This window comes from Mesorhizobium sp. BR1-1-6 (assembly GCF_020165355.1).
In the GTDB taxonomy this organism is placed as follows: Bacteria; Pseudomonadota; Alphaproteobacteria; order Rhizobiales; family Rhizobiaceae; genus Mesorhizobium.
The window spans coordinates 1-56,761 of sequence record NZ_JAIUHZ010000027.1 but is presented as its reverse complement, the minus strand read 5'-3'; the positions used below and the strand labels follow the sequence as shown (position 1 = coordinate 56,761).

52 protein-coding genes (1 of these 52 cut by a window edge) are annotated in these 56,761 nt (G+C 63.9%); 31 read left to right on the top strand and 21 right to left on the bottom strand.

Annotated elements, in window-relative coordinates; translation table 11 throughout:
* Positions 1 to 1,648, top strand: partial view of a TRAP transporter large permease subunit gene (locus LB545_RS29110; RefSeq protein WP_224619961.1) — the 3' portion only. It extends 149 nt beyond the left edge of the window; 1,648 of the gene's 1,797 nt are visible here — the last part of the coding sequence; the start codon falls outside the window, past its left edge; its stop codon occupies positions 1,646 to 1,648.
* Between the two features lie 19 nt (positions 1,649 to 1,667).
* Entirely contained in the window at positions 1,668 to 2,696 is a 1,029-nt protein-coding gene (locus LB545_RS29105; RefSeq protein WP_140501133.1) for a zinc-dependent alcohol dehydrogenase family protein, read from the top strand.
* 147 nt (positions 2,697 to 2,843) lie between these two features.
* Here the strand turns inward: LB545_RS29105 and LB545_RS29100 are convergent, their stop codons facing one another.
* Complete coding sequence (locus LB545_RS29100; protein ID WP_140501135.1) at positions 2,844 to 3,953, bottom strand: TRAP transporter substrate-binding protein; 1,110 nt, start codon at positions 3,951 to 3,953, stop codon at positions 2,844 to 2,846.
* A gap of 244 nt (positions 3,954 to 4,197) precedes the next feature.
* On the opposite strand from LB545_RS29100, the gene LB545_RS29095 reads away from it, so the two are divergent.
* On the top strand, positions 4,198 to 4,989 hold the full coding sequence (locus LB545_RS29095; protein ID WP_224647246.1) for a gamma-glutamyl-gamma-aminobutyrate hydrolase family protein: 792 nt from the start codon (positions 4,198 to 4,200) through the stop codon (positions 4,987 to 4,989).
* Here LB545_RS29095 and LB545_RS29090 read toward each other — a convergent pair whose 3' ends face one another.
* From LB545_RS29090 to LB545_RS29070, 5 genes are all read right to left on the bottom strand, one after another.
* On the bottom strand, positions 4,990 to 5,394 hold the full coding sequence (locus LB545_RS29090; protein ID WP_140501137.1) for a hypothetical protein: 405 nt from the start codon (positions 5,392 to 5,394) through the stop codon (positions 4,990 to 4,992). It lies immediately after the preceding gene.
* An 86-nt stretch (positions 5,395 to 5,480) separates the two neighbouring features.
* Positions 5,481 to 6,464 (bottom strand): 2-hydroxyacid dehydrogenase, encoded by a 984-nt coding sequence (locus LB545_RS29085; RefSeq protein ID WP_140501139.1) that lies wholly within the window; start codon positions 6,462 to 6,464, stop codon positions 5,481 to 5,483.
* Positions 6,461 to 7,483 carry a LacI family DNA-binding transcriptional regulator gene (locus LB545_RS29080; RefSeq protein WP_140501249.1) on the bottom strand — a complete coding sequence of 341 codons (1,023 nt, stop codon included), beginning with the start codon at positions 7,481 to 7,483 and terminating at the stop codon, positions 6,461 to 6,463. Before LB545_RS29080 ends, LB545_RS29085 begins: the two co-directional genes overlap by 4 nt.
* Positions 7,484 to 7,549: 66 nt before the next feature.
* Complete coding sequence (locus LB545_RS29075; protein WP_181172188.1) at positions 7,550 to 8,434, bottom strand: DMT family transporter; 885 nt, start codon at positions 8,432 to 8,434, stop codon at positions 7,550 to 7,552.
* A 172-nt stretch (positions 8,435 to 8,606) separates the two neighbouring features.
* The gene (locus LB545_RS29070; protein WP_140567817.1) at positions 8,607 to 9,014 is read right to left on the bottom strand and encodes a DUF2000 family protein; all 408 of its coding nucleotides are present in this window, start codon (positions 9,012 to 9,014) and stop codon (positions 8,607 to 8,609) included.
* A gap of 49 nt (positions 9,015 to 9,063) precedes the next feature.
* On the opposite strand from LB545_RS29070, the gene LB545_RS29065 reads away from it, so the two are divergent.
* The gene (locus LB545_RS29065; protein WP_224706192.1) at positions 9,064 to 9,933 is read left to right on the top strand and encodes an AraC family transcriptional regulator; all 870 of its coding nucleotides are present in this window, start codon (positions 9,064 to 9,066) and stop codon (positions 9,931 to 9,933) included.
* A gap of 16 nt (positions 9,934 to 9,949) precedes the next feature.
* Here the strand turns inward: LB545_RS29065 and LB545_RS29060 are convergent, their stop codons facing one another.
* Positions 9,950 to 10,420, bottom strand: a complete 471-nt coding sequence (locus tag LB545_RS29060) for a MarR family winged helix-turn-helix transcriptional regulator (RefSeq protein WP_140525594.1) — start codon at positions 10,418 to 10,420, stop codon at positions 9,950 to 9,952.
* Positions 10,421 to 10,831: 411 nt separating this feature from the next.
* On the opposite strand from LB545_RS29060, the gene LB545_RS29055 reads away from it, so the two are divergent.
* The 5 genes from LB545_RS29055 to LB545_RS29035 all read left to right on the top strand — a co-directional run bounded on the left by LB545_RS29055 (position 10,832) and on the right by LB545_RS29035 (position 16,662).
* Positions 10,832 to 11,920: a CobW family GTP-binding protein gene (locus tag LB545_RS29055; RefSeq protein ID WP_224706191.1), complete on the top strand. Its 1,089-nt coding sequence runs from the start codon at positions 10,832 to 10,834 to the stop codon at positions 11,918 to 11,920.
* 128 nt (positions 11,921 to 12,048) lie between these two features.
* Complete coding sequence (locus LB545_RS29050) at positions 12,049 to 13,023, top strand: WD40 repeat domain-containing protein (RefSeq protein WP_140686568.1); 975 nt, start codon at positions 12,049 to 12,051, stop codon at positions 13,021 to 13,023.
* 98 nt (positions 13,024 to 13,121) lie between these two features.
* Positions 13,122 to 14,495 carry an aspartate aminotransferase family protein gene (locus LB545_RS29045; protein WP_140558757.1) on the top strand — a complete coding sequence of 458 codons (1,374 nt, stop codon included), beginning with the start codon at positions 13,122 to 13,124 and terminating at the stop codon, positions 14,493 to 14,495.
* 47 nt (positions 14,496 to 14,542) lie between these two features.
* A complete protein-coding gene (locus LB545_RS29040) occupies positions 14,543 to 15,928 on the top strand; it encodes a glutamine synthetase family protein (RefSeq protein ID WP_140558777.1) in 1,386 nt (461 codons plus the stop codon).
* Positions 15,865 to 16,662, top strand: coding sequence for a UdgX family uracil-DNA binding protein (locus tag LB545_RS29035; RefSeq protein WP_318012575.1), 798 nt, complete (start codon positions 15,865 to 15,867; stop codon positions 16,660 to 16,662). The genes LB545_RS29040 and LB545_RS29035 overlap by 64 nt, the downstream gene beginning before the upstream one ends.
* 9 nt (positions 16,663 to 16,671) lie before the next feature.
* Here the strand turns inward: LB545_RS29035 and LB545_RS29030 are convergent, their stop codons facing one another.
* The 4 genes from LB545_RS29030 to LB545_RS29015 form a co-directional block, all read right to left on the bottom strand.
* On the bottom strand, positions 16,672 to 17,937 hold the full coding sequence (locus LB545_RS29030; protein WP_140729536.1) for a glycerate kinase: 1,266 nt from the start codon (positions 17,935 to 17,937) through the stop codon (positions 16,672 to 16,674).
* Between the two features lie 184 nt (positions 17,938 to 18,121).
* On the bottom strand, positions 18,122 to 18,628 hold the full coding sequence (locus LB545_RS29025; RefSeq protein ID WP_140580611.1) for a heme-degrading domain-containing protein: 507 nt from the start codon (positions 18,626 to 18,628) through the stop codon (positions 18,122 to 18,124).
* Between the two features lie 89 nt (positions 18,629 to 18,717).
* Positions 18,718 to 20,031: a guanine deaminase gene (gene guaD / locus LB545_RS29020; RefSeq protein WP_224706190.1), complete on the bottom strand. Its 1,314-nt coding sequence runs from the start codon at positions 20,029 to 20,031 to the stop codon at positions 18,718 to 18,720.
* Between the two features lie 2 nt (positions 20,032 to 20,033).
* Positions 20,034 to 21,251: a urate hydroxylase PuuD gene (locus LB545_RS29015; protein WP_140501161.1), complete on the bottom strand. Its 1,218-nt coding sequence runs from the start codon at positions 21,249 to 21,251 to the stop codon at positions 20,034 to 20,036.
* 138 nt (positions 21,252 to 21,389) lie between these two features.
* Here LB545_RS29015 and LB545_RS29010 point away from each other — a divergent pair, with 138 nt between their 5' ends.
* From LB545_RS29010 to LB545_RS29000, 3 genes are all read left to right on the top strand, one after another.
* Complete coding sequence (locus LB545_RS29010) at positions 21,390 to 22,310, top strand: LysR family transcriptional regulator (protein WP_140501163.1); 921 nt, start codon at positions 21,390 to 21,392, stop codon at positions 22,308 to 22,310.
* Between the two features lie 108 nt (positions 22,311 to 22,418).
* A complete protein-coding gene (locus LB545_RS29005; protein WP_140819077.1) occupies positions 22,419 to 23,402 on the top strand; it encodes an LLM class flavin-dependent oxidoreductase in 984 nt (327 codons plus the stop codon).
* Positions 23,399 to 24,655, top strand: coding sequence for an LLM class flavin-dependent oxidoreductase (locus tag LB545_RS29000; protein WP_140819075.1), 1,257 nt, complete (start codon positions 23,399 to 23,401; stop codon positions 24,653 to 24,655). Before LB545_RS29005 ends, LB545_RS29000 begins: the two co-directional genes overlap by 4 nt.
* A gap of 13 nt (positions 24,656 to 24,668) precedes the next feature.
* On the opposite strand, the gene xdhC is transcribed toward LB545_RS29000, so the two are convergent.
* The 4 genes from xdhC to uraH form a co-directional block, all read right to left on the bottom strand.
* Positions 24,669 to 25,676, bottom strand: a complete 1,008-nt coding sequence (gene xdhC / locus LB545_RS28995; protein ID WP_140819073.1) for a xanthine dehydrogenase accessory protein XdhC — start codon at positions 25,674 to 25,676, stop codon at positions 24,669 to 24,671.
* A 62-nt stretch (positions 25,677 to 25,738) separates the two neighbouring features.
* Complete coding sequence (xdhB, locus tag LB545_RS28990; protein ID WP_140580651.1) at positions 25,739 to 28,084, bottom strand: xanthine dehydrogenase molybdopterin binding subunit; 2,346 nt, start codon at positions 28,082 to 28,084, stop codon at positions 25,739 to 25,741.
* Entirely contained in the window at positions 28,084 to 29,565 is a 1,482-nt protein-coding gene (xdhA, locus tag LB545_RS28985; protein ID WP_224706189.1) for a xanthine dehydrogenase small subunit, read from the bottom strand. Before xdhA ends, xdhB begins: the two co-directional genes overlap by 1 nt.
* A 3-nt stretch (positions 29,566 to 29,568) precedes the next feature.
* Positions 29,569 to 29,943, bottom strand: coding sequence for a hydroxyisourate hydrolase (uraH, locus tag LB545_RS28980; RefSeq protein WP_224706188.1), 375 nt, complete (start codon positions 29,941 to 29,943; stop codon positions 29,569 to 29,571).
* A gap of 201 nt (positions 29,944 to 30,144) precedes the next feature.
* Here uraH and puuE point away from each other — a divergent pair, with 201 nt between their 5' ends.
* From puuE to LB545_RS28910, 14 genes are all read left to right on the top strand, one after another.
* Positions 30,145 to 31,569 carry an allantoinase PuuE gene (gene puuE, locus LB545_RS28975; RefSeq protein ID WP_140658468.1) on the top strand — a complete coding sequence of 475 codons (1,425 nt, stop codon included), beginning with the start codon at positions 30,145 to 30,147 and terminating at the stop codon, positions 31,567 to 31,569.
* A gap of 10 nt (positions 31,570 to 31,579) precedes the next feature.
* Entirely contained in the window at positions 31,580 to 32,443 is an 864-nt protein-coding gene (locus LB545_RS28970; RefSeq protein WP_140658470.1) for a bifunctional allantoicase/(S)-ureidoglycine aminohydrolase, read from the top strand.
* Positions 32,440 to 32,943: an ureidoglycolate lyase gene (locus LB545_RS28965; protein WP_140501180.1), complete on the top strand. Its 504-nt coding sequence runs from the start codon at positions 32,440 to 32,442 to the stop codon at positions 32,941 to 32,943. Before LB545_RS28970 ends, LB545_RS28965 begins: the two co-directional genes overlap by 4 nt.
* Positions 32,943 to 33,536 carry a nucleoside deaminase gene (locus LB545_RS28960; RefSeq protein WP_140501182.1) on the top strand — a complete coding sequence of 198 codons (594 nt, stop codon included), beginning with the start codon at positions 32,943 to 32,945 and terminating at the stop codon, positions 33,534 to 33,536. The genes LB545_RS28965 and LB545_RS28960 overlap by 1 nt, the downstream gene beginning before the upstream one ends.
* A 92-nt stretch (positions 33,537 to 33,628) precedes the next feature.
* Complete coding sequence (locus LB545_RS28955; RefSeq protein WP_140658474.1) at positions 33,629 to 35,614, top strand: CocE/NonD family hydrolase; 1,986 nt, start codon at positions 33,629 to 33,631, stop codon at positions 35,612 to 35,614.
* A gap of 153 nt (positions 35,615 to 35,767) precedes the next feature.
* Complete coding sequence (locus tag LB545_RS28950; RefSeq protein WP_140512805.1) at positions 35,768 to 37,354, top strand: ABC transporter substrate-binding protein; 1,587 nt, start codon at positions 35,768 to 35,770, stop codon at positions 37,352 to 37,354.
* A gap of 15 nt (positions 37,355 to 37,369) precedes the next feature.
* Positions 37,370 to 38,329: an ABC transporter permease gene (locus LB545_RS28945; RefSeq protein WP_140512803.1), complete on the top strand. Its 960-nt coding sequence runs from the start codon at positions 37,370 to 37,372 to the stop codon at positions 38,327 to 38,329.
* A gap of 11 nt (positions 38,330 to 38,340) precedes the next feature.
* Positions 38,341 to 39,165, top strand: coding sequence for an ABC transporter permease (locus tag LB545_RS28940; RefSeq protein ID WP_140501190.1), 825 nt, complete (start codon positions 38,341 to 38,343; stop codon positions 39,163 to 39,165).
* Positions 39,165 to 40,820, top strand: coding sequence for an ABC transporter ATP-binding protein (locus LB545_RS28935; protein WP_140501254.1), 1,656 nt, complete (start codon positions 39,165 to 39,167; stop codon positions 40,818 to 40,820). The genes LB545_RS28940 and LB545_RS28935 overlap by 1 nt, the downstream gene beginning before the upstream one ends.
* Before the next feature lie 114 nt (positions 40,821 to 40,934).
* Entirely contained in the window at positions 40,935 to 42,518 is a 1,584-nt protein-coding gene (locus tag LB545_RS28930; protein WP_140558767.1) for an ABC transporter substrate-binding protein, read from the top strand.
* Positions 42,519 to 42,599: 81 nt separating this feature from the next.
* Positions 42,600 to 43,439 carry an alkaline phosphatase family protein gene (locus LB545_RS28925; RefSeq protein WP_140558768.1) on the top strand — a complete coding sequence of 280 codons (840 nt, stop codon included), beginning with the start codon at positions 42,600 to 42,602 and terminating at the stop codon, positions 43,437 to 43,439.
* A gap of 126 nt (positions 43,440 to 43,565) precedes the next feature.
* Positions 43,566 to 44,132 carry a sigma-70 family RNA polymerase sigma factor gene (locus tag LB545_RS28920; RefSeq protein WP_140512795.1) on the top strand — a complete coding sequence of 189 codons (567 nt, stop codon included), beginning with the start codon at positions 43,566 to 43,568 and terminating at the stop codon, positions 44,130 to 44,132.
* Complete coding sequence (locus LB545_RS28915) at positions 44,129 to 44,797, top strand: anti-sigma factor (RefSeq protein WP_140558770.1); 669 nt, start codon at positions 44,129 to 44,131, stop codon at positions 44,795 to 44,797. Before LB545_RS28920 ends, LB545_RS28915 begins: the two co-directional genes overlap by 4 nt.
* Positions 44,787 to 46,214 (top strand): S8 family serine peptidase, encoded by a 1,428-nt coding sequence (locus LB545_RS28910; protein ID WP_140672532.1) that lies wholly within the window; start codon positions 44,787 to 44,789, stop codon positions 46,212 to 46,214. The genes LB545_RS28915 and LB545_RS28910 overlap by 11 nt, the downstream gene beginning before the upstream one ends.
* A 74-nt stretch (positions 46,215 to 46,288) precedes the next feature.
* On the opposite strand, the gene LB545_RS28905 is transcribed toward LB545_RS28910, so the two are convergent.
* The 3 genes from LB545_RS28905 to LB545_RS28895 form a co-directional block, all read right to left on the bottom strand.
* Positions 46,289 to 47,635: an NAD(P)/FAD-dependent oxidoreductase gene (locus LB545_RS28905; RefSeq protein ID WP_140672533.1), complete on the bottom strand. Its 1,347-nt coding sequence runs from the start codon at positions 47,633 to 47,635 to the stop codon at positions 46,289 to 46,291.
* A gap of 169 nt (positions 47,636 to 47,804) precedes the next feature.
* Positions 47,805 to 48,827, bottom strand: a complete 1,023-nt coding sequence (locus LB545_RS28900) for a LacI family DNA-binding transcriptional regulator (RefSeq protein WP_140501204.1) — start codon at positions 48,825 to 48,827, stop codon at positions 47,805 to 47,807.
* A 16-nt stretch (positions 48,828 to 48,843) separates the two neighbouring features.
* Positions 48,844 to 49,068: a hypothetical protein gene (locus LB545_RS28895; RefSeq protein WP_140512791.1), complete on the bottom strand. Its 225-nt coding sequence runs from the start codon at positions 49,066 to 49,068 to the stop codon at positions 48,844 to 48,846.
* A gap of 122 nt (positions 49,069 to 49,190) precedes the next feature.
* On the opposite strand from LB545_RS28895, the gene LB545_RS28890 reads away from it, so the two are divergent.
* From LB545_RS28890 to LB545_RS28870, 5 genes are all read left to right on the top strand, one after another.
* Complete coding sequence (locus tag LB545_RS28890; RefSeq protein ID WP_140558774.1) at positions 49,191 to 50,546, top strand: ABC transporter substrate-binding protein; 1,356 nt, start codon at positions 49,191 to 49,193, stop codon at positions 50,544 to 50,546.
* A gap of 263 nt (positions 50,547 to 50,809) precedes the next feature.
* Entirely contained in the window at positions 50,810 to 51,823 is a 1,014-nt protein-coding gene (locus tag LB545_RS28885) for a carbohydrate ABC transporter permease (RefSeq protein ID WP_140501210.1), read from the top strand.
* Between the two features lies 1 nt (position 51,824).
* Positions 51,825 to 52,979: a carbohydrate ABC transporter permease gene (locus LB545_RS28880; protein WP_224706187.1), complete on the top strand. Its 1,155-nt coding sequence runs from the start codon at positions 51,825 to 51,827 to the stop codon at positions 52,977 to 52,979.
* Between the two features lie 4 nt (positions 52,980 to 52,983).
* A complete protein-coding gene (locus LB545_RS28875; protein ID WP_224706186.1) occupies positions 52,984 to 54,648 on the top strand; it encodes an alpha-glucosidase in 1,665 nt (554 codons plus the stop codon).
* Between the two features lie 25 nt (positions 54,649 to 54,673).
* Positions 54,674 to 55,786 carry an ABC transporter ATP-binding protein gene (locus LB545_RS28870; protein WP_224706185.1) on the top strand — a complete coding sequence of 371 codons (1,113 nt, stop codon included), beginning with the start codon at positions 54,674 to 54,676 and terminating at the stop codon, positions 55,784 to 55,786.
* 86 nt (positions 55,787 to 55,872) lie between these two features.
* On the opposite strand, the gene LB545_RS28865 is transcribed toward LB545_RS28870, so the two are convergent.
* The 3 genes from LB545_RS28865 to LB545_RS28855 all read right to left on the bottom strand — a co-directional run bounded on the left by LB545_RS28865 (position 55,873) and on the right by LB545_RS28855 (position 56,663).
* Complete coding sequence (locus LB545_RS28865) at positions 55,873 to 56,109, bottom strand: DUF680 domain-containing protein (protein ID WP_140512784.1); 237 nt, start codon at positions 56,107 to 56,109, stop codon at positions 55,873 to 55,875.
* Between the two features lie 71 nt (positions 56,110 to 56,180).
* Entirely contained in the window at positions 56,181 to 56,387 is a 207-nt protein-coding gene (locus tag LB545_RS28860; protein WP_140880682.1) for a DUF680 domain-containing protein, read from the bottom strand.
* A 69-nt stretch (positions 56,388 to 56,456) separates the two neighbouring features.
* Positions 56,457 to 56,663: a DUF680 domain-containing protein gene (locus tag LB545_RS28855; RefSeq protein WP_140501222.1), complete on the bottom strand. Its 207-nt coding sequence runs from the start codon at positions 56,661 to 56,663 to the stop codon at positions 56,457 to 56,459.
* Between the last annotated feature and the right edge of the window lie 98 nt (positions 56,664 to 56,761).

The following is a 56,761-nucleotide window of genomic DNA, read 5'->3' as shown; positions in this document are numbered from 1 at the left end:
CGGCTCGATCAATCTCGCCTGGCCGCTGCTGCATGCGTTGCCGGATAATTTCTACGGCAGCCGGGTGATGTCGAACGACACGCTGCTGGCGATCCCTTTCTTCACCTTCATGGGCATCGTGCTCGAGCGATCGGGGATGGCGGAAGACCTGCTCGATACGATCGGCCAGCTGTTCGGGCCGATCCGCGGCGGGCTTGCTTATGCCGTGATCTTCGTCGGCGCGCTGCTGGCCGCGACGACCGGCGTGGTGGCGGCATCGGTCATCGCCATGGGGCTGATCTCGCTGCCGATCATGCTGCGCTACGGCTATGACCGCCGGCTGGCGTCCGGCGTCATCGCCGCGTCCGGAACGCTCGCCCAGATCATCCCGCCGTCGCTGGTGCTGATCGTGCTCGCCGACCAGCTCGGCCGCTCGGTCGGCGACATGTATGCGGGCGCGCTGATCCCCGGCATCGTGCTGACCAGCCTCTACATGCTCTACATCCTGATCATGACGATCGTCCGGCCGAATTCGATGCCGGCGCTGCCGCTGGAAGCACGCACGCTCGGCCATGGCGTCGTGTCGCTGCTGGTGGCGTTGCTGGCGACGGTGGCGATCTCCTACGCGGCCTACCGCTATCTCGCACCGACCCATGGCGACAATGCCGACATCCTCGGCGCCAGCATCGGAGTGGCCGTGATCTATATCGTTGCGATCGCCGATCAGCGCCTGAAAATCAACATGATGTCGCGGCTGGCGCAGCAGGTCGTGATCGTGCTGATCCCGCCATTGGCGTTGATCTTCCTGGTGCTGGGCACCATTTTCCTTGGCATCGCCACTCCAACCGAGGGCGGCGCCATGGGCGCTGTCGGCGCGCTGGCGATGGCGGCGATCAAAGGCCGGCTGTCGCTCGACGTGGTCAAGCAGGCGCTCGCTTCGACGACAAGGCTGTCGTCCTTCGTGCTGTTCATCCTGATCGGCGCGCGCGTCTTCTCCCTCACCTTCTACGGCGTCAACGGCCACATCTGGGTCGAGCATCTCCTGACCTCGCTGCCGGGCGGCGAGGTCGGCTTCCTGATCGGCGTCAACATCCTGGTCTTCGTGCTTGCCTTCTTCCTCGATTTCTTCGAACTGGCCTTCATCATCGTGCCGTTGCTGGCACCGGCCGCCGACAAGCTCGGCATCGACCTGATCTGGTTCGGCGTGCTTCTGGGCGTCAACATGCAGACCAGCTTCATGCATCCACCCTTCGGCTTCGCGCTGTTCTACCTGCGCTCGGTCGCCGCCCGGGTGCCCTATCTCGACCGCTTGACCGGCAAGCAGATCGCGCCGGTGACCACGGGTCAGATCTATTGGGGCGCCGTGCCGTTCGTCTGCATCCAGGTGATCATGATCGGGCTCACCATCGCCTTCCCGCAAATGGTGATGCACTACAAGGGCACAGCGGTCGATTCCGGCACGATCGACTATACGGTGCCGGAGGTGCCGGGACTGACGCCGCTCGGCACGCCGCCGGCCGGGAGCGGCCCCGCACCCGCCACTGGCGCCCCGCCGCCCGCCGCGCCTGCCGCGCCCGACCTGTCGCAACCGCCGAACTTCGGCGACACGGCGCCCGCCAAACCGGCGGCACCACAGCCGGATCTGTCGCAGCCGCCGAATTTCAACTGATGCCGGAGGTCGCAAAACCATGAAAGCGGTACGGCTGGAAGCGGTTGGCAGCATCACGCTGCGCGAGGTCGCCAAGCCGGTTCCCGGGCCTGACGATCTGCTGGTGCGCATCGAGTCCTGCGGCGTCTGCGGCACGGACCGGCATCTCTTCCACGGCGAGTTTCCCTGCCGGCCGCCGGTAACACCCGGACATGAGTTCTCCGGCATCGTCGAGGCAATGGGACATTCCGTGAGCGGCTTCTCGATCGGCGACCGCGTCACCGGCGATCCCAACATCGCCTGCGGACGCTGCCGCCATTGCCATGCCGGCCGCATCAATTTGTGCAGCAATCTCAATGCCATCGGCATCCATCGCGACGGCGGCTTCGCCGACTACGTCGTGTTGCCGCAGAAACAGGCCTTCATCCTGCCCGCGGACTTGAAGCCGACGCACGGCGCCTTCTGCGAGCCTCTCGGCTGCTGCCTGCATGGCGTGGATCTGGCCGAGATCAAGCCCGGCTCCTCGGTCGCCATACTTGGCGGCGGCGTGATCGGCCTGCTCACAGTGCAACTGGCAAGGCTTGCAGGGGCGACGACCATCATCCTGTCGACGCGACAGGCATCACGGCGCGCACTGGCCGAGGAGCTCGGCGCGACGGCAACGGTCGACGCAAGCGCCGCCGACGTCATCGATGCCATCTCCGGGCCAGCGGGACTGGTGCCCGGCGGTGTCGACGTGGTGCTCGAATGTGCCGGTGTCCAGGAAACGGTCGAGCAGTCGCTGCGGCTGGCGAGGGCCGGCGGCACGGTCGTCATTGTCGGCGTGGTGCCGCAAGGCATGAGGGCGGCGTTCGAGCCCTTCGATCTTCTGTTTCGCGAGTTGAAGGTTCTCGGCTCCTTCCTCAATCCCTACACGCACCGCCGCGCCGCCGAGCTGATCGCTTCGGGCGCGATCGAGATCGACCGGCTGATCTCCAGGCAGGTGCCGCTGGAAGAGGCCGCCGCGGTAATCGCCAACCCGCCTGCCGCCGGCGAGGTCAAGGTGGTGGTGGTGCCGGACCGAGGCTGAGTGCCGCTGTCGCTTCGAACCCGTTCGACCCCCGGCCCTGCGGCGCAAGTTTCGACGCCTTCGACTATCGATGTTTCCAGCACCGACGCCCAACGAATAAACCCCGGACTACCGAGTCCGGGGTCTTCGAAATAAGGCAGAAAAACCTTACAGCTTGCCGTTGCGCTGCTGGACCATCATGAAGGTGTCGTAATTGTACTCGGCCACCTGCGCCCAGAGATAGTGCTCCTTACGGAAGCCCTTGATCGAGTCCCAGATCTTCTTGAACGGCGCGTTCGAGGCTTCCATTTCGGCGTAGACCTCATTGGCCTTCTCGAAGCAGGCGGACATGATCTCCTGGCTGAACGGACGCAGTTTGGCGCCGCCGGCCACCAGCCGCTTCACCGCCGCAGGATTGAGATAGTCGTATTTCTGCAGCATGTTGGCATCGGCGGCTTGCGCGGCGGTATGCAGCAGCGACTTGTAAGTCGGCGAAAGTTCTTCGTATTTCGCCTTGTTGAACATCAGGTGGACGGTCGGGCCGCCTTCCCACCAGCCTGGATAGTAGTAGTAGGGCGCGACCTTGTAGAAGCCGAGCTTCTCGTCGTCATAGGGGCCGACCCATTCGGCTGCGTCGATGGTGCCCTTTTCAAGCGCCGGGTAGATGTCGCCGCCGGCGATCTGCTGCGGCACGACGCCGAGCTTCTGCACAACCTTGCCGGCGAAGCCGCCGATGCGCATCTTGAGGCCGGAAAGGTCGGCCACCGTGTTGATCTCCTTGCGGAACCAGCCGCCCATCTGCACGCCGGTATTGCCGCCAGGCAGGCCGAACAAGCCTTGCGTGGCGAGAAATTCGTTGAACAGGTCGATGCCGCCGCCATGATAGTGCCAGGCATTCATGCCGCGCGCGTTGAGCGAGAACGGAACCGCCGCGCCCAGCGCCCAGGTCGGATCCTTGCCCCAGTAATAATATGCCACCGTGTGGCAGGCCTCGACCGTGCCGGCGGTCGTGGCGTCGGCCGCCTGAAGGCCGGGCACCAGTTCGCCAGCGGCGAAGACCTGGATCTGGAAATTGCCGTCGGTGGCTTCCGAAAGCATCTTTGAGAAGACCTCGGCGCCGCCATAGATCGTGTCGAGCGATTTGGGAAAGGACGACGCCAGCCGCCAGGTCACCTTTGGATTGGACTGGGCTATGGCCGGCGCGGCGAGCGTGGCGGCGGCCGCGGCGGCGCCAACGCCGGTCGTCCCGGCCTTGCGGATGAATGAACGACGATCCATGAAGTCCTCCCTTTTGGATCAACAAACCGACGTGCGGCGCATGCTCGATGCCCCGCACGGCTGGGCGAAACAATACACGGGCAAGGAGTCGAGTCCAGCGTGGCGGCCTGATTTGACGGCGTGTGCGCAGGGCCTTGCAACTATAGTCTAACGGGCCGTTTGGTGGCCCATCCGACGGACCGAAACTTGTCATGGAAAAATGTGCTGGGATCGCCTATTTTGAAGGCAGGATTCCCCGGCCCAGATGGAAAACAAAGCCAAAATGCAGCAGCCGCTCGTCGCCATATCGACCGACGTCCGTCAATTCGACAACTACACCTGGCATGCCGCCCCACAGCAATATCTGGAGGCGGCGATAGCCGGCGCCGGCGTGTTTCCGGTGCTGGTGCCTTCGTTCGGCGAGCGGCTCGATTTCGATGAGCTGCTGTCGTCGGTCGACGGCGTCATGCTGACCGGCTCGAAATCCAACGTCGACCCCTCGCTCTATGGCGGCGATGCCAGCGAGGCGAACGGCCCGTATGATCCGGCACGCGACGCCACCACCTTGCCGCTGATTCGCAAGGCGATCGAGCGTGGCGTGCCGCTGCTTGCCATCTGCCGCGGCATCCAGGAGATGAACGTGGCGCTGGGCGGCACGCTGGGCACCGAAATCCAGGAGCGTGAAGGCTCGCTCGACCACCGCGCGCCGGTGAGCGACAATCAGGACGAACGTTTCGCGATTCACCAGACCGTTTCGATCAAGGCGGGCAGTTGCCTGGCCGGTGTGTTTGGGGCCGGCGACATGAAGGTCAACTCGTTGCACCGCCAGGCAATCGGCCGGCTTGGTTCGAAGCTGCAGATCGAAGCCGTGGCCGACGACGGCACCGTCGAGGCGGTCTCTGTAAAGGATGCCCGCGCTTTCGCGGTCGGCGTCCAGTGGCATCCCGAATACTGGGTCAAGTCGGATAGTAACTCGGCCAAGATCTTCCGGGCCTTCGGCGACGCGGTTCGCCTGCATGCGGCTGCCAAAGCCGGCGCCCGCGCGGCGGCGGAGTAATCAGTCGTCGGTGCTCGGGTCCCCGGCGGCCGCCAGCGACAGCAGCGGCAGTGCGGGAGCGTAGGATTCGAATCCGTCGCCATCGGCGACCGCGAAGGTGACGATCGGATCGACGCCGTTGACGCTGAAGGCGACCGTGCCGTCCTCCTGCTCGCGCCAGAATTTCGCCCGCTCGATGCCTGGCATGAGTCGGCTACAGTTCGGAGCCACCGTCAAAAGCGACAGGCCGTCCGAGACGGTGGCGCCGCGTTTGATTGCGCAAACCCCCTCATCACCATTGGCGACCAGCCTGTAGGTGTCGGGCGGCGCGGCCTCTTCAGCGACGCTTTCGCCAGTGCCGCCATGAAACAGCTGAACGCCGCCAAACAGGGCGGCGGCTCCGATCAGTACGGAAAGCGTTTTCATGGTGATCCTCATCCATGCGTACGGACAGGATGAAGAATGATTTCAAAGGGTTAAGCTGACGTTAATAAATATGGCAGCCCGACCGCTCAGCAGCGCGCCTTCACATGCGCGGTCTCGGGCACAGGTGTGATCGACCGGCGCTCGCTGAACCAGGACACCAGATTGTCGACGCACAGATCCGCCATGGCGCGACGTGTGTGCTCCGACGCCGAACCGACATGCGGCAACAGACTGGCATTGGTCGCGTCAAGCAGCGCCCGCGGCACGTTCGGTTCGTCGGCGAAGACATCGAGCCCGGCGGCGGCGATAGTGCCCTTGGCGAGGGCTGTCGCAAGCGCCGCCTCGTCGACCGTGCTGCCGCGCCCGATATTGACGAAGACGCCGTTGGCGCCAAGCGCCGACAGGATCTCGGCATCGACCGCCTTTTCCGTCGAGGCGCCGCCCGGGACCACCGAAATCAGCGTGTCGACTGCTTCGGCGAGGCCCTTCAGCGTCGGATGATAGGGGTAGGACAGGCCCTCGACCCGGCGCCGGTTGTGATAGGCGACGGGCAATCCGAACGCCTCCAGCCGGCGGGCAATGGCGAGCCCGATGCGGCCCATGCCGAAAATGCCGGCGCTGCGGCCGCGCAAGGTAAGCCGGCTCAAGGGATAGTTGCCCTTGCGCTGCCAGCTGCCGTCGCGCAGCCAGGCTTCGGCGCGCGGCAGGTCGCGCACGGTGTTGATCAGCAGGCCGATGGCGGTGTCGGCGACCTCCTCGGTCAGCACATCCGGCGTGTTGGTGACCATGATGCCGTGATCGCCAGCGTGGCGGGCATCGACCGAATCGTAGCCAACACCGAAACTGGCGACGATCTCAAGCTTGGGCAATGCATCCATGAAGGCCGCGCTGATGCCGCCGAACGAGGCGATGGCGCGCACGTTGTCACGCATTTCATCGGTGACCAGGGACGGGTCGGCGCGCTCGATCCCGACACGCCTGAATGTCCGGTCGATGCGCTCGACCGCGTGGTCGTTGAAATGCCCCGGCACCAGGATGGCGACGGTTTGCAGTTGCTCGGGCCTTGTCATGCACGCTCCACCGGCTTGCCGGTCGACTGTCGCACATGCAGTTCCGGCTTGATCAGTTCCTGAGAGGGCCGCACCGTCTGCCCGTTCAGCTTGTCGAGCAGGGCGCTGGCGGCGCGGCGGCCAACCTCGCGCTGACCGTTCCACACGGTGGTCAGCGCCGGCGTGGCGATTGCCGCCTCCTCGAGATCGTCGTAGCCGGTGACCGATATGTCCAGGCCGGGCACCAGGCCGGCGCGCGCGATGCCGTTCATCAGGCCGATGGCGACGAGGTCGTTCCAGCAGCAGGCGGCTGTCGGCTTGTCCTTCAGGGCCAGAAACTGTCCGGCGGCCTCGAAGCCAGCCTGCTTGGTGCGCGGGCCGGGGATGCGCCAGGCCGGCCGCACTTCCAGCCCGGCGGCCTCCATGGCGTTGACATAGCCCTGGTAGCGATCGCGGCCGGTCGAGGTCTGGTCGGTGCCGCCGATCATGGCGATGCGCTTGTGGCCGAGCGAGATCAGGTGATTGGTGGCAAGCCCCGTGCCATAGGCATCGTCGCCGCGAAAAACCGGCACGTCGGCGCCCTCGACGGTGCGCGCGATCAGCACCGCCGGCAGGCCGTTTTCCTCGGCCATCAGAATATCCGAGGCCGGAGTGCCGATGGCCGGCGACATGATGACGCCGTCGGCGCCGAGCTGCAAAAGCGTGTCGATGAAAGTGCGCTGCTTCTCGAGCTGGTCGTAGTGATTGGACAGGATGAAGGTCTGGCGGCTGCGGTCGAGCTCGCTTTCGATCGAGCGCAGTATCTCGGCGAAGAACGGGTTCATGATGTCATGCACGACGACGCCGACAATGCCCGAACGCGAGGTACGCAGGCTGGCGGCACGGCGGTTGTAGATGTAGCCGATGGCGCGGGCATGTTCCTTGATGCGGTCACGGGTGCCGCCTGCCACCAGCGGGCTGTCGCGCAGCGCCAGCGATACCGTGGCCGTGGACACGCCGAGCGCATCCGCGATCGTCGACAGCTTGATCTTCTGTGCCAGCCTTCCCCTCCCCCGTCGTTTTTTAAACTGTTTAAAGGCGGCCTTATGCCACCCTTCGAGGCTAAATCAAAGTTTTTTTGCCAGCGCTTCCGCCTCGACGTCCAGCACCGCACGATTGCGCAGGCGCAGCCGGTGCTCGCGATGGACGATGTAGAGACCGCTGGCGACGATGACGGCGGCGCCGACGAGCGTCCAGCGGTCGGGGAACTGCTTGAAGACGATGAGCCCGGAAAGGATCATCCACACCATCTGCGAATAGGGATAGGGGGCGAGCGCGGTGGTGGTGGCCATGCGATAGGCCTGCACCAGAAGCCAATGACCGACGCCGCCAAAGACGCCGAGCATGAGCAGGATGAACCAGTGCCAGCCATCATGCGGCAGGGAAAACGAGAACGGCAGCATGGGCAGGAGCACCACCGCCGGGGCCAGTGCCGAAAACAGGATGAGGCTTTCCGATGTCTCGGTCGCCGACATGCGCCGGGTCATGATCACATAGAAGCAGTTCGACAGCATCGAGCCGAGCGCGAACAAATGACCGATGCCGAAAACGCCGACCCCCGGCCTTGTGATGATCAGAACCCCGGCGAACGCGGCCAGGATCGCCAGCCACCGCCGCCAGCCCGCCCATTCGCCAAGCAGCGGGCCGGCAAGCGCGGTGATGACCATCGGCCCGAAGAAATAGATCGATGTCGTCTCGGCCAGTTGCAGGGACCGCAGCGCCAGCACGTTGCAAATGGTCGAGCCGAACAGGAACAGCCCGCGCAGGACATGAGCCGGCAGGTTGGCCGGACGGAACCGCGCCGGTTCGCGCCAGCCGCGCAACAGCGCGCCGACCAGCACGACATGCACGGTAAAGCGCACCCAGGCGACGACAAGCGCGGAGACGCCGGCTAGGACGAGGTATTTGCTGCTGGTGTCGAGAAAGGTGAAGAAGACATAGGTGGAAAGCATGCACAGGATCGCCACCGGCGGCGTCGCGCTTTCTGAAGATGTTTGGGGAGCACTCACTTGCAGGCCGAATGGAAAGCTGGGCTGAGGCCCACCTTTGCGGCAATTGCGGGCGTGCGGCAAGCCAAAAGCCGCTGGCACAACAAGAGCTGCGGACAGGCTCAGGCCCGGGTCGTCAGGGATGCATGCGAGCACCCTTGGTGATCTTGTCGACCGTCTTCTTGTCGGCGCGCAATGCGATGCCGACCACCTTGGCGTCTTCCGGCGCGAATTCGGCGAAGACGGCGCGGTTGGCGGCGTCGAACCCGGTCGAGAACATCTCCTCGACATAGAGCGAGCTCGTTACTCCGCGCTCCAGGGCGCGGCTGTGGATTGCGCCGAGTGTCGCCTGGTCGGCGGACAGCACGATGACGGGCTGGATCGACAGCGGGTTGTAGACATTGCCGGCGCGGTCACGATAGGGCTCGCCGATGATATCGGGGAACTGCGCGACGACGCCGCTGGTCAGGAATGCGGTGACGTTGAGCTTTTGCCAGACCGGCAGATCATCCCTGAGCACGATTGCAAATTTCGTATCGAACATGAGACAGTGACCATTCGGGGTTGTGCCCCTTTCAAGGCGAAAGGAAGCGATGTCGCTCGATCTAGGCAGCCAGGCGTTCCAGGGTCTTGGACGTTTGTGCGCGGAGGCTGCGGAAAACTGCATCATTGCCGCCCGCGACCCCGCCGGCATGGAGCGCATCGAGGCGCGATTCCACGGCAGCGCCTTCGACCTGCATCGCCACGACACCTATGCGATCGGGGTGACGCTGCAAGGCGTGCAGAGCTTTCGCTATCGCGGGGCCGCGCGGCATAGCCTGCCCGGCCAGATCATCGTCCTGCATCCCGACGAACTGCATGATGGCGGCGCGGGAACCGAGGACAGGCTGCGCTACAGGATCCTCTATCTGGAACCGTCGCTGATGCTGGACTGCCTCGGTGGCGCATCGTTGCCTTTCGTCAGGCAAGCCGTGGTGGCGGACGAACGCCTGCGCGCGACCTTGCTTTCGGCGCTGGGTCCACTGGAGGAGGAACTCGACGAGCTGTTCGTCGCCGACTTCCTGGCGCAACTGCTGCAAGGGCTCGCCCGCCATGCCGGCCAGCCGGCGAGAGCGGTGCCGGGAACGGCCTGGCGGGCGGCCGCTCTGGCGCGCGACTATCTCACGGAAAACTCTGCCCGGCCCGTGCGATCCGACGAGTTGGAGGCGGTTACCGGGTTCGACCGCTATGCCTTGTCCAGGCATTTCCGCGCCGCTTTCTCCACCAGCCCGCATCGTTTCCTTTTGATGCGCCGGCTTCAGCGCGCGCGGCGCATGATCGCCGCCGGCGAGCCGCTGGCACAGATCGCGGCCGAGGCTGGTTTCAGCGACCAAAGCCACTTCAACAGGCAATTCAAGAAGGCATTCGGCATGACGCCGGGACGCTGGTCTTCGCTGATCCGTGGGTCCGCCGCGGTGGCCTGATCACCGCAACCGGCGGTCAGTCGTCCGACTCGGCGTCGTCGTCGATCAAGGCCAGGTCTTCGTTCGAAAGATTGGCCTCGATGCGGGCAAGAAATTTGAACAGTGCCTTCTGGTCCTTCTTGTCGAGGCCCTTCAGCGCCTGCTTTTCGGTCTTCTTCACCGACTTTTCGATGGCGCGGATGGTCTCGCGACCGGTGTCGGTGAGAAAGATATGCGCCTGGCGGGCATCGGCGTCGGAGGCGCGCTTTTGCAGAAAGCCCTGTGCCTGCAGCCGATTGATGGTTTTGGTGATGGTGGGCGGGCGCACGCCGAGCCGGCCAGCCAGATTGCCCGGGGTTTGGCCATCCTCGCGGTCGAGCGCCAGCATGATCTGGTCCTGGCCGGCATAGAAGCCATGCGCCAGCAGCCGTGCCGCAAGCGCTGTTCTTGCCAGCCTTGCCGCCGAATGCAGCCGGCTCATTGTCGCAGTCTTGTCCGCCTTGGCCATGGTCATCCCTCTTCGGCCATATCGGTGCGGGCAGCATAGACGCAGCCGGCCGGTTGGCAATCGACGATCAAAAAAGATTCCGGCGCCTGAAACAGCTTTGCCGGCAAGCATTGCGGTACCCGCCGTGGCTAATGCCAGATGATTATTTCAGTTAGATGACAAACGACTTTTCGCGAAAGCGATTGCGGTGGATCGGCCCGCCGTGGCCGTCCACAGGCTCTTTCTGCGCACCGATACCGCATGGCCGGCAGGGCGCCGCCAGCCGCCTGCTTCGACGAGACGTTGGCCTATGGATTGGACCGCAGCCATTCGCGGTTTGCCTCGTGCAAAAGCCCGCCGCGCATCCTATATGGAGCCGACAATCCCTTTCGAGGCCGAAATCTTTCAAGGCCCATCCATTCGAGGCAAGCCATGAGCGACGCACAGACGCAGATCCCCGTAACCGTTCTGACCGGCTATCTCGGCGCCGGCAAGACGACGCTGCTCAACCGCATCCTGTCGGAAAACCACGGCAGGCGCTACGCCGTCATCGTCAACGAATTCGGCGAGATCGGCATCGACAACGACCTGATCGTGGAGTCCGACGAGGAAATCTACGAGATGAACAATGGCTGCGTCTGCTGCACGGTGCGCGGCGACCTGATCCGCGTCGTCGAGGGCCTGATGCGCCGGCCCGGCCGCTTCGACGCCATCGTGGTGGAGACCACGGGTCTCGCCGATCCGGTGCCGGTGGCGCAGACCTTCTTCATGGACGACGACGTGCGCTCCAAGACGAAGCTCGACGCCGTGGTGGCGCTGGTCGACGCCAAGCACCTGCCGCTCAGGCTGAAGGATTCCAAGGAAGCCGAGGACCAGATCGCCTTCGCCGACGTCGTCGTGCTCAACAAGACCGACCTCGTCACACCAGAAGAACTGGCCAAGGTCGAAGCGACGATCCGCGCCATCAACCCGGCCGCAAGGATCCATCGCACCACCCGCGCCGGCGTGGCGCTGTCGGAAGTGCTCGACCGCGGCGCCTTCGACCTGTCCAGGGCGCTGGAGAACGACCCGCATTTCCTCGAGGCGCATGACGACCACCATGAGCATGATCATGATCATGACCACGATCATCACCACCACGATCATGACGGGCACGATCATGACGGGCACGATCATGACCACGATGGGCACCACCATCACGCGCACCCATCCGACATCCATGACGTGACGGTGCAGTCGGTTTCGCTGCGCGGGGGCGAGATGGATCCGAAGAAATTCTTCCCCTGGATCGAGAAGGTCACCCAGATGGAGGGGCCGAACATCCTGCGCCTGAAAGGCATCATCGCCTTGAAGGGCGACGACGAGCGTTACGTCATCCAGGGCGTGCACATGATCATCGAGGGCGACCACCAGCGCGCCTGGAAAGACGGCGAGAAGCATGAGAGCCGGCTGGTGTTCATCGGTCGCGAACTGGACGCCGAACGGCTGAAGAAGAGCTTCGAGGCCTGCCAGGCCGCTTGATTTCCGGACTTTATGGCGGTAGCGCTGCCCGCTCTTCCTCCTCCCCTTGCGGGAGAGGGTGGGGCCGCGCCTGGCGCGCCGGCGGCTCCCGAGACGACCAGCAACAATCTGGAATGGACCTGTCCTACATGCCGACCGTCGCCCCGCTTGATCTCGAAGGCCATTGCCTTGCCGCCGTCTTCCTCGGCGACGTGCCGCATTTCGCGCTGGCCGACGGCACCGTCCATCGGCTCGACAATGGCCACAAGACGGTGCAGGCCAATGACGGGCTGCTCGCGGCCTTCCACGATGCCGCCAATGACCGGCTGCTCACCGGCGGCGAAGACGGCAAGGTGTTTGCGGTGAAAGCGGGCGGCGAGGCCAAGGAATTGGCGAGCGCGGGCAAGAAGTGGGTCACCAGCGTCGCCGCTGGCCCGCAAGGCGCCATCGCCTACGCTACAGGCAAGACCGCCTATGTGCGCTTTGCCGACGGCCACACAAAAGAGTTCGCCCATCCGCGTTCGGTCGAGGGGCTGGCATTTTCGCCCAAGGGCATGCGCTTCGGCGTCGCGCGCTACAATGGCGCGACGCTGCATTTCCCGGCCGCCGAGGGCAAGCCGGTGGAGCTCGAATGGGCCGGCGCCCATACCGGCATCACCTTCTCGCCGGATGGCGCCTTCCTGGTCACCACCATGCAGGAAAACGCGTTGCACGGCTGGAAGCTGGCGGACGGCAAGCACATGCGCATGAGCGGCTATCCCGCCAAGGTCAAAAGCCTGTCATGGAGCGTGAAAGGCAAGTGGCTGGCGAGTTCCGGCGCGCCGGCGGCGATCGTCTGGCCGTTTTCAGGCAAGGACGGGCCAATGGGCAAGGCGCCGCTGGAACTCGGTACGCGCGGCAATGCGATGGTGACCTCAGTCGCCTGCCATCCGAGCCAGGATGTCGTCGCCATCGGCTATGAGGACGGCATGGTGATGGCGGTGCGTTTTTCCGACGCCAAGGAAGTGCTGTTGCGTCGCCCCGGCAAGGGCGCCATCACCTCGATGATGTGGGACAGGGAAGAACGCCGCATCGCCTTCGGCAGTGCCGCCGGCGACTGCGGCGTTATCGACATCACGGGTTAGGGGAGTAGGGGAGTAGGGCAATATGGGAGCGGGTTTAGAGCATCCGGGCCGTTGAGCGCCTACCCCACTACTCCACTACTGCGCCAGAGAGGGGTTTCATGCACAGCGCCCACACGTCCATTGGCGGCGTCAGCCGCGACCGCATTGCCGCATTGCGGGATACCGAAGGCGCCAGCTTCCGCAAGGCGCGGCCGAAATCGCAGGCCAAGGCCGGCAACGGCCTGCCCGGCTTCTTCGGTGGCGTGCCGATGCACTGGATGAACGACTGGCCGACGCCGTTTCCGATCCTGGTCGAGAGCGCCAAAGGCGCTACGATCACCGACATCGACGGCAACAGGCTCGACGATTTCTGCCTCGGCGACACCGGATCGATGTTCGGCCATTCGCCGCCGGCGATAGCGCGCGCCATCCGCCGGCAGGCCGGACGCGGCCTGACATACATGCTGCCTTCGGAAGATGCGCTCGCCATTGGACCGCTGCTGCAACAGCGCTTCGGCCTGCCGTTCTGGCAGATCGCCACGACGGCGACCGATGCCAACCGCTTCGCGCTGCGCGTTGCCCGCGCCGTCACCGGGCGAGAAAAGATATTGGTTTTCAACGGCTGTTATCACGGCTCTGTCGACGAGACGATGGTGCGGCTGATCGACGGCAAGCCGGCCAACCGGCCCGGATTGGCCGGAGAATTCCGCGACCTGACCCGCACGGCCAAGGTCATCGAGTTCAACGACGTTGCCGCGCTGGAGGCAGCGCTCAGGGACAAGGATGTCGCCTGCGTCATCGCCGAACCGGTGCTGACCAATTCCTGCATGGTGCTGGCCGATCCCGGTTTCCACGAGGCGCTGCGAAAGCTGACCCGCGCGGCCGGCACGCTGCTTCTGATCGACGAGACACACACGATCTCGACCGGACCGGGCGGCTATTCCGCGAAATACGGGCTGGAGCCGGACCTGTTCGTGCTAGGCAAGCCGATCGCCGGTGGTGTACCGGCAAGCGTATGGGGCATGAGCGAAGAGGTCGCCTCGCGCTACGCCGACTACAACAGGACGAAAGAGCCGGGTTATTCCGGCATGGGCACGACGCTCTCGGCCAATCCTCTGCAATTCGCCGCGATGCGCGCCGCGCTCGAAGAAGTGATGACGGCCGAGAACTACGACCGCATGGATCATCTGGCGCGGCGGCTCGATGCCGGGCTGACCACGGTCATCGACCGCTACCGCCTGCCATGGCATGTCGCCCGCGTCGGCGCCCGCGTCGAATTCATCTGCGCGCCGGGCCCGCTGCGCAATGGGGCGGAGGCGGAGGCCGCGCACGCGCCGGAACTCGAAGCCGCCATCCATGTCGCGCTGGTCAATCGCGGCGTGCTTATCGCGCCCTTCCACAATATGATGCTGATCTCTCCGGCGACCACTGGCGCCCAGGTCAACCGGCTGATCACCGCCTTCGGCGCAGTTGCGGCGGAGCTTGCGGCATGAGACAAGCCACCGAACAGACAGGCGCGCAAGCCAGGCCGGGCTCCATCATGACTTCACCTTCGGGCTCGACGCCCACCGAGGCGCAGGCCTTTCTCGACGCCCATCCTGAGATCGAAGCCTTCGATATCGTGCTGACCGATGCCAACGGCGTCGGCCGTGGCAAGATCGTGCGCCGGCACGAGCTGAAAGCCATCTTCGAAGGCGGCCGGCACATGCCGATCTCGATCCTCGGCCTCGACATCACCGGCGAGGACGTGCACGAGACCGGGCTGATCTGGACCACCGGCGACGGCGATCTGCGCGCCTGGCCGATTCCTGGCACGCTGGTGCCGCTCCACGGGACCAACCCGCCGCGCGGCCAGGTGCTGATGGCGATGTATCATCTCGACGGCGCGCCGATGTCATCGGACCCGCGGCTGGCGCTGGCAAGGCAGGTCGACATATTGGCGTCCAAGGGGCTGTACCCGGCCGGCGCCTTCGAGCTCGAATTTTTTCTCCTCGCCAATGAGCGCGACAGCGACGGCAAGGTGCAGCCGGCGCACGCCGTGCTGGATGGCCGCGTCTCGGGCAAGACCGAGGTCTACTCGGTCGACCATCTGCACGGCATGGAGCCGCTGTTTACCGACATCTATGCCGCGGCCAAGGCACAGGGCATTCCGGCCGAGACCGTGATTTCCGAATATGCGCCCGGCCAGTACGAATTGACGCTGAACTACCGCAAGGATGTGATGCGGGCGGCCGACGACCTCGTCATGCTGAAACGGCTGGTTCGGGCGCAGGCGCGCCGCCATGGCGTCACCGCTTGCTTCATGGCCAAACCGATCGAGAAATATGCCGGCTCCGGCATGCATTTCCACGTCTCGCTGCAGGACAAGGCTAGCCGAAACGTTTTTTCGGAGGCCGGTGGCGAGAGTTGGTCGCTGCCACTGCTGCGCGGGCTGGGCGGCCTGATCCAGACCATGGCGGAATCGATGCTGGTGTTTGCGCCGCACGCCAATTCCTGGCGGCGCTTCGTCTCCCAATCCTATGCACCGGTGGCGCCGACCTGGGGCGTCAACAACCGGTCGGTGGCGCTGCGCGTGCCGGCGGGCGACGCCAGGAACCGGCGCATCGAGCATCGGCCGTCGGGCGTCGACGCCAACCCCTATCTGATCGCGGCAACCGTGCTTGCCGGCATCGTCAAAGGGCTCGACGAAGGCCTCGACCCCGGCCCCGAGACGACCGGAAACGGCTATGAGGCGGCGGTGACGCGCACGACCATGCCGGTCGACTGGCGCGCGGCGATCGAGGCGGCCAGAGCGTCCAGCTTCCTCAAAGGCGCGCTTGGCGAAGACCTGCACCGCACCTTCGTGGCGATCAAGCAGTCCGAATACCTGCGCGTGGCGCGCACGGTCAGCGAGCTGGACTATCACCTCTATCTGCACGAGGTCTGAGCCCTCGGAGGAACCATCGCCCTTCCCGTCCATTTCAGTGTCAGAACCGACAGGACAGGATGATGGCGACCACAGGCCAAACGCATGAAGCGAAGAGGCCGGCCAGGCGCATTTCCGGGCCGTCCGACGAGCCACTGCCAGATGTCACCTCGATCTCGGAGCTGCGTGAGGTAGCGAAGGCTTGCCACCGCTGCCCGCTGTGGCGCGATGCGACGCAGACCGTGTTCGGCGAAGGGCCTGACGGCGCCAAGGTGATTTTCGTCGGCGAGCAGCCCGGCGATCAGGAAGATCTCGCCGGCGCTCCCTTCGTCGGCCCGGCCGGCAGGGTGTTCGACGCCATACTGGACGACGCCGGGGTCGACCGCCAGAAAGTCTACGTCACCAATGCGGTCAAGCACTTCAAGTTCGAGCCGCGCGGCAAGCGTCGCATTCATTCCAAGCCGAACGCCGGCGAGATTCAGGCGTGCCGCTGGTGGCTCGACCAGGAATTCGGACTGATCAAACCGAACCTTGCCGTGGCGCTTGGCGCAACGGCGGCATTGTCGCTGCTCGGCAAGGCGGTTCCGGTGACGAAGATGCGCGGCCAGGCGATCGAGCGGGAAGATGGCATGCGTGTGTTCATCACCATCCATCCATCCTTCATCCTGCGCATCCGTGACCGTGCGGACAAGGAGGCCGAGCGAGAACGGTTCCTTGACGACATGAAGCAGGTGAAGCGGCTGATGGCTGCCTGATCCAAACGATTAGCGAATCAGGATGGCCCTGAGATCGTTGACATTGGTGCCGGTCGGACCGGGCACGAACAGATCGCCGACCGCGTTGAAAGCCGTCCAGGCATTGTTGCCTGCCAGCATCGCCTTGGCGTCGATGCCGGCCGCGCGTATGCGCGCGACCGTGGAACCATCGGCGAAGGCGCCGGCATTGTCCTCCGAGCCGTCGATGCCGTCGGTGTCGGCGGCCAGGGCGTGAATGCCCTTCACATCATTGATGCCGATGGCGAAGGCGAGCAGGAATTCGGAGTTGCGGCCGCCTTTCCCCTTGGCACGCAGCGTCACCGTGGTCTCGCCGCCGGACAGGATCAGCACCGGCTTTGAGAAAGGCCGATTGCGTGTCGCTACTTCGCGCGCGATGGCCGCGTGAACCCCGCCCACCTCGCGGGCTTCGCCTTCGATGGCATCCGAGAGAATGACAGCTTCCATGCCCTGTCGGCTCGCTTCCGCTGCGGCTGCTTCGAGCGACACGCCGGCGGAGGCGATCAGATGCACCTCGTTGCGCGAAAAGCGCTCATCCCCGGGAATTGGTGCATCGGCGGCCGGTGAATTGATATGCGCCATGACCGAGGCCGGCAGGTTCATGCCGTAGGCTGATATCGACGCCAGCGCATCCGCCCGGCTGCCGGTGTCGGGAACGGTCGGGCCGGATGCGACCAGCGCCGGATTGTCACCGGGAATATCGGAGACAACCAGCGACACCATTTTGGCCGGCCAGGCGGCGGCGGCCAGCCGGCCTCCCTTGATGGTGGAAAGATGCTTGCGGATGGTGTTCATCGCCGCGATCGGCGCGCCCGACGCCAGCAGCGCCTCGTTGACGGCGATCTCGTCGGCCAATGTCAGGCCGGTTGCCGGTGACGGCAGCAGCGCCGAACCGCCGCCGGAAATCAGCGCCACCACCAGATCGTCGGCGGTCAGCCCTTGCACCTTCCCGAGCAGCCGCCGCGAAGCCTCGAGCCCGGCGGCGTCCGGCACCGGATGCGCCGCCTCGATGATCTCAATGCGCTCACATTTCGCGTCATAGCCGTAGCGGGTGACGACCAGTCCTTCGAGCGGGCCGTCCCATGCTTTCTCGAAGGCCGCCGCCATCTGCGCCGAGCCTTTGCCGGCGCCGATCACGATGGTGCGGCCCTTGGGCCTGACCGGCAAATGATAGCGGATGGTCTTTTCCGGATCGGCGGCGGCGACGGCGGCGTTGAAGATGGAGGTGAGGAAGGATTTGGGATCGAGAATGGTCATATCCGGCAGCCAGCAGCGTTTCGCGCATTCTTGCAGAGCTGACGTTGCGCCTCACCCCGACCCTCTCCCCGTGAAGAACGGGCATAGGGGGATAGCCAGCGGTGGAGCGTTTCACTTCCACCCGCAGCAGCTACAGCGCAGCTGCTGCGAAGGACGGGCAGGCGGATGAGGGGCGGCGCCGATGTCACGATTTTTCTTCCGGCGGCAATACCAGTTCGCGCTTGTCGAGGCCCAAATGATTACACAGCGCATCGACCACCACGCCGTGATCCTCGCGCTCCGGCAACCCGGAGACGGCGATGACGCCGATGACCCCGACACCCTTGACCGTGACGGGAAAGCCGCCGCCGGCCAGCACGTAGTCAGCAATATCCAGGCCCTCGCCGATCTTGAAAGTGCGGTCGGGGCGCTGCTGTTCCAGCACCATGCGGTAAGTGCTTTTCAGGAACCGCTTGACGACGTTGATCTTGCGCCGCGCCCAGTCGGGATTGGAAGCGTTCGAGCCCGGCATGGCGGCGTAGAACAGCGGCCGGTCGAACGTCCTGATGTCGACTATGACCGGGAGATTCTCGGTGAGCGCCCTGTCGCGGATCGCGGACCCGACACTGAACGCGACTGCCTCGTCGAAGGCGGGAAAGACAAGGACTTCCTCCTGTCTCTTGATCAGAGCGATGTCTTCGGCAACGGCCATGTCGTTCCCCTTTCAACGTCGCCGCACGCTTTGACGGATGGTTGCCGCTGGGTCAAGCCCGGGTCAAGCAAGGAACGCGCCGTCACGTTCTAAATTGCCAAATCGGTTTTTGGCGGCCGACCCGCCACATAGACCTCGCGCACGGCGCGATCATCGCCCAGCGTCTGCAAGAGAAAGAGTTCCTGCGCCAGCGTCTCGACGGTCTCCATCCTGAGCCGCATCGACGACGTCGCCCTGGCGTCCAGCACGACGATATCGGCATCGGTGCCTTCCTCCAGCGTGCCGATCCTTTGCGCCACCGACAGCGCCTCGGCGTTGCCGCGCGTGACCTGCCAGAAGGACTGGAACGGGTTCAGCTTCTCGCCGTTCAGCGCGATCACCTTGTAGCCCTCGTCCATGGTGCGCAGCATGGAATAGTTGGTGCCGCCACCGACATCGGTGGCGGCGGCGATGCGGAGGGCTTTATCGCGGGTGCGGTAGCGCTGATAATCGAACAGGCCGGAGCCGAGGAAAAGGTTCGAGGTCGGGCAGAACACGGCTACGGAGCCGCTGTCCGAAAGCGCGTCCGCTTCCCGCTCCGACAGATGGATGCAATGGCCGAGCAGGCTCTTTCTACCCAACAGCCCGTAATGCTCATAGACGTCGGTGTAATCGCGCGACCACGGATAAAGCTCCTGCGTGAAGGCGATCTCGGCATGGTTTTCCGACAGATGCGTCTGGATGTGCAGGTCGGGGTATTCGCGGCATAGCGCGCCGGCCATCTCCATCTGCTCCGGCGACGAGGTGATCGCGAAGCGAGGGGTGATGGCATAAAGCTGCCGGCCCTTGCCGTGCCACTCCTTGATCAGCGCCTTGCTGTCGTCATAGCCCGATTGCGGCGTGTCGAGCACGCCATCGGGCGCGTTGCGGTCCATCATCACCTTGCCGGCGATGTTGAGCATGTTGCGGTCATGCGACTCGGCGAAGAAAGCTTCTGCGGAGGCCTTGTGCACGGAACAGTAGGCGGCAACCGTCGTGGTGCCGTGGCGCACCATCTCGTCGAGGAATAGCCGCGCGACGCGCCGGCCATGCTGCGCATTGGCGAACTTCGTCTCCTCCGGGAAAGTGTAGGCGTTCAGCCAATCGAGCAGTTCCGCGCCGTAGGAGGCGATGATCTGCATCTGCGGGAAATGCACATGGGCATCGATGAAGCCCGGAAGCAGCAGATGCGGCCGGTGATCAATCCTTCTCGCTGTCTCGCCTGCCTTCCTTTCAACATCGACGTAAGCGCCCGCAGCGACGATCCTGCCGTCGTGGATCAGCAGGCCGCCATCCTCCTCGTAGCGCCAGGCGGAATGATCATCGATGCTTTCAGGCCAGCGCACGAAGGACAGCGTGCGGCCACGCAGAAGTGTCGATGTCATGCTTATTTCCCCGCGCCTTCGAACCAGGCCACCAGCAGCGCCCGCTCCTTGTCGGTGATCTGGCTGACATTGGCGGGCGGCATGGCATGGCTGCGGCCGGCCTGCAGATAGATCTCGCGGGCATGCTCGGCGATGCCGGCGTCGGTATCCAGCATCACGCCCTTGGGCGCATGGTAGATGCCCTCGTAGACCGGCTCCTGTGAATGGCACATCGAGCAGCGGCCGAGCACGGTGTCGCGCACGGCCGGGAAATGGGCCGAGGCGATATAGACTTGCGCCGAGGCGGACGCCTTTGGTTCGCCGGTCAACACCTTCGGCACGGTGGACAACCAGACGATGATGAGGAACAGGACAAGGGCGCCCAGCCAGGTCCAGTGCGGGTTGCCGGCGCGCTTGTGCACGGTGTTGAAGTAGTGGCGGATCAACACGCCGATGATGAACACCAGGGAGGCGATGATCCAGTTGAACTCAGTGCCGAACGCCAGCGGGTAATGGTTCGACAGCATCAGAAACAGCACCGGCAGCGTCAGGTAATTGTTGTGGAGCGAGCGCTGCTTGGCGATCTTGCCGTATTTCGGATCCGGCTTGCGGCCGGCGATGAGGTCGGCAACGACAATCTTCTGGTTGGGGATGATGACCATGAAGACATTGGCCGACATGATCGTGGCGGTGATGGCGCCCAGATGCAGGAAAGCGGCGCGGCCGGTGAACAGATGGGTCAGTCCCCAGGCGATGAACACCAGCACGCAGTAGAGCACCAGCATCAGGCCTGTATCGCTTTTGCCCAGCGGCGAACGGCAGAGCAGGTCATAAACCACCCAGCCGACGCCGATCGTCGCCATCGACAGGACGATCCCGACCGGCACAGACATCGGCAGCACGTTGGGATCGATCAGGAACAGGTCGGCCCCGGCATAGTAGACCACGCACAGCATGGCGAAGCCGGACAGCCAGGTGGCGTAGGATTCCCATTTGAACCAGGTGAGGTGTTCCGGCATCTCGGCCGGCGCGACCAGGTATTTCTGGATGTGATAGAAGCCGCCGCCATGCACCTGCCACTCCTCGCCGAAGGCGCCGACAGGCATGCCCGGTCGCTGGCGCAAACCGAGATCAAGCGCGACGAAATAGAAGGACGAGCCGATCCAGGCGATGCCGGTGATGACGTGCAGCCAGCGCACGGCAAAGCTCAGCCAGTCCCAGAAAATAGCGAAATCCATCATTGAAGTCGTCCCTGCCGATGAAGCGACTTTACGGTGTGGCGCGCAAACGGAAAGAGGCGAGGTGTGCGATGACTTTCAAAAAAAATTGGAAAATACTAGGTTGCTCGCACACAGCTTGATTGAAAGCCCCTGAACCGCATGGCCTATCTCGACAACATCGCTGTCTTCGTCCGCGTGGTCGAGCTCGGCAATCTGTCGGCGGCCGGGCGCGACATGCGCATTTCGCCGGCGGTTGCTTCCAACCGCATCAAGGAGCTGGAGAAGCACCTTGGTGTGCGGCTGTTCAACCGCACGACACGACAATTGATGCCGACCGAGCATGGCACGGTGTTCTACACCGGCGCCAAGCAAGTGCTGGAAGCGATCACCGAGGCGGAGGCCGCGGTTTCGGCCCTTTCCGGTCAGCCGCGCGGCACCATCCGCGTGACCGCGCCGCTCGGCCTCGGCCGCCGCCTGGTCGCCTCGGGTATTCCCGATTTCCACGACAAATATCCTGATATCGAAGTGCGGCTGAGGCTCTCGGATCACAATGTCGATATCATGAAAGAGGGCATCGACGTCGCCTTCCGACTCGGTATCATCGAAGATTCCAGCCTCAGGATGCGCGGCATCATGGAATGCGAGCGGGTGCTGGTCGCGGCACCCAAATATCTGGAGGCGCGCGGAGAGCCGGCCGAGCCGCAGGAACTGATCAGCAGGAAGCACGATTGCCTGATGCTGCGCTATTCCGGCGCGCGCGAATATGTCTGGACCCTGCAGACGCCGAACGGGCCGCAGAAATTCGAGGTGCACGGGCCCTATGATACGGACGATGGCGACGTGCTGACCGGCTGGGCGCTGTCGGGGCGCGGCATCATCAACAAGCCGCGCTTCGAGGTCGAGCCGTTCATCCGCGACCGGCGGCTGAAGATCATCCTGGCCGGCACGCCGCCGACGCCGGTGCAGTTCGCCGCCGTCTATCCGCACAAGAAGCTGCAGGACCCGAAAGTGCGCCTGCTGCTGGATTTCATGGCCGAGCGCTGCCAGCGGCTGATCAAGGACATACTGGTCGGCAAGTGAGCGGCTCCTGGCCCAGTCGCAAGGGTTGCCTTGCGCGAAGGCGAACTTAGGTTCGCGGATGCCGCCTCATGGCCGATGGGCTTTGCGCCGACTGACGAGCTAGCCACAATGCATCTCACCGTTTCGCTCAACATTGCCTCCACGACCGGGCAGGCCGGCGCGCTCACCTTCAGCGACTTGGCCGGCTTCGCGCAGCGGGCGGAAGCGGCCGGGCTGGACATGATTGTTCTCGACGATGCGCCGCCGGGCAGGGCCGGGTCGGGCAACTCGTTCGAAGCGACGACCCTGCTTGCCGCACTGGCGACCGTGACGAGCAGGATCGGGCTGGTCGCCACCGCGTCGATGGTTGCCCACCAGCCCTACAATCTGGCGCGCCGGTTCGCCTCGCTCGATATCATCAGCCACGGTCGCGCCGGATGGAACGCAACGATGGCGCAGGCGCCGAGCGAGGCGGCCAATTTCAGCCGGCCGGATGGATTTTCCAGCGACGAGTTTCGCCGCCGCTCCGAGGAATATATCGGCATCGTCCAGGGCTTGTGGAATGGCTGGGGGGCGGACGCGCTGTTGTTCGACAAAGACAGCGGCCGCTTTCACGATCCCGGAAAAATGCACCAGCTCGACCACAAGGGCGAATTCTTCGCCGTGCGCGGACCGCTGAACGTGGCGCGTTCGCCGCAGGATACGCCGGTTCTGGTCCTGTCCGGCCTGGCGGCAGGCGACCTCGACATTGCCGCGCGCACAGCCGATGTCATCCTGCTGGACGAAAGGCAGGCAGCGCGGCGCAAGGCACGCCATGACGAATTCAGGCGCCGCGTTTCCGCGTCCGGGCGCGAACCGGATGCCGTGAGAATATTGGCTGACATATCCCTCGCCGCCAACGGCGTCGCCGGGCTGGCCGACAGGATGGAGGAAGAATTCCGGGCGAACAATTGCGACGGATTCAACATCCGGCTGTCCGCGCACATTTCAGCGCTCGACGATTTCACCAATCGCGTTCTGCCGGAGCTGCGGCGGCGCGGCGTGATTCGACAGAGCCATGGGGGCACAACGCTGCGCTCGCATCTGGGACTCAGCGGCGGAGGCGACCGATGACCGCGCGCCAGATGAAGCTCGGCGTCTTTCTGTGGGCGACGGGCCACCATATCGCCGCCTGGCGGCATCCCCAGGCCCATGTGAAGGCCGGGATCGACATCGATCATTACGTCGCGCTGGCGCGCACGGCGGAAGCGGCGAAATTCGACCTGTTGTTCTGCGAGGATGCGGCCGGCCTGCGCGAAGCCGATGTCAGCATCGCCAGCCAGACCTCGCGTTCGATCGGCTTCGAGCCGATCAGCCTGCTTTCCGCACTCGCTGTCCAGACCAGCCGCATCGGCCTCGTCTCCACGGCTTCGACCAGCTACAACGAGCCTTACGGGCTGGCACGAACCTTCCTTTCGCTCGACCAGCTGAGCGGCGGGCGCGCCGGCTGGAACCTGGTCACGTCGGCCAGCCCGATCGAGGCCGCCAACTTCGGCGCAACGGGTCTCAGACCCCACGCCGATCGTTATGAACGGGCACGAGAATTCGCCGAAGTCGTCACCAGGCTTTGGCACGGCAAGCTCGGCGCCTCCGGCCATGACGGCCAGAGCTTTTCGGTGTGCGATCCACTCGATTTGCCGCGTTCGCCGCAGGGCGCCCCGGTCATGGTTCAGGCCGGCGCCTCGGATGTCGGCCGCGATCTCGCCGCTCGCACCGCCGATGTGGTGTTCACCGCCGCGCAGACTTTCGCGGAAGCGAAGGCTTTCTACGACGATCTCAAGGGCCGTCTGGCGGCCTATGGACGCCAACCGGACGACATCAAGATCATGCCCGGCGTCGCCCCGGTGGTGGCGGAAACCGAAGCGGAAGCGCGGGCGAAATACGAGGAGCTGCAGGAGCTGATCCCCGATGACGTCGGCGTAGCGCTGCTGTCCAGCTATCTCAGCATCTCCGATCTTCGGCGCTATCCGCTCGACGGGCCGCTGCCCGAATTGCCGGAGAGCGAAGGCATGAAAAGCCGGCAGGCCCTGGTCATCGAGCAATCGCGCCGCGACGGCCTTTCCATCCGCCAGCTTGCCCGCCATTTCGCCGGCGCACGCGGCCATTGGCGCATCGTCGGGACCGCGGTGCAGATCGCAGACGAACTCCAGGCCCGGTTCGAGGGCGGTGCGGCGGACGGCTTCAACGTCATGCCGTCATATTTCCCCGGCGAACTCGATGCCTTCGCCACCCTAGTTGTGCCGGAGCTGCAGCGGCGCGGCCTGTTTCGCAGGGAGTATGAGGGCCGCACACTGCGCGATCATCTGGGCTTGAAGCAACCGGTATAGCCGCGACGTGACCTTACCCGGCCAACGTCCTATCATGCGGCATCTGACGTCCGGCATTTGACGCGGCGCCGTGATTGACCAGCGCCGTCATGATCTCGGCGGCCGCTAGCGCGGCAATGACGGATGGGCGCTTGTCTTTCACGGCGTCACCGCCAATTGGGGAAACGAGGCGGGCAAACTGCGCTTCCGTACCCTCCGCCGATTTCAGCAACCAGTTCCTGAACGTCGCTTTCTTGGTCTTCGAGCCGATCATGCCGACATAGGCGGTGTCGCCACGCTTCAGGGCTTCGGCGACAATCAGGAAGTCCAGCGCATGATCATGGGTGAGGATGGCGAAGGCGCTGCCTGCAGGCGCGTTGCGCACCTCGGCTTCAGGCATCGGGGTCAGCCGCGTCTCGACGGCTTCCGGCATTCCGTCTAGCGCGTCGGCCCGTGTTTCGATGACAACGGCACGCACAGGGAGAAGCGCTACCGCGGAGGCCAGCGCCTGCCCGACGTGGCCGCCGCCGAAGATGTAGACATAAGGCAGTTCAGCCTGCTCGATTTCCGCGGCCGAAATCAGCTCCTGCGCCAACGTCGCATCGACGAGGCGGATCGACACCTCGACGCGCCCGCCGCAGCATTGGCCGATCTCCGGACCGAGCGCCACGTCGAGGATCACGCGGGCGTCGGGGAGGGTCTCTTCACCCTCCCCCTTGTGGATAGGGTTGGACGACGTCGTCGTCGAGGGATCTGTGAACGCCGCTCCCCCGCCCCGTTTCGCTGACGCCGCTTCGCGGCGTCCGCTCGCCGACCCTCCCCGCAAGGAGGAGGGTAAAGAGCCCAGCATCTGCCGTGCCTTGTCGATGGCCATATATTCCAGTTGGCCGCCGCCGATCGTGCCCGATGTCGCTGCTTGCGAGACGAGCATGAAGGCGCCCTTCTCGCGCGGCGTCGAGCCCTTCGTCGCCGCGACCTCGACGAGCGCGACCCGGCCGGTTTGGCCAAGAAAGGCTTTCAGGCTTTGCACAGTCGTGTTCATTTTTTACATTCCCTGTCGGGAAATATAGGCCTTTTCGGCCTGTTTTGCACGTTTTGCCGGAGTCAGGTCTTCGCCTCTTTCTTCAGCCGCTCGATCGCCATCAGCACGCGTTCCGGTGTCGCAGGCGCATCGAGACGTGGACAGATCCTGTGGTCGGCGACGCTTGCCACCGCGTCGGACAGGGCATGCAGCACCGACATGCCGAGCGGGAAGGGCGGCTCGCCGACCGCCTTGGAGCGATGGATCGTCGGCTCACCGGCCTCCGGCCAATCGGCCAGTGTCACGTTGAAGATCTTAGGCCGGTCCGACGCCAGCGGGATCTTATAGGTCGAGGGCGCATGCGTGCGCAGCCGGCCCTTGTCATCCCACCACAGTTCCTCGGTCGTCAGCCAGCCCATGCCCTGGATAAAGCCGCCCTCGACCTGGCCGAGGTCGATGGCGCGGTTCAGCGAGCGGCCCGTCTCGTGCAGGATGTCGGTGCGTTCGACCATGTATTCGCCGGTCAGCGTGTCGACCGAGACTTCCGAGCAGGAGGCGCCATAGGCGAAATAATAGAAAGGACGGCCCTCGCCCTTGTCGCGGTCCCAGTGGATCTTCGGCGTCTTGTAAAAGCCGGCCGCCGAAAGCTGGATGCGGGCCATATAGGCCTGCTTGACGAGGTCGGCGAAAGGTATCTCCTGGTTGCCGATTCGCACCCTGTTGGGCAGGAACAGCACCTGGTCGCGTGGCACCTGGTATTTCTCGGCGGCGAAATCGGTCAGCCGGTCCTTGATCTGGCGGGCGCCATTCTGCGCCGCCATTCCATTGAGGTCGGTGCCGGACGACGCGGCGGTGGCCGAGGTGTTCGGCACCTTGCCGGTGGTCGTCGCGGTGATCTTCACCTGGTCGAGATCGATCTGGAACTCTTGCGCCACCACTTGCGCCACCTTGACGTTGAGGCCCTGCCCCATCTCGGTGCCGCCATGGTTCAGATGCACCGAACCGTCGGTGTAGACATGCACCAGCGCGCCGGCCTGGTTGTAATGCGTGGCGGTAAACGAGATGCCGAATTTGACCGGCGTCAGTGCGAGGCCTCGCTTGATGAAGCGGCTGTTGTTGTTGAAGGCCGAGATTTCGCGCCGGCGCCTTGCATAGCTGGCGCTTTCTTCCAGTTCCGCGACGATGCGGTGGATGATGTTGTCCTCGACCGCCTGGTGGTAGGGCGTGACGTTGCGGTCGGCGGTTCCATAGAAATTCCGCTTGCGGATCTCAAGCGGGTCCTTGCCGACGGCAAACGCCACCTCGTCGATGATACGCTCGGCGCCGACCATGCCTTGAGGGCCGCCGAAGCCGCGAAAGGCGGTGTTCGAGACCGTGTTGGTGTAGAGCGGCGCCGACTGTGCATGCACAGCCGGCCAGAAATAGGTATTGTCGCAGTGGAACAGCGCGCGGTCGGTGACCGGCCCGGAAAGGTCCGCAGAAAAGCCGCAGCGCGCCGCGAACATGAAGTTGACGCCGAGAATATTGCCCTCATCGTCGAAGCCGGCCTCGTAGTCGATGAGGAAATCGTGCCGCTTGCCGGTGGCGATCATGTCGTCATCGCGATCGGGCCGGATTTTCACTGCCCGATGATGCTTCTTGGCGGCGATCGCGGCCAGCGCTGCAAACTGGTTGCCCTGCGTTTCCTTGCCGCCGAAGCCGCCCCCCATGCGACGCATTTCCACGGTAATGGCGTTGCTCGGCACGCCGAGTGCATGACCAACCATGTGCTGGACTTCGCTCGGATGCTGCGTCGAGGAATAGATGGTGACGTCCTGATCCTCGCCGGGAACCGCCATCGCGATATGCCCTTCGAGGTAGAAATGCTCCTGGCCGCCGACGCGCATTTTTCCTTTCAGCCGGCGGGGGGCCTGACGGATCGCAGCAGCCGCGTCGCCGCGTTTCAGCGTCAGAGGCGGCGTGACGAGTTTGTCCCTGGTCGGATCGAGCGCGCCGATGTCGGTGACGAAAGGCAATTCCTCGTATTCGACCCTTGCCAGCCTGGTGGCGCGCCGCGCCTGCTCGCGCGTCTCGGCAATCACGCAAAAGATCGGCTGGCCGAAAAACTGTACCTCGCCGTCGGCGAGTACCGGCTCGTCATGGCGCCCGGTCGGCGAAATGTCGTTCTCGCCCGGCACATCCTTTGCCGTGAGCACGTCGATCACGCCGGGGGCGGCGCGCGCCGCCGACAGGTCCATTTTGGCGATGGTGGCATGCGTGGCCGTGGCCAAACCGAGGCAGCCATGCAGCGTGCCCGCCGGTTCGGGCATATCATCGATGTAAACGGCGCTGCCGCTGACATGCTTGTGCGCGGAATCATGGCGCTGGTCTGTGGCGACGCCGCCGACGATCTTTTCGGCCTTTAAATTGGCGCTGGCGTGCTTGTTCATCATGCCGCCTCGTTGCGCGACACCTGGAACGGTGCCCTGGTGCCGGTGGTTTCGACAAAGAAACGCAGCAACAAGTTTTTCGCCGCCAAAGCCCGATATTCAGCGCTTGCCCGCATGTCGGTGAGCGGCGTGAAATCCGTTGGGTATTCGGTCATCGCCGCCTCGACTGTTTCTTCGGTCCAGGGTTTGCCGAGCAGAGCTTTCTCGACCGCCGCAGCCCGCTTCGGCGTCGCCGCCATGCCGCCATAGGCGATGCGGATATCGGCCACGGTGCCGTCCCTGGCCAAGGTCAGAAAAAACGCGCCGAGGGCGGCGGTGATATCCTCGTCGCGGCGCTTGGTGATCTTGTAGACGCCGAACTTCGTTTCGTTTGCCGGAACCGGCACATGCACGGCCTCGACGAACTCGCCGGCCTGCCGGTCCTGCTTGCCATAGGCGATGAAGAAATCCTCGAGCGGGATCGTGCGCCGCTTGCTTCCACGGCGCAGCGTCAGCCGCGCGCCGAGCGCGATGAATGGCGGCGGTGTGTCGCCGATCGGCGAGCCATTGGCGATGTTGCCGCCGATCGTGCCCATGTTGCGCACCTGTTCGCCGCCGATGCGATCGAACAATGGCCCGAGCGCCGGGATGCGTTTCGACAGCATCGCGAAGGCATCGGAATAGGTGACGCCGGCGCCGATCGAGATCACGTCCTTGTCCTCGGCAATGGCGCACAGCCCGTCGAGATTGCCGATGAAGATGACAGGCGAAATATCGCGCATGTGCTTGGTCACCCAGAGACCGACATCGGTCGAGCCGGCGACGATGGTGGCGCCCGGTTCCTTGTCGAGCACGGCGGCGAAATCGTCAACGTCAGCCGGCACGACGAGCCGCGCCTTGCCGGCGCCGATCTCGATCCGTGCGCCGTCGCCCATCGCCTCGAGTCTGGCCATGATCGACTGACGCTCCAGCGCCAGCGGATCCTTCTGTGCTTTGCCGTAGCTGGAGATGGCGCGAGCCGCGCGCATGATCGCCTCATAGCCGGTGCAGCGGCAGAGATTGCCCTGCAAGGTCTTTTCGATGGCCGCGTCCGACGGCTCCGGTGATTTCATCCACAAGCCGTAAAGCGACATGACGAAGCCTGGCGTGCAGAAGCCGCATTGCGAGCCGTGGAAATCCACCATCGCCTGCTGCACCGGGTGCAACTGGCCCGGCGTTCCACGGAGATGCTCGACCGTCACGACATGGGTGCCGTCCAACGAACCCAGGAAGCGGATGCAGGCGTTGACACTTTCATAGACCAGTTCGCCGGCGGAAAGCCTGCCGACCAGTACGGTACAGGCGCCGCAATCGCCTTCTGCGCAGCCTTCCTTGGTGCCGCGCAGCGATCGGTCGAGCCGCAGCCAGTCAAGCAAGGTCGCGTCAGGCGCCACGGATGACAGCACGACATCCCTGCCGTTGAGGATAAAGCGGATGTCGTTGCGGATCTTGACCTCGGCCACGTCTCAGCTCCCCCTGTAAGTCGAATAGCCATAGGGCGAGACGAGCAGCGGCACATGATAGTGCACGGCATCCGCCATGCCAAAGCGGATCGGCACGGTGTCGAGGAAGGCCGGCTCGGGCAGTTCCGTTCCCTGGCGCCGCAGATAGTCACCAGCGGCGAAAACCAGCTCGTATTCGCCGGTCTGGAAATCCGCGTCGGCCAAAAGCGGTGCGTCGCAACGGCCGTCGGCGTTGGTGGCGACCGTCTTCAGATGCGTCCTGGCCGAGCCATCGATCCGGTAGAGCGCGATCGACAATCCCGCCGCGGGCTTGCCGGTAGCCGTATCCAGCACGTGGGTCGTCAGACGTCCGCCATCGACTTTCGACGTTTCTGCCATTGTCCGCCTCCCATTCCAATACGAACAAACCGGCCGGTACAGCCAAACATTGCTGATGAATTGTGCGCCAATTAAAGGCGATGCATAAGTCCCGGTCGAGCGGAGTGCGACAAAAACACTTTCAAAAATTTTCGGGGGAATGCGAGAAGCACCCTTTCGATATCCTGATCATACTTCGGGCGATGCCCCGTGGGAGGGACGATGCGTTACACCAGAGACATGCGCGGCTACGGAGCCAATCCGCCGGATCCCAAATGGCCCGGTGGCGCGCATGTGGCCGTGCAATTCGTCGTCAATTACGAAGAAGGCGGCGAGAACTGCGTCCTGCATGGCGACAAGGCTTCGGAAGCCTTCCTGTCGGAAATCGTCGGCGCGGCTCCCTGGGCGGGCCAACGCCATTGGAACATGGAATCGATCTACGAATATGGGGCGCGGGCAGGCTTCTGGCGGCTGCTTCGCCTGTTCACCGAGGCCGAGGTGCCAGTGACCTGTTACGGCGTCGCCACGGCACTCGCCCGCTCGCCCGATCAGGTGACGGCGATGCAGGATGCCGGCTGGGAGATCGCCTCGCACGGGCTGAAATGGATCGACTACCGCGACCACAGCGCCGAGGACGAGCGCCGCGACCTCAAGGAGGCGATCCGGCTGCACTACGAAGTGACAGGCACGCGCCCGACGGGCTGGTACACCGGCCGGACGTCGGTCAACACTGTTCGGCTGGTGGCGGAGGAAGGCGGCTTCGACTACGTCTCCGACACTTATGACGACGAGCTGCCCTACTGGTTCGCGGATGACGGGACCGACAGGCCACAGCTCATCATCCCCTACACGCTCGATGCCAACGACATGCGCTTCGCCACGCCGCAGGGCTTCAACTCGGGCGACCAGTTCTTCGCCTATCTGAAGGACAGTTTCGACACGCTCTATGCCGAAGGCAAGGCTGGGCGGCCGCGCATGATGAATATCGGCCTGCACTGTCGCCTCGTCGGGCGGCCGGGGCGGGTGGCGGCGCTGAAGCGCTTCGTCGACTATGTGAAGTCGCACGACAAGGTCTGGCTGGCGCGGCGTATCGACATCGCCAGGCATTGGCGCGAGACCCATCCATACAAGCAGCCGGTGCTGCGCCCTTCGAGGATGGAATTCGAGGCCTTCGTGCATGCTTTCGGCGGCGTTTTCGAACATTCGCCGTGGATAGCCGAGCGCGCCTACGAGCTGGAACTTGGCCCGGCGCACGACAGCGCCGGCGGCCTGCACAATGCGCTCTGCCGCGTTTTCCGCGCCGCAAGCGAAACGGAGCGGCTGGGCGTGCTCAACGCCCATCCAGACCTTGCCGGCAAGCTGGCAAGGGCCAGGCGGCTGACGGCGGAATCAGCCAGGGAACAGGCTTCGGCCGGCCTCGATGCGCTGACCGACAAGGAGCGCGAGCTGTTTTCCAAGCTTAACGCCGCCTACGTCACCACCTTCGGTTTCCCGTTCATCGTCGCGGTGAAGGGCAAGACCAGGCAAGAAATCCTGGCGGAGTTCGAAAGGCGCATCGGCAACAGCCGCGGCGTCGAATTCGAGACCGCCTGCAAACAGGTCGAGCGCATCGCGCTCTTCCGCCTCAAGGACATGCTTCCGCAATAGGTTTGAACCCATGGATACGATCAGAATGCCCGAGCGAACCTATTATGCTCCACATGGCGGCCATTCCGGCCAGAGTGAGCTTCTGACCGGCCGCGCCGTCTTCACCGAGGCCTATGCCGTCATCCCCAAGGGCGTGATGCAGGACATCGTCACCAGCGCCCTGCCATTCTGGGACAAGACCCGCGTCTGGATATTGTCGAGGCCGCTGTCGGGCTTTGCCGAGACGTTTTCGCAGTACATCGTCGAGATCGCGCCCGGCGGTGGCAGCGACCGGCCGGAACCCGATGCCGGCGCCGAGGGCGCCTTGTTCGTGGTCGAAGGCGAACTGACCGTCCTGCTTGCCGGCGAAAGACATGTCTTGCGGCCGGGCGGCTTCGCCTTCCTGCCGCCGTCGAGCGGCTGGACTGTTCGCAACGAAAGCAATGCGGCTGTCCGCTTTCACTGGATACGCAAGGCTTATGAGCCCGTCAGCGGCCTCGAGGTCCCACAAGCCTTCTTCACCAACGAGCAGGACATCGGGCCGACGCCGATGCCCGGTACCGACGGCCGTTGGGCGACGACGCGCTTCGTCGATCCGGCCGACATGCGCCATGACATGCACATGACCATCGTCACCCTCGAACCGGGCGCGGTCATTCCCTTTGCCGAGACCCATGTCATGGAGCACGGGCTCTATGTCCTGGAAGGCAAGGCCGTCTACCGGCTCAACCAGGACTGGGTCGAGGTGGAGGCCGGCGACTATATGTGGCTGCGCGCCTTCTGTCCGCAGGCCTGCTATGCCGGCGGACCGGGAAAATTCCGCTATCTGCTCTACAAGGACGTCAACCGGCACGCCAAGCTCGGCAGTGCCGGGATCGCAGGGCGTGCGCCGTGACCCGCATCGTCGCGCGGCCGCTGACCCGCGAGGGCTTTGCCCCGTTCGGCGATGTCATCGACATGGGCGGCGACAACCACTACCCGATCAATGGCGGCAAGGCCGAGCGCTACCATGATCTGGCGACCGCCGAGGCCGTGGGGCCGAATGCGCGCGTGCTGATCTCGATGGTGCGCGGCACGCCTTACGAATTGCCGCTGGCGCTGACCATGGTCGAGCGTCACCCGCTCGGCAGCCAGGCCTTTGTCCCGCTGTCGCCACGACCGTTCCTGGTCGTCGTCTGTCATGACGGCAAGGACGGTCCGGCCGAGCCGCATGCCTTCATCACCAAGCCAGGGCAAGGCATCAATTATTCACGCAATCTATGGCACGGCGTACTGACGCCATTGGGTGAGCCCCAGGATTTCCTGATCGTCGACCGTGGCGGCGACGGCTCCAATCTCGAAGAATTCCATTTTTCGCACGCCTACGAGATTCATCTCCCCGACGAGATCCTTTGATGACCGACATTTCGCTGATCGACCGCCTGCTCGACGTCATCGAGCACGACATCGTGCCGAAGACGCAGGAAGGCGTCGCCCATGGCAACAAGCTGTTCGGCGCGGCGATCCTGAAGAAAGGCGACCGCTCGCTGGTGCTGGCCGAAACCAACAACGAGATCGAAAACCCGCTCTGGCATGGCGAAGTGCACTGCCTGAAACGCTTCTACGAAATGCCCAAAGCCGAACGTGTCGACACCAAGGAGGCCATCTTCCTGGCCACGCACGAGCCCTGTTCGCTCTGCCTGTCGGCGATCACCTGGACCGGTTTCGACAATTTCTACTATCTGTTCAGCCACGAGGATTCGCGCGACAGTTTTGCCATCCCGCACGATCTGAAAATCCTGAAAGAGGTCTTCACCCTCGATCCCGGCGGTTACAATGCCGAGAACGCCTATTGGAAGAGCTTTTCGATCCGCAGGCTGGTGCGGGCGCTGCCCGAGGCGGAACGCGGGCGGCTGGAGGCGCGCATCGGCAAGATTGCAGCACTTTATGAAGCGCTCTCTGGCGACTACCAGGCCAACAAGGCCGAGAACGACATTCCGCTGAACTGAGGGCACCAAGCAGCGGCACAGGTCGCATATTCCACTGCTCCAGTCGCGAATGGCGATTGAAACTTGCCGCGCCGCGAGGCGTTATGCGCGCCATGAAAACCGTCACCGAGTTTCCCCGCAAGGTCGTCGAATTCCCTGATATGGGCATCGTTATGCCGGATGGCTGCCGGCTGTCGGCGCGGGTGTGGATGCCGGAAGATGCCGGCGACGATCCGGTGCCTGTCATCCTCGAGCACCTGCCCTACCGCAAGCGCGACGGCACCATCTTTCGCGACCAGCTGACGCATCCCTATTTCGCCGGCCACGGCTATGCCTCGATCCGTGTCGACATGCGCGGCAATGGCGATTCCGAAGGGCTGATGGACGACGAATATTCCGAGCAGGAGTTGCAGGACGCCTGCGACGTCATCGCCTGGGCGGCGGCTCAACCCTGGTGCAACGGCAATGTCGGCATGATGGGTATTTCCTGGGGCGGCTTCAACTGCCTGCAGGTGGCAGCCATGCAGCCGTCGGCGCTCAAGGCGGTCATCAGCCTGTGCTCGACCGTTGATCGCTATGCCGACGACATCCACTACAAGGGCGGCTGCCTGCTGCTGGAAAATTTCGGCTGGGCCTCGACAATGCTGTCCTATTCGTCACGGCCGCCGGACCCGCTGCTGGCGGGCGACAACAGATGGCGCGACCTGTGGCTCAGCCGACTGGAGAACCAGTCGTTCCTTTTGCCGCTCTGGCTTGGCCACCAGCACCGCGACGCCTACTGGAAACGCGGCTCGATCTGCGAGGATTTCTCCGCCGTCAAGGCCGCGGTGCTGTCGATCGGCGGCTGGCATGACGGCTACCGCAACACCATCTCGCATCTCGTCGCCAACATCGAGGCGCCGGTCAAAGGCATCGTCGGCCCCTGGATCCACAAATACCCGCATTATGCCGGGCCCCAGCCGGCAATCGGCTTCCTGCAGGAAGCGCTACGCTGGTGGGACCGCTGGCTAAAGGGCGTCGAGACCGGCGTCGAGGCCGACCCGGCCTACCGCGCCTATGTGATGGACAGCGTGCGGCCGGCGCGCTGGCATCCGGAACGGCCGGGCCGCTGGGTGGCGGAGCGGCAGTGGCCTTCGCCCGACATCAAGACGCAAACGATCGAATTGATCCCGGCGGGCGGTAAATCCGTCACCATCGCTTCGCCGCAAAGCTGTGGGCTGGCCGGCGGTGAGTATTTCCCGTTCACCTTCGGCCCGGAATTGCCGGGCGACCAGCGTCCCGACGACGCGCTGTCGGTGTGTTTCGACCAGCCGGAACTCGCCGAGGCGATCGACGTCGTCGGCGCACCGGAAGTCGACGTCCGGTTATCCTGCGACCGCCCGCAGGCCAACATCGCGGTGCGGCTTTGCGACGTGCATCCCGATGGCGCCTCCGAACTGATCTCCTATGGCGTGCTCAACCTGACGCATCGCCTCTCGCACGAATTCCCGCAAGCGCTTGTCCCCGGCGAGAGCGTTTCGGCACGCGTCGTGCTCGACCAGTGCGCCTATCGCGTGCCGGCCGGCCACCATTTGCGCATAGCCGTCTCGAACGCCTATTGGCCCATGATCTGGCCCTCGCCGGAGCCGGTCCGCCTGAGCCTGTCGGCGGCGACGCTGAAGCTGCCGCTGCGCCCGCTGGCGACGGGCGACGAGGTCACGTTCGCCGCGCCGGAGGCTGCTTCCCCCTGGGCAACCGAGACGATCCGCCCGGCCAATTCGGAACGCCGCGTCGACCGCGACGAGAAGACCGGCATCGTCACGCTTTCCATAGAAGACGATTTCGGCGAGGTGCGCGATCTTGCACATGGCCTGGCGAACGGCAGCATCGCCCGCGAGACCTGGACGATCCATCCGGACGATCCGTTGTCGGCTGGGGGACGGACGCATTGGACGCAAACCCTGTCGCGAAGCGGATGGTCGGTGCGCACCGAAACATCGGCCGAAATACGCTCGGACGCCAAAAACTTCATCGTAAGCGCCCGAATTGAAGCTTACGAAGGCGAAAAACTCGTCTTCGAACGCGATTTTGAACAGGCGGTTCCGCGCTCGCTTGTTTGAGCGGCAAGGCATTGGTCCAATTGCGACGTGCCATTTACGCCACGGCATGTCGCATTCGGTCTTGCTTACCGCTTTCCCTTGCGGTCATTATTCCCCTCACAAGAAACAAGAAAACGACCACTAAGGTCGAACCAACAGAGTGAGGAACTCAAAATGTCAAACGAACTGGAATTCCTTAGCCGACGCGTCGCCTCAGGCAAGCTCAGCCGTCGGGATTTTCTCGGCCGGGCGGCAGCGCTCGGCGTCACCGCGACCTTCGCCAACTCACTGCTTTCGAGCGCGGCGCGCGCAGCCGGCCCGGTCAAGGGCGGCACGCTCAAGGCAGGCCTGGTTGGCGGCGAGTCCACCAACAGCCTGGATCCAGCCCTGTTCATGACGCAGGTGCCGTTCGCCTTCGGCAAGATGTGGGGCGAACTGATCGTCGAGCTTTCCCCAGAGGGCAAGCTCGAGAACCGCATCGCCGAGGAGATCGGCTCGTCCGACGATGCCAAGGTCTGGACACTGAAGATCCGCGACGGCGTCGAATTCCACAATGGCAAGACGGTGACCGCCGAAGACGTCGCCGCCACGCTCGAGCGTCATTCGGACGAGAAGTCGAAGTCCGGCGCGCTCGGCTACATGAAAGGCATCGAAAGCATCAAGGCCAGCGGCAAGGAAGTGGTGCTGACGCTGAAGGAGGCCAATGCCGATCTGCCCTACCTGCTCAGCGACTACCACCTGATCGTCCAGCCCAATGGCGGCAAGGACAAGGCCGATGCCGGCATCTCGGCGGGCCCTTACAAGGTCACCACCAACGAGCCCGGCGTGCGCCATGGCGGCGAGCGCTTCGCCAATTACTGGCAGGGCGACAAGATGGGCCATGCCGACCAGATCGAGATCATCGTCATCAACGACGCTACGGCCCGTACGGCCGCCCTGCAGGGCGGCCAGGTCAACATGGTCAACCGCGTCGAGCCGAAGATCGTCGACCTGATCAAACGCGTGCCGGGCGTCACCATCCGCAACCATGCGGGACCGGGCCACTACGTCTTCATCATGCACTGCAATACGGCGCCGTTCGACAACAACGACCTCAGGATGGCGCTGAAGCTGGCGATCGACCGCGAAGAAATGCTGAAGAAGGTGCTGCGCGGTTACGGTTCGCTCGGCAATGATTTCCCGATCAATGCCGCCTACCCGCTGTTCACCGAGATCGAGCAGCGCACATACGATCCGGACAAGGCCAAGTTCCACTACAAGAAGTCGGGGCATGACGGCGCGGTGCTGCTCAGGACCTCCGACGTCGCCTTTCCCGGCGCCGTCGACGCGTCCCAGCTTTTCCAGCAGAGCGCGGCCAAGGCCGGCATCCAGATCGAGCTCAAGCGCGAGCCGGGCGACGGCTACTGGAACGAGGTCTGGAACAAGCAGCCCTTCTGCGCCTCCTATTGGGGCGGACGCTCGACCCAGGACCAGATGTACTCGACCGCCTACCTGTCGACCGCCGACTGGAACGACACGCGTTTCAAGCGCCCGGATTTCGACAAGATGGTGCTGGCGGCGCGCGCCGAGCTGGACGAGGCCAAGCGCAAGGCGATGTATCACGACATGGCCGTCATGGTGCGCGACGAAGGCGGCCTGATCCTGCCGATGTTCAACCAGTTCATCGACGCCACCGGCGCCAAGGTGGGCGGCTGGGTGGACGATCCGCACCAGGAGTTGATGAATGGCTATGCCCTGGCAAAGTGCTGGCTCGAAGCCTGAGCCGGCCTTGCCCAGATGTCCTCACCCATCGTGAAACTGGTGGCCCAGCGCGTCGCGCTGGGCATCCTCCTTTTGTTGGCCGTCTCGGTCCTGATCTTCGCCGGCACACAGATCCTGCCCGGCGACGTCGCGCAAGCCATCCTAGGGCAGTCGGCGACACCGGAATCGCTCGCCAATCTGCGTGAGCAGCTTGGGCTCAACGATCCGGCCTATATCAGGTATTTCCGCTGGCTCGGCGGCGTTTTGACCGGCGATCTCGGGACCGCCATGTCGAGCGGACAGGATATCGCAACATCGATCAAGGGCCGGCTGTGGAACACGCTTTTCCTCGCCTTCTGGGCGGCGATCGTGGCCATTCCACTGGCCATAACGCTTGGCCTGATCGCGGTGCGCTACCGCAACGGCTGGGTCGACAAGCTGATCTCGGGACTGGCGCTCGCCTCGACCTCCTTCCCGGAATTCTTCATCGGCTACTTGCTGGTCTTCTACTTCGCGGTTCAGCATCAGTGGTTCCCCGCCATCTCGACCGTCTATGACGGCATGCCTTTCGGTGAACGCATGCAGGCGATCGCGCTGCCGGCGGCGGCGCTGACGCTGGTGGTGCTTGCCCATATGATGCGCATGACGCGCGCTGCGATCCTAAACGTCATGCAATCGGCCTATGTGGAGACCGCCGAGCTCAAGGGGCTCTCGGCTTTCGCGGTCATCCGCAAACATGCCTTCCCGAACGCCATCGCGCCGATCATCAACGTCGTCATGCTCAACCTCGCCTATCTGATCGTCGGCGTGGTCGTGGTCGAAGTGATCTTCGTCTATCCCGGCATGGGGCAGTATCTGGTCGATCACGTCACCAAGCGCGACGTGCCGGTGGTGCAGGCGGTCGGACTGATCTTCGCCGCCGTCTATATCGGCCTCAACATCATCGCTGACATAGCGGCAATCGTCGCCAATCCGCGCCTGAGGCATCCCAAATGAAGAGGGCGGGCATGCTCGACATCAAACGCATCCCCGTGCCCGCGCTGGTCGGCCTGGTGCTGACGGCCCTGTTCGTGCTGGCGGCCATCTTCGCGCCGTGGCTTGCGCCGCACGGCAATGGCGAGATCGTCGGCGACGTCTGGGAGCCCATGTCGGCGGCGCACTGGCTGGGCACCGACAACCTTGGCCGCGATCTGCTGTCGCGCATGATCTATGGTGCGCGCATCACCCTTTTCATCGCAGTGCTCGCCACGGCGTTGTCCTTCTCGCTTGGCGCCATTCTCGGCTTTTCGGCGGCGGTGTTCGGCGGCTGGTTCGACACGCTGCTGTCGCGCCTCGTCGATCTTCTGATGTCGATCCCGACGCTGATCATGGGCCTTGTCGTGCTCTCGGTGCTGCCGACAAACCTGGTGACGCTGATCCTGGTGATGGGCATTCTCGACTCGACCCGCGTCTACCGCCTGTCGCGCGCGGTGGCCGTCGACATCAACGTCATGGACTATGTCGAAGCCGCCAAGCTGCGCGGCGAAGGCAGCACCTGGATCATCTTCCGCGAGATCCTGCCCAATGCGCTGTCGCCGCTGGTCTCGGAACTCGGCCTGCGCTTCATCTATGCCGTGCTGTTCCTGTCGACGCTCTCCTTTCTTGGCCTCGGCGTACAGCCGCCGGATGCCGACTGGGGCGGCATGGTCAAGGAAAACAAGGACGGCATCGTCTTCGGCATTGCCGCGGCGCTCATACCGGCGGCCGCGATCGCGGCGCTTGCGATCTCGGTCAATCTCGTCGCCGACTGGGTGCTCAACCGCACGACAAGCCTGAAAGGAGGACGCGGATGATGGCCGACAGCAAAGCGAAATCCAGCCCGCTCCTCGATATCCGCAACCTGCGCATCGAAGCCATGGTCTACCCACCGGGCGAAGCGCCAAAGACCATCACGCTCGTCCACGACGTCTCGCTGACCCTGGAAAAGGGCAAGGTGCTCGGCCTGATCGGCGAATCCGGTGCCGGCAAGTCGACCATCGGCCTGTCTTCGATGGGTTATGGGCGCGGCGGCGTGCGCATCACCGGCGGCGAGGTGCTCCTCAACGGCCGCGACATCCTCAAGGGCGGCAAGGAAGGTTTCCGCAGGCTGCGCGGCCGCGAGGTCTGCTATGTCGCGCAGTCGGCGGCAGCGGCGTTCAACCCGGCGCACAGGCTGATGGACCAGGTTGTCGAAGCCACCCTCCTGCACGGCAGGGCGACGCGCGCGGAGGCCGAGAAACGCGCCGTCGCGCTGTTCAAGAAGCTGAGCCTGCCCAATCCCGAAACCATCGGCGAGCGTTTCCCGCACCAGGTCTCCGGAGGCCAGCTGCAGCGTGTGATGACGGCGATGGCGCTGTGCTCGGAACCGGACCTGATCGTCTTCGACGAGCCGACGACGGCGCTCGACGTGACGACGCAGATCGACGTGCTGTCGGCGATCAAGGACGCCATCCGCGACACGCATGTGGCCGCGCTCTACATCACCCACGACCTCGCCGTCGTCGCCCAGGTTTCGGACGAGATCATGGTGCTGCGCCACGGCCGTCTGGTCGAATGGGGCGGCACCCGCCAGATCATCAAGGAACCGCGCCAGGAGTACACCAACGCTTTGGTGTCAGTGCACGAGATCGAACACGCCGAGCAGAAACCCGGCGTCTCGCCATTCCTGTCCGTGAAGAACGTCACCGCCGCTTATGGCGGCGGTCATGTCAAGGTGCTGAAGAACGTCTCCGTCGATATCTATCCCGGCCAGACGCTGGCGGTGGTCGGCGAGTCCGGCTCCGGCAAGTCGACGCTGGCGCGCGCCATCACAGGGCTCCTGCCGCCCGAACAGGGCACGGTGACCTTCGACGGGCGCCCGCTTGCCAACCGGCTTGCCGACCGGCCGAAGGAGGATCTGCGGCAGCTGCAGATGATTTACCAGATGGCCGACGTGGCCATGAACCCGCGCCAGACCGTCGGCACCATCATCGGCCGGCCGCTGGAGTTCTATTTCGGCATGCGGGGACGTGAGCGCGACCGGCGCGTCGCCGAATTGCTCGACGAGATCGAGATGGGCAAAGGCTTCCTCGACCGCTATCCGGCGGAGCTGTCGGGCGGCCAGAAGCAGCGCGTCTGCATCGCCCGCTCGCTCGCCGCCAAACCGAAGCTGATCATCTGCGACGAGGTGACCTCGGCGCTCGACCCGCTGGTGGCCAACGGCATTCTCAAGCTTTTGTTGAACCTGCAGCAGCACGAGAAGGTCGCATATCTCTTCATTACCCACGACCTTGCGACGGTAAGGTCGATCGCCGATTCGATCGCGGTGATGTATCGCGGCGAGGTGGTCCGTTACGGTTCCAAAAGCAAGGTGCTCACACCGCCTTTCGATGCCTATACCGACCTCCTGCTGTCCTCGGTTCCGGAAATGGAGATCGGCTGGCTGGAAAAGGCGATCAAGGGGCGACGCATGGCGAGCGCCGGGAACTAGCCAGCGGTTCGCCAGTCAAGGAGATGACGAACGTCATCCGGATGCAACACTGGAGGGCCAGACGTCCTTCGGACGGCATCGCCTGTGTGCGGTTGTTTCAAAAAGGGGTAGGACATGAAGACTGAACTCGACCATCTCGCTGAACTCGCCGGCCAAGGCCGGATATCGCGGCGTGACTTTCTCGGGCGCACCGCGGCGCTGGGCATGTCGGCGGCGCTGGCAACGACGCTGGCCGGGAAAGCCTTCGCGCAGACGCCGGTCAAGGGCGGCATTCTCAAGGCCGGCCTGCAGGGCGGCGAATCGACCAACAGCCTCGATCCGGCGCTGAACCTCAGCCAGGTCACCTTCAGCTTCGGCAAGCAGTGGGGCGAATATCTGGTTCGCCTCACCCCCGACAACAGGTTGGTCAACCTGATCGCCGAGGACATCGGCGCTTCCCCGGATGCCAAGACCTGGACGATCAAGATCCGCGACGGCATCGAGTTCCACAATGGCAAGACGGTCGGCGCGGAGGATGTCGCGGCCACCATCGAGCGCCACGCCGACGAGAAGTCGAAGTCGGGCGCACTCGGCATTCTCAAGAACATCAAGGGCATCAAGGCCAACGGCAAGGAGGTCGTCGTCACGCTTGCCGACGCCGATGCCGACTTCCCCTATCTGATGGCCGACTATCATCTCGTCATCCAGCCCAATGGCGGCAAGGACGATCCGAACGCGGGCATCAGCGCCGGCCCCTATAAGGTGACCGTCAACCAGCCCGGCGTGCGCCATGGCGGCGAGCGCTTCGCCAATTACTGGCAGGGCGACAAGGCGGGCCATGCCGACCAGGTCGAGATCGTCGTCATCAACGATGCGACGGCGCGGCTGGCGGCCCTGCAAGGCGGCCAGGTGCACATGATCAATCGCGTCGAGCCGAAGGTGGTCGATCTCGTCAAGCGCATCCCCGGCGTCAGCATCGAGAACGTTTCGGGCAAGGGCTATTACCCGTTCAACATGTTCTGCGACACCGCGCCCTTCGACAACGGCGATCTCAGGATGGCGCTCAAGCTCGCCATGGACCGCGACGAGATGCTGGAAAAGATCCTGCGCGGCTACGGTTCGGTCGGCAATGACTTCCCGATCAACGAGGCCTATCCGCTGTTTTCGGCCATCGAACAGCGCAAGTTCGACCCGGAAAAGGCTGCAGCGCTCTACAAGAAGTCGGGCCACAGCGGCTCGATCCTGCTGCGCACCTCCGACGTCGCCTTCCCCGGGGCCGTCGATGCGGCACAGCTCTATCAGCAGAGTGCCGCCAAGGCCGGCATCAAGATCGAGATCAAGCGCGAGCCTGGCGACGGCTATTGGTCGGAGGTCTGGAACAAGCAGCCTTTCTCGCTGTCTTACTGGGGCGGGCGTGCCACGCAGGACCAGATGTATTCCACCGGCTATGTGTCGAACGCCGACTGGAACGACACGCGTTTCAAGCGGCCCGAGTTCGACAAGATGCTGTTTGCAGCGCGCGGCGAGCTCGACCAGGACAAGCGCAAGGCGATCTATCACGACATGGCCGTGCTGATGCGCGACGAAGGCGGATTGATCGTGCCTTTCTTCAACCAGTTCATCGACGCCGCCACCAACAAGATCGGCGGCTTCGCCAAGAGCCCGATCGGCGAGATGATGGACGGCTACGCGCTCGCCGAATGCTGGCTGAACGCCTGACATCAAGTTCCTGCCGAGCACGCCGCGTGTCCGTGCGACACGCGGCGTGCTCGTTCCCCCCACAATCGCATGGAGCAGCTCGTGGCGCTCAAGACCAAACTGTTGCTGATCATCCTCGACGGCGTGCCTTACCGGAACTGGCGCCGGCTGATGGGCAACCTCGAAGGCTGGGTGCAGTCGGGCGAAGCGCGGGTATGGAGGATGCGCTCGGTGCTGCCGTCGACCTCGGCCTGCTGTTATGCTTCGATCCACACCGGGGTGCCGCCGCAGGCGCATGGCATTCTTTCCAACGAGAACCGCTTCCGCGTCAGCCAGCCCGACATCTTCTCGGAGGTCACCGGGGCCGGGGGAATAACCGGCGCGGTCACCCACTCCTACTGGTCGGAGTTCTTCCGTTCCTACCCGTTCGACCTCGTCGAGGACATGGAGTATGACGAGCCGGGCGGGCCGATCACGCATGGCCGCTTCCACACCATGACCGGCTACAACGCGCGCAACCAGATGACGCCGAGCGACGTCGACCTGTTCGCCACGCTGACCATGCTGAGCAGCCGCCACGGCATCGATTACGGCATCCTGCACACTTGCACGCTGGACTCGATGGGCCACCGTTTCGGCCATGACTGTCACGAGATGGACCATGCGTGCTACGCGATGGACGGCATGCTGGCCGCTTTCCTGCCGCGCTGGCGCGACGCCGGCTATGAAGTGATCGTCACCGCCGATCACGGCCAGACCGACCGCGGCCACCATGGCGGCCATGATGAGGAGATGCAGGATTTCGCGCTGTATTATTTCGGCGCCGGCAAGGGACCGGATGCCGACACACTGCTCGACCAGCTGCAGCTGGCGCCGACGGTTCTAAGCCGACTGGGGGTGTCGGTGCCGGCGACGATGAAGGCGAAGCCTTTCCTGAGCTAGCTTCCCCTTCACCCACTGGCAAGGCTCATCTTCTTCGGTTAGCCTCCGCAAATTCCTTGGCGGAGGATGAACCTTTTTGAGCCGATCAGCGACAGAGCAGGCAGGAGCCAGGCGGCTCGATCGGTCATGACCGGCGCGATGGAGACCGATCGCGCGCTTGTCGAGCGGGTCGCGAAGGGCGACCGGGCCGCCGTGCGGCTCCTGTTCATGCGCCACCACGCGCGGATATACCGCTTCGTGGCGCGCCAGACGGGATCGGAAATGATGGCTGACGACATCGCGAACGAGGTGTTCCTCGAACTGTGGCGCCAGGCGCCGGGTTTCGAGGGACGTTCCGAAGTCTCGACATGGCTGCTCGGCATCGCCCGCTTCAAGGCGCTGTCCCTGTTGCGCAAGAAAAAGGAAGACTGGATCGACGACGAGGCCGCAGCCGCGGTGCCCGACGGCGCCGATACGCCCGAGATCGTTGCCATGAAGGAGGACAAGAGCACTGCCTTGCGCCGCTTCATCGATGCCTTGCCGCGCGAGCATCGCGTGGTCATCGATCTCGCCTATTATCAGGGGCAATCGGTGACCGAGATCGGCGAGGTGCTCGACATCCCGGTCGCGACCGTCAAGACCCGCATGTTTTATGCCCGCAAGAAACTCGGCGAAGCCCTCAAGGCCGCCGGTTACGACAGGGGGTGGCCATGAGCGCCGCTGAAAAGATGTCGCGCCGCGACGAAATGGAAACGTTGCTGCCGTTCTACCTGAACGGTTCGCTGGAAGGCTCGGAACTGGAGGCCGTCGAGGAATGGCTGGCCAGCGATCCGACGGCGATGGCCGCCCTTGGCGAGGCGGAGGCTGAATTCTCCAGCACCGCGGCCGCCAATGAGGCGATCCGTCCGCCGGCCGACGCGCTGAGCCGCTTTTCCAGGGCGCTCGATGCGGAGGCTGGCCCGGCGCGCGCCGCCGCCGGTTCGTCCTGGCTGGCGCAGGCCTGGGGCCGTTTCATGGCGCTGCCGGTCGGCGTCGCCTGGGCGGCGGCCGCGGCTCTGCTGGCGCTGGTCATGGTGCAGTCGTTCGTGCAGCCCGGCGGCAAGGACGGCAATTTCGAGATCGCGGGCGCGCAGGACGAGATGGCGAAGATGCCGTTCGCCCTGGTCAAGTTCAAGCCCGACGCGAAAATGTCCGACATCGCCGCCTTTCTCGGCAGCAGCGGCCTGAAGATCCTGGACGGACCGACCGCCGGGGGCGTGTTCCGGCTCGGCATTCCGGCCGCCAACGCGGCCGACTACACCAGGCAACTCGGCCTTGTTGCCGCCCAGCCTTTCACCGACACCGTGATCGAGGGAAGGAAACCGGCCGATGGCGGCTGAGGCGGTCATCCGATTTGCGGCAATTCTTGCGGCAGCGATGACGATCGCCACCGGGCCTGCGTCGGCGCAGGGCAACGACGCCAATGCCAACCGGGGAAAGATCGACTGCCGCAACGGCACCGATGCGGCGGGCGCCGACTGTGGCAAGGACGGCAAGAGCATCAGTGACGGCGCGGCCGGTGCCGTGTTTCTTCCCGCCCTGATCGTCGACCTGTTCCCCAATCCGGCCGCTCCCGCGGCACCGGTGCCGACGCCACGGCCGGACCCGGCGGCGCCGCCCGCCGGCACGCAGGCCGGACTGCCTTCGGGCGGGCCGATCGTCTCGCCAAGCGATCTCATCGCCGTTCAGCCGCCACGCGCCGTGGCCGGCGATTTCGTGCCCGACGAGGTGCTGGTGACCGTCGATGGCGATGCGGGCGCCGTGCAGCAGATCGCCGCTTCCTTCGGCCTCGATGTGCGCTCGCAGCGGCAATCATTTTTGCTCGGCACCACGCTTGTGCGCTTCGGCATTCCCGACGGTCGCCCCGTCGGCGTGGTGCTGGCGCAGCTTGCCGCCGACAGCCGCACGCAGCGGCGTGAGCCCAACCATATCTATTCGCTTCAGCAGGCGGCGGGCATCGTCAACTATGCGTTCGAGCGCATCGCGCTCGACGCCAACCATGCGAGCGGCGAGAACGTCCGCGTCGCGGTAATCGATACCGGCGTCGACGACACCAATCCGACGCTGGCCGGGGTCATCGCCGGCCAGTTCGACGCCATGCCCGACGTGCCGGTCGAAAAGCGCGACCACGGCACTTCGGTCGATGGGCTGATCGCCGGCGTCGGCGCGCTCAGGGGCATGGCGCCCGGCGCCAGGATCTATCACGCACGTGCCTTCGAAGGCGGCAAGTCGACAATGGACGTCATCCTCGCTGCGCTCGACTGGGCGGCCGAGCAGGACGTGCGCATCATCAATATGAGTTTCGTCGGTCCGAAGAACGACCTGCTCGGCATCGCCTGCCGCAATGCACGCGCGCTCGGCATGGTTCTTGTCGCCGCCGCCGGCAACAACGGGCCCAAGGCGCCCTATGGCTACCCGGCCGCCTTCGACGGCGTCATCGCGGTGACCGCCACCGACGCCAGGGATGGGCTGATGCCGCAGGCCAATCGCGGCGCCTATGTCTTCATCTCGGCGCCGGGCGTCGAGATGGTGGCGCCGAGCGGAGCCGGCTCGGATGTCGTCACCGGCACATCGTTCGCCGCCGCGATCGTCTCGGGCGCCATCGCCAATCTCATCCACGCCGCGCCGGACCGCTCGGCCGTCGCCATCGAAAAGGCGCTTGCCGCAACGGCCCGGGATCTCGGTTCGAAAGGGCGGGACGATGACTTCGGCTACGGGCTGCTGGACATCAAGGCCGCCGAGACGGCGAAGGAATGATCCTTGGCAACATGCTCCTAAATTCAATCGGCTATTTGCGATGGCCGAGACGGGACGAATGCTGGACTAAACATCTAGAGGGCCGGACCCAACCGAACGGCGCTTCCATCATAGAAGCGTGACAGCCGAAAGCGGCTGAGATCATGCCCACTCGCGTTACCCTGTATCAGGTCGGAAACGACGCGACCGATTCCAGGTCCGATACCGAAGCCGTGACCACTCATTCCCGTGGCCACGAAAAGACCGACGACTGCCCGGGCGTGATCCACGACGGGGACGACATCGGGCATGGCGTCAATCATGCCTCCCCACCCTGCCTTCAAGCGAACTGTTTCGAACTGTGGAAAAAGGCGTCTGAAATTGCGCTCTACAGAACGGAGGCCGGAGCGTTCAGCGGCCGGGTTGAGCACCCGCATTCTTTCGAAAGGACTCTGGGAATCCGGGGGCCAATCGCGCGGGGTCGACCAGCTATCAGGGTAACCCGATGGAGCGCACGGAAAGTAGCGGGTTCCGAGCGGATTGGCCATGAGGGCGGGAAGATACTTGGTGGCGTGCCGGAATGCGTCAGGCCCCAGGTAAAGCAAATTACTACCTCCCGGGGCGAGCGTGTATCCGCCATCCTGTCGGCGCCTGAAAGCGATGTGTTCGTCCGCTGCCGCACCTGCATAGATTTCAGGCATAGGCTCCGTTGCGGCTACGGTTACCCTGACGCTGAGTTGGGGGATGGAGACGCCGTGTCTTCTCAGGAACAGGGACGACCAGGCGCCGCCCGCGACCAGTACGCTGGAGCTTTCAATGTATCCCGCCTCGGTCCACACTCCTCTGATCCTGCCGGCTGAGATTTCGAGGGTTCGCGCTGCGCAATTCTCTATGATCTTGGCGCCTTTTCGGACGGCAAGACGAGCAAGCGCAGGTACCGCCAACCAAGGCTCCGCGCGCATGTCGGAGGGCGTCGTCATCGCGCCCTTGAACTTGCGCGACATGCCCTTGATGAGTTTCGCGGTTTCGTCCGCGTCCAGGAGGCGAGTGTCGAGCCCATGGATGGCGGCGATCTTCATGAACTCTTCGAAACCGGCCATGTCCTTGTCGGAGTTCGCCAGATAGGTCACACCTGTCTGGTCCAGCCCGATGTCTTCGCCGCATTCCTCAGCCAGTTGCCGCCATAGGCGAAAAGCCTCGATGACAATTGGCAGTTCATCTGCGTCGCGCCCCTGCTTTCGAATCCAGCCCCAATTTCGGGACGATTGTTCGGCCGCAACGCGGCCTTTTTCCAGCAGCGTGACCGGAATGTTCCGCTCCGCCAGGAAAAGAGCCGTCGTTACGCCGATAATGCCGCCACCAATGATGACCACCTCCGAACGCTTCGGCGGTGGGCCAGGATGTTGGATTGGATCCATTTCGGAGAACGGGAATATGGGCAAATTGGGCATCCAGGAGGGCTGGTTGATGGCTTTGGCTTACTGGTTGCCACCCTCTGAAAGCCAAAGCAAGCGCGGTGCAGGCAGACCACTATCCATGACACTGCAATCGATCTTCCGGCAACGCCCGCAAGCGGTCGAACTCGGCCCCTCGGAGCGATTGGCTCTAACCCTAGGCAGGCGCTCCGGCAACCGACCCCCTGATCACCAGGTCGACCGGCCAGACCTCGCCGCGCGGGCCCTCCTCCAGGCCCGATATCCGTGCGGCCAGACGCTCGGCGATGCGGGCGCCGGCGAGCCGGATCGAGGAGCGCGTCGTCGACAGCGGTACGGAGAAATTCTCCGGCTTCAGCCATGGGAAGACGTCGTCATGTGCAATTAATGAGATGTCGCCGGGGATGCTCAGGCCGAGGTCGCGCACGGCGCGCACGACGCCGAGCGCCATGATCAGGCTGGAGCAGGCGATCGCGGTCGGCGCGCCGTCCTGTTCGAGCAGGCGCCGGGCGGCGCGATAGCCGTTCTCCTCGGTCATGGCAACGGAGCAGACATGGCGGTCGCCCAAGGTCAGGCCGCTCGCGGCGAGCGCCCGGCGCACGCCTCGCTCGCGATGCACGGCGAAGGTTTCGCGGTCATCGCCATTGATCAGCGCCAGCCGCCGGTGGCCGAGCTGGACGAGCAGCCGTGCCGCCTCGTGAAAGGCGCCCTCATTGTCGATGTCGAGATAGGGATAATCGAAATCGAAACCTTCGCTGCGGCCATGGATGATGAAGGGTATGCCGAGCGTGTTGACCAGCGCCACGCGCCGGTCGGCCGGCGTCGGCGAGGAGATGTAGACGGCGTCGACCTGGCGGTTGGCGACGATGCGCCGGTAAGTCGTCTCCTGGTCGTCGGCGTCGGCGGGAGACAGCACCAGGTCGAGCTCGTGCGAGCGCGCATAATCGCCAAGGCCGGACAGGAATTCGACGAAGTGTGGGTCGATGTCGACGGCAGCACCCGTCGGCAAGACATAGCCGATCATTCCGGACTTGCCGGTCGCAAGCCGGCGTGCGCTCGGATTGGGGCGATAGCCATGGCGCTTGGCGGCGTCCATGACGCGCCGGCGCGTCTCTTCGTTGACCTCGGGATAGCCGTTCAGCGCCCGGCTTACCGTGGTCTGCGAAAGCGCCAGCATGTGCGCGAGTTGCTTCAGGTTCACGAGAGGCCTCCATGCCTCAAAGCGCTTTTAAATTGAATCGACCCAAGCCCTGCGGCAGGCCCGGCATGTCATGGCGACCATAGGCAGGCTTGGTGCAGGTTTGAAACATAAATTGCTGCTGCACTGCCAAAAAAGCATGCTGCAGCGCGATTTTCCAGGCGCCAGACTCCGGAATTAAATCGATTAAGTTACCACGCCTCTTGACTTCTGGACGATTCAATGGCGAGATCGAAATAGCCAAAGCGCTTTGGAAGACTCTTCGAAAGGTTGCGGTTCCTTTCCGACTGAGTCACAGTCCTGCGGCGTCGGCGGGCGGAATGGAGGTTCCGTCCGGTGTTTGTGACCCACTGGGAGGGAATACCGATGAAGAAAATGCTTTTGCTGGGCGCCGCGCTTGCCGTGCTCGCCCTCGGCGCGCCCGCGCAGGCCGAGCTGAAATTCAAGCCGGGCGAGGACAAGCGTTTCAACTGGGCAAACTACGAAGAGCTCAAGAAAATCGACCTCAAGGGGGAGACCCTGTCGATCTTCGGGCCATGGCGCGGCGAGGACGAGACCCTGGTGCGCGGCGTACTCGATTATTTCTCGGAAGCCACCGGCGCCGAGATCAAATATTCCTCCTCGGAAAATTACGAGCAGCAGATCGTCATCGACACGCAGGCCGGCAGCCCGCCCAACATCGCCGTTCTGCCGCAACCCGGCCTGATCCAGGACCTTGCTTCCAAGGGTCTCTTGACGCCGCTCGGCGACGATACCGCCAAATGGGTCAAGGACAATTACGGCGCCGGCCAGTCATGGGTCGACCTCGGCACCTTCAAGGACAAGGACGGTAAGCCGGGCTTCTTCGCCTTCCCCTACAAGGCCGACGTGAAGTCGCTGGTCTGGTACTCGCCGGACAATTTCGAGGAAGCCGGCTACAAGGTGCCGAAGACGCAGGAAGAACTCGCCGATCTCGAGAAGAAGATTATCGCCGACGGCGGCACGCCGTGGTGCATCGGGCTCGGCTCGGGCGGCGCCACCGGCTGGCCGGCGACGGACTGGGTGGAAGACCTGATGCTGCGCACGCAGTCTCCGGAAACCTACGACAAATGGGTCAAGAACGAGATCCCCTTCAACGACCCGGCCGTGGTCAATGCAATCGACATCTTCGGCAAGATCGCGACCGACGACAAGATGGTCGATGGCGGCGCCAAGGCGGTCGCGGCGACCGATTTCCGCGACAGCCCCAAGGGCCTCTTCGCGGTGCCGCCGAAATGCTACCTGCACCATCAGGCGTCGTTCATCCCGACCTTCTTCCCCGAAGGCACGAAAATCGGCCAGGACGCGGACTTCTTCTACTTCCCGCCCTATGCGTCCAAGCCCGAACTCGGCACCCCCGTGCTCGGCGCCGGAACGCTGGCGATGATCACCAAGGACTCGAAGGCCGCCCGCGCGTTCATCGAATTCCTTAAGATGCCGCTGGCCCATGAGATCTGGATGGCCGAAGGCGGTTTCGTGACGCCGTTCAAGGCGGTCAACAAGGATGCCTATGCCAGCGATGCGCTGCGCAAGCAGGGCGAGATCCTGGCCAATGCCTCGACTTTCCGTTTCGACGGGTCGGACTTGATGCCGGGCAAGATCGGCGCCGGCGCCTTCTGGACCGGCATGATCGACCTGGTCGGCGGCAAGTCGGCGCAGGACGTCGCCACCGACATCCAGAAGAGCTGGGACGCGATCAAATAAGAGCCGTACCCGCGGAAGCCTAGGCTTCCACCTCCCGAGCGTATCCGGGCCAACTGGCCCGGATCCGACCGGCCCCATCGCAACATCCCAGCCCGGCCAACCGGGACGGGTCAGATCCAGTCGTGACAGCGTAGACATTCCGGCATGCGGCGGGCACGGAGCCACACGCTTCCCTGCCTGCTCGCGCTCAACAACGAGATCGGCGCGCGGCGCAATCGCAAGGATCGTTTCCATCCTGGCGGGTCGTGCAGGGAGAGGGACCCATGGCGGCTCAGATTTTCTCGGCCATATTCGTCATCATCATCGGCGTCGGCGGCTGCGTCGCCTATTTCTGGGGCGCCAACAAACTGCTCGACGTCACCTTTCCCTCGCGCGGCGTCTCGGGCGCCGCCGCCGTCGACAATCTGCGCCGGCAGGGGCTGATCCGGCCCTGGCTGTTCGTCGGCCCGGCGATGATCATCCTGACCATCTATCTCATCTATCCGGTGGTCGAGACGCTGCGGCTGTCCTTCCTCGATCGCGGCGGCGCCAATTTCGTCGGCCTGGCCAATTATCAATGGGCTTTCGGCGACCGCGAGTTTCGCAATTCGATCCTCAACAATGTGCTCTGGCTGGCCGTAGTGCCCGCCGCCTGTACCTTCCTTGGCCTGATCATCGCCGTGCTCACCGACAAGATCTGGTGGGGCACGATCGCCAAGAGCCTGATCTTCCTGCCGCTGGCGATCTCCTTCGTCGGCGCCAGCGTCATCTGGAAATTCATCTATGAGTATCGCGGCGAAGGCCAGACGCAGATCGGCATCCTGAACGCCATCATCCAGCATTTCGGCGGCCAGCCGCAGGTCTGGATATCGCTGCCGTTCTGGAACAATTTCTTCCTGATGGTGATCCTGATCTGGATCCAGACCGGCTTTGCCATGGTCATCCTGTCTTCGGCGCTGCGCGGCATTCCGGAAGAGACGCTAGAAGCCGCCGTCATCGACGGTGCCAATCCGTTCCAGATCTTCTGGAAAATCATGGTGCCGCAGATCTGGGGCACCATCGCCGTGGTCTGGACCACAATCACCATCCTGGTGCTCAAGGTATTCGACATCGTCCTGACCATGACCAACGGCCAATGGAACAGCCAGGTGCTGGCCAATCTGATGTTCGACTGGATGTTCCGTGGCGGCGGTGATTTCGGCCGCGGCGCGACAATCGCCATCATCATCATGATCGCGGTCATTCCGATCATGGTCTGGAACATACGCCAGGCCAACAAAGAGACGGGAGGACATTGAGATGACCGTCGCGACCGGAAACTCCTTCGCCAGCCGCTTCGGCGTTCACATCGCCGTCCTGGTCTTCGTTGCGATCTGGACCCTGCCGACGCTCGGCATCCTGATATCGTCGCTGCGCGACAAGGACCAGATCATCGCCTCGGGCTGGTGGAACTCGTTCGCCAGTTCGACCCAGACCGAAGCTGGACGCCTGCCGCCCGCCTCGGCGCAGGTCGAGAAGGACGGCAAGTTCGTCCTCCAGGGCAACATTTTCGGCGATGGCGCCAAGCGCGAGATCAGCGCCTTCGGCGTCAAGTCGGCGGCACCGACGCAATATCCGGCCGGCACATCGGCCGATCTCGGCAACGGCGTTACCTTGCAGCTCAATGCCGACGGCAGCTTCGTCATGACCTCGCCCAAGGCGTTCGAGGGCGACCGCGGCCAGCGCGTCTACTATGCCTCCTCGGCGCCGCCGAAATTCACCACCGACAATTACAGGACCGTGCTGTTTTCGGAAGGCATCGGCCGCTCCTTCATGAACTCGCTGACCGTCACTATCCCGGCGACCGTCATCCCGATCCTGATCGCCGCTTTTGCGGCTTACGCTCTGGCCTGGATGCGCTTTCCCGGGCGCGCGCTTCTGATCGCGGTCATCATCGGCCTGCTGGTGGTGCCGCTGCAGATGTCGCTGATCCCGCTGTTGAAGCTCTATAACGGCGTCGGCGCCTTCTTCGGCGTGCCCTCCAAGACCTATCTCGGCATCTGGCTGGCGCATACCGGCTTCGGACTGCCCTTCGCCATCTACCTCTTGCGGAGCTACATTGCCGGCCTGCCGCGCGAGATCATGGAATCGGCGCGCATCGACGGCGCCAGCGATTTCGAGATATTCGGCAAGATCGTGCTGCCGCTGTCATTTCCCGTGCTGGCGTCCTTCGCCATCTTCCAGTTCCTGTGGGTATGGAACGATCTCCTGGTGGCGATGGTTTTCCTTGGCACGGAGGCGGATCAGATCGTGCTGACCGCCAAGCTCAATGCCTTGCTCGGCTCGCGTGGCGGCGACTGGGAGATCCTGACGACGTCGGCTTTCGTGACCATCATCGTGCCGCTGATCGTGTTCTTCTCTTTGCAGCGCTATTTCGTCCGCGGGCTGCTCGCAGGCTCGGTGAAAGGAGGCTGAAACCATGCAATCCGCTTTGAAAGCCAGTTCGAGGCCCGATCTCGCCGTCGATAGCGACTGGTGGCGAGGTGCCGTGATCTACCAGATCTATCCGCGCAGCTACCAGGACTCGAATGGCGACGGCATCGGCGACCTCAAGGGGATCATCGGGCGGCTGCCCTATATCGCCGCGCTCGGCGCGGACGCCATCTGGATCTCGCCCTTCTTCAAATCGCCGATGAAGGATTTCGGCTACGACGTCTCGGATTACTGCGACGTCGACCCGATGTTCGGCACGCTGGCCGATTTCGACGCGCTGACGGCGGAGGCGCACAGGCTGGGGCTGAAAGTGATGATCGACGAGGTGCTGTCGCACACCGCCGACATCCATCCCTGGTTCAGGGAAAGCCGATCGAACCGCAGTAATCCGAAAGCCGACTGGTACGTCTGGGCCGATCCCAGGCCGGACGGCACGCCGCCCAACAACTGGCTGTCGATCTTCGGCGGATCGGCCTGGCAATGGGACACCAGCCGCCAGCAATATTACCTGCACAACTTTCTCGCGGAACAGCCGGACCTCAATTTCCACAACGGCGAAGTCCAGGACGCGCTGCTCGACGTGACCCGCTTCTGGCTGGAGCGCGGTGTCGACGGGTTCCGCCTCGACACCATCAATTTCTACTTCCACAGCCAGGGGCTGGAAAACAACCCGCCGCTGCCGCCGGAGCAGCGCAACGACCAGACCGCACCCGCGGTCAATCCGTACAACTACCAAGATCACATCTACGACAAGAGCCGTCCGGAGAACCTCGGCTTCCTCGAACGCTTCCGCGCCCTGCTCGACGAATATCCGGCAACGGCCGCGGTCGGCGAGGTCGGCGATTCACAGCGCGGACTGGACGTTGTCGCGGCCTATACAGCCGGCGGCAAGCGCGTGCACATGTGCTATTCCTTCGACTTCCTGGCGCCGGAAAAGATCAGCGCCGCCAAGGTCCGTTCGGTGGTGGAAACCTTCGGCAAGGTTGCCAGCGACGGCTGGTCGTGTTGGGCCTTCTCAAACCATGACGTGATGCGCCCGGCCTCGCGCTGGGCCGCCAACGAAGCCGACCCGACCGCCTATCTCAAGGTTATCTCGGCATTGCTGATGTCCTTGCGCGGCTCGGTCTGCATCTATCAGGGCGAGGAACTGGGGCTCGGCGAAGCCGAATTGCGGTTCGAGGATCTGCAAGATCCCTACGGCATCCGTTTCTGGCCGGAATTCAAGGGCCGCGACGGCTGCCGCACGCCGATGGTGTGGGACGGCAGCGCCAGGAATGGCGGCTTCTCCCAGGCAAAGCCGTGGTTGCCGGTGCCGGCCAAGCACCTGTCGCAAGCCGTCAATGTCCAGCAAGGCGACGAGCATTCGCTGCTCGAACACTACCGGCGCTTTCTCGGCTTCCGCCGTGCCCATCCGGCGTTGGCCAAGGGCGATATCAATTTCATCGAAAGCCAGGGCGACACTGTCGCCTTCACGCGCCGCGCGGGCAACGAGCAGATCGTCTGCGTCTTCAACCTGGGATCCGGGCCGGCGGAGGTTGACCTTGGCGGTCGATCGCTGCAACCTTTGCCCGGACACGGATTTTCGGGACAACAGAGCTCCGGCTCCATCCGCCTCGGCGGCTACGGCGCCTGGTTCGGGCGCATCGACTGAATTCTAGGGACCACTGGAGGGAAACATGGCCGATGTCACGCTGAGGCAAGTGAAGAAATCATACGGCAATCTCAACATTCTGCACGGCATCGACCTCGAGATCAAATCAGGCGAGTTCATCGTCTTCGTCGGGCCGTCGGGTTGCGGCAAGTCGACATTGCTGCGCTCGATCGCAGGGCTCGAGGAGATCACCTCGGGCGAGCTCAGAATAGCCGGCGAGGTGGTCAACGACGTGCCGCCGTCGAAACGCGGCATCGCCATGGTGTTCCAGTCCTACGCGCTCTATCCGCATATGACGGTCTACGACAACATGGCGTTCTCGATGAAGATCGGGAAGGAAAGCAAGGCCGAGATAGACAAGCGCGTGCGCCAGGCGGCAGAGATCCTGCAGCTGACCAGCTATCTCGACCGCCTCCCCAAGGCGATGTCGGGCGGCCAGCGCCAGCGCGTGGCCATCGGCCGCGCCATCGTGCGCAACCCGAAGGTGTTCCTGTTCGACGAACCGCTGTCGAACCTCGACGCCGCGCTGCGCGTCGCCACCCGCATCGAGATCGCCAAGCTCAAGGAATCGATGCCCAACACCACCATGATCTATGTCACCCACGACCAGGTCGAGGCGATGACGCTGGCCGACCGCATCGTGGTGCTGAAGGAGGGCCATATCGAGCAGGTCGGCACGCCGATGGAACTCTACAAGAAACCCGGCAATCTGTTCGTTGCTCAGTTCATCGGCTCGCCGGCCATGAACATCCTGCCGGCGACCATCGACAAATCGGGCAATCCGACCGTCATCAGTCATGTCGGCGGCCGCAAGGCTACGGTGCCGATCGCGACGCCGGCCTCGGCCAAGGGCGCGTCGGTGAGCTTCGGCGTGCGGCCGGAGGACCTGACGATCGCCGGCGGCACGGACTATCTGTTCGAAGGAACGGTGGATTATGTCGAGCAGCTCGGCGAGGTGCAACTCGTCTATGTCGACATCGGCCGCGCCGACCTGCCGCTGGTGACCAAGCTGCCGGGCAATGTCGAGGTCAAGCGCGGGGCGACACTGCGGCTGAGCGCCGACGCCGGAGACCTTCATATCTTCGACGCGGATGGACGATCCTTCGCGCTGCACGAGACGGAAGCGAAAGCGGCCTGAGAGCAGGCCATGAATTAATTGCCGGTCACGCAAAAAAGGAGCGGCGGGCAAAGCCCGCCGCTCCTGTTTGGTGTCAGCTTCGGCTGTTAGTGGCCGAAGAGATTCCGGTCACTGCCCTGAGGGGCGGACTTGTGTTCATCGCCCGACGAATTGAGCAGCTTGTAGACCGGCGAGCCGCTGTCGCGGATCGAAGCCGTGTGCGCATTGTCGACCGAGGTGACGGCAGGCTGATTGGCGCCATTGGAGCCATAGTTGTCGCTGCTGGCGAAAGCGCTGCCCGAAACGGCCAGGACGGCGGCGGCAGCAAGGATGATCTTTTTCATTTCAAGTCTCCTGAATTCTCAAATTCCACCGCAGAGGCGGGCTTGCCCGCCATCTGCTGCAGGATCGGCTGTTAGTTGTTGCCGAAGAGGTTATGGTCGGCACCCTGAACAGGTGCCTGGGCAGCCGGAGCCGACGTCTTGGTCGAAGCGGTGTATGAGCTGTCCGTCGAAGTGGCCGCGGGCTGGTTGGCGCCATTGGAGCCATAGTTGTCGCTGCCGGCAAAAGCGCTGCCCGAAACCGCCAGAACGGCGGCGGCAGCAAGGATGATCTTCTTCATTTCAAGTCTCCTGAATTTTCGAATTTCGCCAGGACGGCGGAAGGCCCGCCGTCAACTGGAGATCGGCTGTTAGTTGTTGCCGAAGAGGTTGCGATCGGCACCCTGAACAGGCGCCTGGGCAGACGGCGCCGACTTCTGGACCGAAGCCGTGTGCGCGTTGTCGACCGAGGTGACAGCAGGTTGGTTGGCGCCATTGGAGCCATAGTTGTCGCTGCTGGCGAAAGCGCTGCCCGACACGGCCAGGACGGCGGCGGCAGCAAGAACGATCTTCTTCATTTCAAGTCTCCTGAATTCTCAAATTTCGCCAGGACGGCGGAAGGCCCGCCGTCAACTGGAGATCGGCTGTTAGTTGTTGCCGAAGAGGTTGCGATCGG

Excerpts from the sequence above, each read along its gene's own strand:
- LB545_RS29000 (WP_140819075.1), top strand. The coding sequence starts at position 23,399 with ATGACCGCGCGCCAGATGAAGCTCGGCGTCTTTCTGTGGGCGACGGGC.
- LB545_RS29045 (WP_140558757.1), top strand. The coding sequence starts at position 13,122 with ATGCACAGCGCCCACACGTCCATTGGCGGCGTCAGCCGCGACCGCATT.
- LB545_RS28950 (WP_140512805.1), top strand. The coding sequence starts at position 35,768 with ATGTCAAACGAACTGGAATTCCTTAGCCGACGCGTCGCCTCAGGCAAG.
- LB545_RS29090 (WP_140501137.1), bottom strand. The coding sequence starts at position 5,394 with ATGAAAACGCTTTCCGTACTGATCGGAGCCGCCGCCCTGTTTGGCGGC.
- uraH (WP_224706188.1), bottom strand. The coding sequence starts at position 29,943 with ATGGCAGAAACGTCGAAAGTCGATGGCGGACGTCTGACGACCCACGTG.
- LB545_RS28940 (WP_140501190.1), top strand. The coding sequence starts at position 38,341 with ATGCTCGACATCAAACGCATCCCCGTGCCCGCGCTGGTCGGCCTGGTG.
- LB545_RS28875 (WP_224706186.1), top strand. The coding sequence starts at position 52,984 with ATGCAATCCGCTTTGAAAGCCAGTTCGAGGCCCGATCTCGCCGTCGAT.
- LB545_RS28880 (WP_224706187.1), top strand. The coding sequence starts at position 51,825 with ATGACCGTCGCGACCGGAAACTCCTTCGCCAGCCGCTTCGGCGTTCAC.
- LB545_RS28910 (WP_140672532.1), top strand. The coding sequence starts at position 44,787 with ATGGCGGCTGAGGCGGTCATCCGATTTGCGGCAATTCTTGCGGCAGCG.
- LB545_RS28955 (WP_140658474.1), top strand. The coding sequence starts at position 33,629 with ATGAAAACCGTCACCGAGTTTCCCCGCAAGGTCGTCGAATTCCCTGAT.
- LB545_RS28855 (WP_140501222.1), bottom strand. The coding sequence starts at position 56,663 with ATGAAGAAGATCGTTCTTGCTGCCGCCGCCGTCCTGGCCGTGTCGGGC.
- LB545_RS29040 (WP_140558777.1), top strand. The coding sequence starts at position 14,543 with ATGACTTCACCTTCGGGCTCGACGCCCACCGAGGCGCAGGCCTTTCTC.
- LB545_RS29055 (WP_224706191.1), top strand. The coding sequence starts at position 10,832 with ATGAGCGACGCACAGACGCAGATCCCCGTAACCGTTCTGACCGGCTAT.
- LB545_RS29100 (WP_140501135.1), bottom strand. The coding sequence starts at position 3,953 with ATGGATCGTCGTTCATTCATCCGCAAGGCCGGGACGACCGGCGTTGGC.
- LB545_RS29065 (WP_224706192.1), top strand. The coding sequence starts at position 9,064 with ATGTCGCTCGATCTAGGCAGCCAGGCGTTCCAGGGTCTTGGACGTTTG.
- LB545_RS29010 (WP_140501163.1), top strand. The coding sequence starts at position 21,390 with ATGGCCTATCTCGACAACATCGCTGTCTTCGTCCGCGTGGTCGAGCTC.
- LB545_RS29005 (WP_140819077.1), top strand. The coding sequence starts at position 22,419 with ATGCATCTCACCGTTTCGCTCAACATTGCCTCCACGACCGGGCAGGCC.
- LB545_RS28960 (WP_140501182.1), top strand. The coding sequence starts at position 32,943 with ATGACCGACATTTCGCTGATCGACCGCCTGCTCGACGTCATCGAGCAC.
- LB545_RS29025 (WP_140580611.1), bottom strand. The coding sequence starts at position 18,628 with ATGGCCGTTGCCGAAGACATCGCTCTGATCAAGAGACAGGAGGAAGTC.
- LB545_RS28885 (WP_140501210.1), top strand. The coding sequence starts at position 50,810 with ATGGCGGCTCAGATTTTCTCGGCCATATTCGTCATCATCATCGGCGTC.
- LB545_RS29060 (WP_140525594.1), bottom strand. The coding sequence starts at position 10,420 with ATGGCCAAGGCGGACAAGACTGCGACAATGAGCCGGCTGCATTCGGCG.
- LB545_RS29075 (WP_181172188.1), bottom strand. The coding sequence starts at position 8,434 with ATGCTTTCCACCTATGTCTTCTTCACCTTTCTCGACACCAGCAGCAAA.
- LB545_RS28860 (WP_140880682.1), bottom strand. The coding sequence starts at position 56,387 with ATGAAGAAGATCATCCTTGCTGCCGCCGCCGTTCTGGCGGTTTCGGGC.
- LB545_RS29015 (WP_140501161.1), bottom strand. The coding sequence starts at position 21,251 with ATGATGGATTTCGCTATTTTCTGGGACTGGCTGAGCTTTGCCGTGCGC.
- puuE (WP_140658468.1), top strand. The coding sequence starts at position 30,145 with ATGCGTTACACCAGAGACATGCGCGGCTACGGAGCCAATCCGCCGGAT.
- LB545_RS29070 (WP_140567817.1), bottom strand. The coding sequence starts at position 9,014 with ATGTTCGATACGAAATTTGCAATCGTGCTCAGGGATGATCTGCCGGTC.
- LB545_RS28920 (WP_140512795.1), top strand. The coding sequence starts at position 43,566 with ATGACCGGCGCGATGGAGACCGATCGCGCGCTTGTCGAGCGGGTCGCG.
- LB545_RS28945 (WP_140512803.1), top strand. The coding sequence starts at position 37,370 with ATGTCCTCACCCATCGTGAAACTGGTGGCCCAGCGCGTCGCGCTGGGC.
- xdhB (WP_140580651.1), bottom strand. The coding sequence starts at position 28,084 with ATGAACAAGCACGCCAGCGCCAATTTAAAGGCCGAAAAGATCGTCGGC.
- LB545_RS28890 (WP_140558774.1), top strand. The coding sequence starts at position 49,191 with ATGAAGAAAATGCTTTTGCTGGGCGCCGCGCTTGCCGTGCTCGCCCTC.
- LB545_RS29095 (WP_224647246.1), top strand. The coding sequence starts at position 4,198 with ATGGAAAACAAAGCCAAAATGCAGCAGCCGCTCGTCGCCATATCGACC.
- LB545_RS29050 (WP_140686568.1), top strand. The coding sequence starts at position 12,049 with ATGCCGACCGTCGCCCCGCTTGATCTCGAAGGCCATTGCCTTGCCGCC.
- LB545_RS29085 (WP_140501139.1), bottom strand. The coding sequence starts at position 6,464 with ATGACAAGGCCCGAGCAACTGCAAACCGTCGCCATCCTGGTGCCGGGG.
- LB545_RS29030 (WP_140729536.1), bottom strand. The coding sequence starts at position 17,937 with ATGACCATTCTCGATCCCAAATCCTTCCTCACCTCCATCTTCAACGCC.
- LB545_RS28970 (WP_140658470.1), top strand. The coding sequence starts at position 31,580 with ATGGATACGATCAGAATGCCCGAGCGAACCTATTATGCTCCACATGGC.
- LB545_RS28915 (WP_140558770.1), top strand. The coding sequence starts at position 44,129 with ATGAGCGCCGCTGAAAAGATGTCGCGCCGCGACGAAATGGAAACGTTG.
- xdhC (WP_140819073.1), bottom strand. The coding sequence starts at position 25,676 with ATGAACACGACTGTGCAAAGCCTGAAAGCCTTTCTTGGCCAAACCGGC.
- LB545_RS28870 (WP_224706185.1), top strand. The coding sequence starts at position 54,674 with ATGGCCGATGTCACGCTGAGGCAAGTGAAGAAATCATACGGCAATCTC.
- guaD (WP_224706190.1), bottom strand. The coding sequence starts at position 20,031 with ATGACATCGACACTTCTGCGTGGCCGCACGCTGTCCTTCGTGCGCTGG.
- LB545_RS28865 (WP_140512784.1), bottom strand. The coding sequence starts at position 56,109 with ATGAAAAAGATCATCCTTGCTGCCGCCGCCGTCCTGGCCGTTTCGGGC.
- LB545_RS29105 (WP_140501133.1), top strand. The coding sequence starts at position 1,668 with ATGAAAGCGGTACGGCTGGAAGCGGTTGGCAGCATCACGCTGCGCGAG.
- LB545_RS28930 (WP_140558767.1), top strand. The coding sequence starts at position 40,935 with ATGAAGACTGAACTCGACCATCTCGCTGAACTCGCCGGCCAAGGCCGG.
- LB545_RS28935 (WP_140501254.1), top strand. The coding sequence starts at position 39,165 with ATGGCCGACAGCAAAGCGAAATCCAGCCCGCTCCTCGATATCCGCAAC.